The organism is Mesorhizobium sp. WSM4887 (assembly GCF_029625865.1).
Taxonomy (GTDB): domain Bacteria; phylum Pseudomonadota; class Alphaproteobacteria; order Rhizobiales; family Rhizobiaceae; genus Mesorhizobium.
On record NZ_JARTVP010000001.1, the window covers coordinates 1,374,456 to 1,430,576 of the forward strand.

The 56,121-nt window shown below is 63.7% G+C and carries 55 protein-coding genes (2 of these 55 running past the window's edge); 29 read left to right on the forward strand and 26 right to left on the reverse strand.

From position 1 onward, the window contains the following. From ychF to P9230_RS06615, 3 genes are all read left to right on the forward strand, one after another. Positions 1–991: the 3' portion of a redox-regulated ATPase YchF gene (gene ychF, locus P9230_RS06605; RefSeq protein ID WP_095777301.1), read on the forward strand. The gene continues 113 nt to the left of window position 1, outside the view; only the last 991 of its 1,104 coding nucleotides appear in the window; its start codon lies off the left edge, out of view; the stop codon is at positions 989–991. A gap of 103 nt (positions 992–1,094) precedes the next feature. Next, the gene (locus P9230_RS06610; RefSeq protein ID WP_278117996.1) at positions 1,095–1,556 is read left to right on the forward strand and encodes a MaoC family dehydratase; all 462 of its coding nucleotides are present in this window, start codon (positions 1,095–1,097) and stop codon (positions 1,554–1,556) included. Next, on the forward strand, positions 1,553–2,023 hold the full coding sequence (locus P9230_RS06615; RefSeq protein ID WP_067326553.1) for a MaoC family dehydratase: 471 nt from the start codon (positions 1,553–1,555) through the stop codon (positions 2,021–2,023). The genes P9230_RS06610 and P9230_RS06615 overlap by 4 nt, the downstream gene beginning before the upstream one ends. A gap of 74 nt (positions 2,024–2,097) precedes the next feature. Here P9230_RS06615 and P9230_RS06620 read toward each other — a convergent pair whose 3' ends face one another. The 5 genes from P9230_RS06620 to petA all read right to left on the reverse strand — a co-directional run bounded on the left by P9230_RS06620 (position 2,098) and on the right by petA (position 6,441). Further along, positions 2,098–2,643, reverse strand: coding sequence for an adenine phosphoribosyltransferase (locus P9230_RS06620; RefSeq protein ID WP_278117998.1), 546 nt, complete (start codon positions 2,641–2,643; stop codon positions 2,098–2,100). 206 nt (positions 2,644–2,849) lie between these two features. Beyond that, positions 2,850–3,545, reverse strand: coding sequence for a phosphatase PAP2 family protein (locus P9230_RS06625; protein WP_278054533.1), 696 nt, complete (start codon positions 3,543–3,545; stop codon positions 2,850–2,852). Between the two features lie 136 nt (positions 3,546–3,681). After that, entirely contained in the window at positions 3,682–4,539 is an 858-nt protein-coding gene (locus P9230_RS06630; protein WP_278118000.1) for a cytochrome c1, read from the reverse strand. A 19-nt stretch (positions 4,540–4,558) separates the two neighbouring features. Further along, entirely contained in the window at positions 4,559–5,863 is a 1,305-nt protein-coding gene (locus P9230_RS06635) for a cytochrome b N-terminal domain-containing protein (protein ID WP_066994345.1), read from the reverse strand. Positions 5,864–5,880: 17 nt separating this feature from the next. Further along, on the reverse strand, positions 5,881–6,441 hold the full coding sequence (petA, locus tag P9230_RS06640; protein ID WP_066994342.1) for a ubiquinol-cytochrome c reductase iron-sulfur subunit: 561 nt from the start codon (positions 6,439–6,441) through the stop codon (positions 5,881–5,883). Between the two features lie 313 nt (positions 6,442–6,754). Between petA and P9230_RS06645 the strand changes: the two genes are divergently transcribed. Further along, a complete protein-coding gene (locus tag P9230_RS06645) occupies positions 6,755–7,099 on the forward strand; it encodes a cupin domain-containing protein (RefSeq protein WP_066994340.1) in 345 nt (114 codons plus the stop codon). 91 nt (positions 7,100–7,190) lie between these two features. After that, positions 7,191–8,045 carry an alpha/beta hydrolase gene (locus P9230_RS06650; protein ID WP_095777297.1) on the forward strand — a complete coding sequence of 285 codons (855 nt, stop codon included), beginning with the start codon at positions 7,191–7,193 and terminating at the stop codon, positions 8,043–8,045. Here the strand turns inward: P9230_RS06650 and P9230_RS06655 are convergent. The 5 genes from P9230_RS06655 to P9230_RS06675 form a co-directional block, all read right to left on the reverse strand. Beyond that, positions 8,042–8,353 (reverse strand): DUF6665 family protein, encoded by a 312-nt coding sequence (locus P9230_RS06655; RefSeq protein WP_067326547.1) that lies wholly within the window; start codon positions 8,351–8,353, stop codon positions 8,042–8,044. The genes P9230_RS06650 and P9230_RS06655 overlap by 4 nt on opposite strands. 10 nt (positions 8,354–8,363) lie before the next feature. Then, positions 8,364–10,247 (reverse strand): ABC transporter ATP-binding protein, encoded by a 1,884-nt coding sequence (locus tag P9230_RS06660; RefSeq protein ID WP_278118003.1) that lies wholly within the window; start codon positions 10,245–10,247, stop codon positions 8,364–8,366. Then, positions 10,244–12,136, reverse strand: coding sequence for an ABC transporter ATP-binding protein (locus tag P9230_RS06665; RefSeq protein ID WP_278118005.1), 1,893 nt, complete (start codon positions 12,134–12,136; stop codon positions 10,244–10,246). The genes P9230_RS06660 and P9230_RS06665 overlap by 4 nt, the downstream gene beginning before the upstream one ends. A gap of 129 nt (positions 12,137–12,265) precedes the next feature. Next, a complete protein-coding gene (locus P9230_RS06670; protein WP_278118007.1) occupies positions 12,266–14,146 on the reverse strand; it encodes an ABC transporter ATP-binding protein in 1,881 nt (626 codons plus the stop codon). An 82-nt stretch (positions 14,147–14,228) separates the two neighbouring features. Next, positions 14,229–14,567, reverse strand: coding sequence for a hypothetical protein (locus P9230_RS06675; RefSeq protein ID WP_278118009.1), 339 nt, complete (start codon positions 14,565–14,567; stop codon positions 14,229–14,231). A gap of 482 nt (positions 14,568–15,049) precedes the next feature. Between P9230_RS06675 and P9230_RS06680 the strand changes: the two genes are divergently transcribed. Both P9230_RS06680 and soxR read left to right on the forward strand, forming a co-directional pair. Continuing rightward, positions 15,050–15,508 (forward strand): tRNA (cytidine(34)-2'-O)-methyltransferase, encoded by a 459-nt coding sequence (locus P9230_RS06680; RefSeq protein WP_127404040.1) that lies wholly within the window; start codon positions 15,050–15,052, stop codon positions 15,506–15,508. A 148-nt stretch (positions 15,509–15,656) separates the two neighbouring features. Further along, positions 15,657–16,100, forward strand: coding sequence for a redox-sensitive transcriptional activator SoxR (gene soxR, locus P9230_RS06685; RefSeq protein ID WP_278118012.1), 444 nt, complete (start codon positions 15,657–15,659; stop codon positions 16,098–16,100). A gap of 7 nt (positions 16,101–16,107) precedes the next feature. Here soxR and P9230_RS06690 read toward each other — a convergent pair whose 3' ends face one another. Further along, positions 16,108–16,365 carry a hypothetical protein gene (locus P9230_RS06690; protein WP_066994316.1) on the reverse strand — a complete coding sequence of 86 codons (258 nt, stop codon included), beginning with the start codon at positions 16,363–16,365 and terminating at the stop codon, positions 16,108–16,110. Positions 16,366–16,483: 118 nt separating this feature from the next. On the opposite strand from P9230_RS06690, the gene hemF reads away from it, so the two are divergent. The 5 genes from hemF to P9230_RS06715 all read left to right on the forward strand — a co-directional run bounded on the left by hemF (position 16,484) and on the right by P9230_RS06715 (position 20,317). Then, entirely contained in the window at positions 16,484–17,398 is a 915-nt protein-coding gene (gene hemF, locus P9230_RS06695) for an oxygen-dependent coproporphyrinogen oxidase (protein ID WP_127245979.1), read from the forward strand. A gap of 50 nt (positions 17,399–17,448) precedes the next feature. Beyond that, entirely contained in the window at positions 17,449–17,901 is a 453-nt protein-coding gene (locus P9230_RS06700) for a DUF1344 domain-containing protein (RefSeq protein WP_245433115.1), read from the forward strand. Positions 17,902–18,216: 315 nt separating this feature from the next. Next, positions 18,217–18,402 carry a DUF1059 domain-containing protein gene (locus P9230_RS06705; RefSeq protein WP_066994310.1) on the forward strand — a complete coding sequence of 62 codons (186 nt, stop codon included), beginning with the start codon at positions 18,217–18,219 and terminating at the stop codon, positions 18,400–18,402. A gap of 267 nt (positions 18,403–18,669) precedes the next feature. Further along, positions 18,670–19,248 (forward strand): hypothetical protein, encoded by a 579-nt coding sequence (locus tag P9230_RS06710; RefSeq protein WP_066994307.1) that lies wholly within the window; start codon positions 18,670–18,672, stop codon positions 19,246–19,248. A gap of 88 nt (positions 19,249–19,336) precedes the next feature. Continuing rightward, positions 19,337–20,317, forward strand: coding sequence for a S8/S53 family peptidase (locus tag P9230_RS06715; RefSeq protein WP_095801679.1), 981 nt, complete (start codon positions 19,337–19,339; stop codon positions 20,315–20,317). 24 nt (positions 20,318–20,341) lie between these two features. On the opposite strand, the gene P9230_RS06720 is transcribed toward P9230_RS06715, so the two are convergent. The 3 genes from P9230_RS06720 to P9230_RS06730 are packed head-to-tail and all read right to left on the reverse strand — an operon-like array spanning position 20,342 to position 22,868. Then, entirely contained in the window at positions 20,342–21,610 is a 1,269-nt protein-coding gene (locus P9230_RS06720; protein ID WP_095801680.1) for a CCA tRNA nucleotidyltransferase, read from the reverse strand. Beyond that, entirely contained in the window at positions 21,607–22,239 is a 633-nt protein-coding gene (locus P9230_RS06725; RefSeq protein WP_127240243.1) for a CoA pyrophosphatase, read from the reverse strand. The genes P9230_RS06720 and P9230_RS06725 overlap by 4 nt, the downstream gene beginning before the upstream one ends. Next, positions 22,239–22,868, reverse strand: a complete 630-nt coding sequence (locus tag P9230_RS06730; protein ID WP_127240235.1) for a DUF1285 domain-containing protein — start codon at positions 22,866–22,868, stop codon at positions 22,239–22,241. The genes P9230_RS06725 and P9230_RS06730 overlap by 1 nt, the downstream gene beginning before the upstream one ends. A gap of 153 nt (positions 22,869–23,021) precedes the next feature. Between P9230_RS06730 and P9230_RS06735 the strand changes: the two genes are divergently transcribed. Genes P9230_RS06735 through P9230_RS06750 form a run of 4 tightly spaced genes read left to right on the forward strand, consistent with a single transcriptional unit; the run spans position 23,022 to position 29,916 of the window. Continuing rightward, complete coding sequence (locus P9230_RS06735) at positions 23,022–24,026, forward strand: MoxR family ATPase (protein ID WP_095801682.1); 1,005 nt, start codon at positions 23,022–23,024, stop codon at positions 24,024–24,026. Beyond that, complete coding sequence (locus P9230_RS06740; RefSeq protein WP_067326514.1) at positions 24,026–25,012, forward strand: DUF58 domain-containing protein; 987 nt, start codon at positions 24,026–24,028, stop codon at positions 25,010–25,012. The genes P9230_RS06735 and P9230_RS06740 overlap by 1 nt, the downstream gene beginning before the upstream one ends. Beyond that, positions 25,009–27,825 (forward strand): DUF4159 domain-containing protein, encoded by a 2,817-nt coding sequence (locus tag P9230_RS06745; RefSeq protein ID WP_278118018.1) that lies wholly within the window; start codon positions 25,009–25,011, stop codon positions 27,823–27,825. Before P9230_RS06740 ends, P9230_RS06745 begins: the two co-directional genes overlap by 4 nt. A 3-nt stretch (positions 27,826–27,828) precedes the next feature. Beyond that, positions 27,829–29,916, forward strand: a complete 2,088-nt coding sequence (locus tag P9230_RS06750; RefSeq protein ID WP_278118020.1) for a hypothetical protein — start codon at positions 27,829–27,831, stop codon at positions 29,914–29,916. Between the two features lie 155 nt (positions 29,917–30,071). Here the strand turns inward: P9230_RS06750 and clpS are convergent, their stop codons facing one another. From clpS to P9230_RS06770, 4 genes are all read right to left on the reverse strand, one after another. Beyond that, the gene (gene clpS / locus P9230_RS06755) at positions 30,072–30,377 is read right to left on the reverse strand and encodes an ATP-dependent Clp protease adapter ClpS (RefSeq protein ID WP_040989718.1); all 306 of its coding nucleotides are present in this window, start codon (positions 30,375–30,377) and stop codon (positions 30,072–30,074) included. A gap of 105 nt (positions 30,378–30,482) precedes the next feature. Further along, positions 30,483–30,824, reverse strand: a complete 342-nt coding sequence (locus P9230_RS06760; protein ID WP_245433116.1) for a hypothetical protein — start codon at positions 30,822–30,824, stop codon at positions 30,483–30,485. Positions 30,825–30,968: 144 nt separating this feature from the next. Beyond that, positions 30,969–31,217, reverse strand: coding sequence for a hypothetical protein (locus P9230_RS06765; RefSeq protein WP_066994288.1), 249 nt, complete (start codon positions 31,215–31,217; stop codon positions 30,969–30,971). 40 nt (positions 31,218–31,257) lie between these two features. Beyond that, positions 31,258–31,560 (reverse strand): hypothetical protein, encoded by a 303-nt coding sequence (locus tag P9230_RS06770; RefSeq protein ID WP_278087218.1) that lies wholly within the window; start codon positions 31,558–31,560, stop codon positions 31,258–31,260. A 237-nt stretch (positions 31,561–31,797) separates the two neighbouring features. Here P9230_RS06770 and P9230_RS06775 point away from each other — a divergent pair, with 237 nt between their 5' ends. The 3 genes from P9230_RS06775 (at position 31,798) to P9230_RS06785 (ending at position 34,495) form a co-directional block, all read left to right on the forward strand. After that, positions 31,798–32,514, forward strand: a complete 717-nt coding sequence (locus tag P9230_RS06775) for a response regulator transcription factor (RefSeq protein WP_066994281.1) — start codon at positions 31,798–31,800, stop codon at positions 32,512–32,514. Beyond that, positions 32,511–33,920, forward strand: coding sequence for an ATP-binding protein (locus P9230_RS06780; protein ID WP_095781266.1), 1,410 nt, complete (start codon positions 32,511–32,513; stop codon positions 33,918–33,920). The genes P9230_RS06775 and P9230_RS06780 overlap by 4 nt, the downstream gene beginning before the upstream one ends. Positions 33,921–34,126: 206 nt before the next feature. Continuing rightward, complete coding sequence (locus P9230_RS06785; protein WP_278118022.1) at positions 34,127–34,495, forward strand: YciI family protein; 369 nt, start codon at positions 34,127–34,129, stop codon at positions 34,493–34,495. A gap of 21 nt (positions 34,496–34,516) precedes the next feature. Here P9230_RS06785 and P9230_RS06790 read toward each other — a convergent pair whose 3' ends face one another. After that, positions 34,517–34,753 (reverse strand): hypothetical protein, encoded by a 237-nt coding sequence (locus P9230_RS06790; RefSeq protein ID WP_040996927.1) that lies wholly within the window; start codon positions 34,751–34,753, stop codon positions 34,517–34,519. Between the two features lie 160 nt (positions 34,754–34,913). On the opposite strand from P9230_RS06790, the gene P9230_RS06795 reads away from it, so the two are divergent. Then, positions 34,914–36,926, forward strand: a complete 2,013-nt coding sequence (locus tag P9230_RS06795) for a BTAD domain-containing putative transcriptional regulator (RefSeq protein ID WP_278118024.1) — start codon at positions 34,914–34,916, stop codon at positions 36,924–36,926. Between the two features lie 20 nt (positions 36,927–36,946). Here the strand turns inward: P9230_RS06795 and P9230_RS06800 are convergent, their stop codons facing one another. After that, complete coding sequence (locus tag P9230_RS06800) at positions 36,947–38,428, reverse strand: aspartate aminotransferase family protein (RefSeq protein ID WP_278118026.1); 1,482 nt, start codon at positions 38,426–38,428, stop codon at positions 36,947–36,949. 78 nt (positions 38,429–38,506) lie between these two features. Next, positions 38,507–39,592, reverse strand: coding sequence for a pyridoxal-phosphate dependent enzyme (locus P9230_RS06805; RefSeq protein ID WP_278118028.1), 1,086 nt, complete (start codon positions 39,590–39,592; stop codon positions 38,507–38,509). 171 nt (positions 39,593–39,763) lie between these two features. Between P9230_RS06805 and P9230_RS06810 the strand changes: the two genes are divergently transcribed. Further along, positions 39,764–41,830 (forward strand): BTAD domain-containing putative transcriptional regulator, encoded by a 2,067-nt coding sequence (locus tag P9230_RS06810; protein WP_278118031.1) that lies wholly within the window; start codon positions 39,764–39,766, stop codon positions 41,828–41,830. 150 nt (positions 41,831–41,980) lie between these two features. On the opposite strand, the gene P9230_RS06815 is transcribed toward P9230_RS06810, so the two are convergent. The 5 genes from P9230_RS06815 to P9230_RS06835 all read right to left on the reverse strand — a co-directional run bounded on the left by P9230_RS06815 (position 41,981) and on the right by P9230_RS06835 (position 46,361). Further along, a complete protein-coding gene (locus P9230_RS06815) occupies positions 41,981–43,018 on the reverse strand; it encodes an MBL fold metallo-hydrolase (protein ID WP_095823288.1) in 1,038 nt (345 codons plus the stop codon). Between the two features lie 107 nt (positions 43,019–43,125). Further along, entirely contained in the window at positions 43,126–44,307 is a 1,182-nt protein-coding gene (gene choV, locus P9230_RS06820; RefSeq protein WP_278054561.1) for a choline ABC transporter ATP-binding protein, read from the reverse strand. Further along, complete coding sequence (gene choW, locus P9230_RS06825; RefSeq protein ID WP_066994259.1) at positions 44,304–45,158, reverse strand: choline ABC transporter permease subunit; 855 nt, start codon at positions 45,156–45,158, stop codon at positions 44,304–44,306. Before choW ends, choV begins: the two co-directional genes overlap by 4 nt. 121 nt (positions 45,159–45,279) lie before the next feature. Beyond that, positions 45,280–46,215 carry a choline ABC transporter substrate-binding protein gene (locus P9230_RS06830; protein ID WP_066994256.1) on the reverse strand — a complete coding sequence of 312 codons (936 nt, stop codon included), beginning with the start codon at positions 46,213–46,215 and terminating at the stop codon, positions 45,280–45,282. Between the two features lie 23 nt (positions 46,216–46,238). Continuing rightward, positions 46,239–46,361 (reverse strand): hypothetical protein, encoded by a 123-nt coding sequence (locus tag P9230_RS06835; RefSeq protein WP_259979959.1) that lies wholly within the window; start codon positions 46,359–46,361, stop codon positions 46,239–46,241. Positions 46,362–46,448: 87 nt separating this feature from the next. Here P9230_RS06835 and P9230_RS06840 point away from each other — a divergent pair, with 87 nt between their 5' ends. From P9230_RS06840 to P9230_RS06875, 8 genes are all read left to right on the forward strand, one after another. Further along, complete coding sequence (locus P9230_RS06840) at positions 46,449–47,060, forward strand: thymidine kinase (RefSeq protein WP_066994253.1); 612 nt, start codon at positions 46,449–46,451, stop codon at positions 47,058–47,060. A gap of 334 nt (positions 47,061–47,394) precedes the next feature. Further along, the gene (locus tag P9230_RS06845; RefSeq protein ID WP_095801837.1) at positions 47,395–48,483 is read left to right on the forward strand and encodes a hypothetical protein; all 1,089 of its coding nucleotides are present in this window, start codon (positions 47,395–47,397) and stop codon (positions 48,481–48,483) included. A 34-nt stretch (positions 48,484–48,517) separates the two neighbouring features. Beyond that, positions 48,518–49,663, forward strand: a complete 1,146-nt coding sequence (locus tag P9230_RS06850; protein WP_127215404.1) for a hypothetical protein — start codon at positions 48,518–48,520, stop codon at positions 49,661–49,663. Positions 49,664–49,687: 24 nt separating this feature from the next. Next, positions 49,688–51,598, forward strand: a complete 1,911-nt coding sequence (locus tag P9230_RS06855) for an ATP-binding protein (protein WP_278118033.1) — start codon at positions 49,688–49,690, stop codon at positions 51,596–51,598. A 102-nt stretch (positions 51,599–51,700) separates the two neighbouring features. Next, positions 51,701–52,117: a DUF559 domain-containing protein gene (locus tag P9230_RS06860; RefSeq protein WP_164746948.1), complete on the forward strand. Its 417-nt coding sequence runs from the start codon at positions 51,701–51,703 to the stop codon at positions 52,115–52,117. A 109-nt stretch (positions 52,118–52,226) separates the two neighbouring features. Next, entirely contained in the window at positions 52,227–53,534 is a 1,308-nt protein-coding gene (locus P9230_RS06865; RefSeq protein ID WP_095823294.1) for a DUF6638 family protein, read from the forward strand. Between the two features lie 16 nt (positions 53,535–53,550). After that, positions 53,551–54,675, forward strand: a complete 1,125-nt coding sequence (locus tag P9230_RS06870) for a DUF2333 family protein (RefSeq protein WP_067326471.1) — start codon at positions 53,551–53,553, stop codon at positions 54,673–54,675. 377 nt (positions 54,676–55,052) lie between these two features. Continuing rightward, positions 55,053–56,121, forward strand: partial view of a formate--tetrahydrofolate ligase gene (locus tag P9230_RS06875; RefSeq protein WP_067326468.1) — the 5' portion only. Its footprint extends 611 nt past the window's final position; the window shows 1,069 of its 1,680 coding nt (coding positions 1–1,069); it begins with the start codon at positions 55,053–55,055; the stop codon falls past the right edge of the window.

The following is a 56,121-nucleotide window of genomic DNA, read 5'->3' on the forward strand; positions in this document are numbered from 1 at the left end:
CGAGCCGAACACCGGCGAGGTGGCGGTTCCGGACCCGCGGCTGCAGAAGATCGCCGCGATCGGCAAGTCGAAGGAGATCATCCCAACCCGCATCTCCTTCGTCGACATTGCCGGACTGGTGCGCGGCGCCTCCAAGGGCGAAGGTCTGGGCAACCAGTTCCTCGCCAACATCCGCGAGGTCGACGCCATCGTGCATGTGCTGCGCTGCTTCGAGGATGACGACATCACCCATGTCGAGGGCCGCATCGATCCGGTCGCCGACGCCGAGACCGTCGAGACCGAGCTGATGCTCGCCGATCTCGAAAGCCTGGAGCGCCGCATCGTGCAGGTCCGCAAGCGCGCCGCCGGCAAGGACAAGGAAGCAATGACCGTTCTGCCGATGATGGAGGCGGCGCTCGAACTGCTGCAGGCAGGTCGCCCGACCCGCGTCCTGCTCAATGGCATCGCGGCGGAGGATCTGCGCATCCTGCAGGGCCTGAACCTGCTCACATCGCATCCCGTGCTCTATGTCTGCAACGTCGCTGAGGCGGACGCTGCCACGGGAAACGAGCATACAAAGGCGGTGGAGAAGATGGCCGCCGCGCAGGGCGCCGGCACGGTGGTGATCTCGGCGGCGATCGAGGCGGAAGTTGCCCAGCTTTCCGACGAGGAGGAAATGGAGTTCCTCGCCTCGATCGGCCTTGACGAGCCGGGCCTCAACAAGGTGATCCGCGCCGGCTACGAGCTCTTGCATCTGATCACCTATTTCACCGTCGGGCCGAAGGAGACGCGCGCCTGGACGATCCACAAGGGCGATAAGGCACCGCAAGCTGCCGGCGTCATTCACACCGACTTCGAACGTGGTTTCATCCGCGCCCAGACGATCTCCTACAACGACTTCGTCACGCTCGGCGGCGAAGTGGCGGCCAAGGAAGCCGGCAAGGCGCGCGACGAAGGCAAGGAGTATGTCGTCCAGGACGGCGACATCATGCTGTTCAAGTTCAACACCTGAGTGCCTGGCTGGCTCACCAGAAAGGACTTGACCAAATTGGCTCGGGCCTCCATCCGGGATGCCCGACCTTCGGGATCACGCGTTCGTCAACCGGATTGCCGACATGACCGGAAAGACCTGGGCCTATGAAGATTTCGTCGAGGGCGCCTCGCTCGACCTCGGCAGCAAGAATGTGAGCGCCGCCGAGATCATCGAGTTTGCCAGCGAATTCGATGCCCAGCCGATGCATCTCGACGAGGCGGCCGGCAAGGCCAGCATCCTGGGCGGCCTTTCGGCTTCGGGCTGGCACACTTGCGCGATGTTCATGCGCATGCTGTGCGATGCCTTCCTGCTCGATTCGACCTCGCAAGGCTCACCCGGTATCGAGCATGTCAAATGGAAGAAGCCGGTTCTGGCCGGTGACCGTCTCACCGGCAAGGTCACCGTGCTTTCCAAGCGCCAGTCCAGGTCGCGGCCGCAGATCGGCCTCGTCAGCATGCGCAGCGAGCTGTTCAACCAGCGTGGCGAATGCGTCTTCGAGCTTGAGAACACCGGCATGTTTCTGACCCGCGGGGCCGTCGCGTGACCCTGGACGAGTATTTCCTCATCGGCCAAACCGTCACCCTCGGCGCGCACAAATTCGAGGCCGACGAGATCAAGGCGTTCGCCAGGAAATACGATCCGCAAATCTTCCATGTCGACGAGGAGGCGGCGAAGGAGAGCATGCTTGGCGGTCTCTGCGCCTCCGGCTGGCACACCGCCGCCACCTGGATGAAATACAACCTCGAAAAGCGCATGGAGACCGAGGGCGTGCGTTGGACCGGTCCCGGCCCGCAGCCCGAATTCGGCCCCTCGCCCGGGTTTCGCAACCTCAAATGGCTGAAGCCGGTCTATGCCGGCGAAACCGTGACCTTCACCCGCACAGCGCTTGCCCATCGACCCCTTGCCGGCCGCCCCGGCTGGAGCCTGCTCACGCTGCGTTCCGAAGGTTTCGACTCCAGCGGCGATAAGGTTATCGAGTTCGACAGCGCGGTGCTGGTGAAGGTGGAGTAGCGAATGGTGAATAGTGAATGGTGACTAGTGAACCATTCCCTATTCACGACTCACTATTCACCATTCAACACTGATCAATGCCCCTCGAAGCCGATCAGCGTCGTTACCGGCACGCCGAGAGCTTCCAGTTTCTGGCGTCCGCCGAGATCCGGCAGGTCGATGACGAAGCAGGCGGCAACGATGTCGGCGCCGATCTGCCTGAGCAGCTTGACGGCCGCCTCCGCCGTGCCGCCGGTGGCGATCAGATCGTCGACCAGGATCACCTTCTCGCCTTGCGAGACGCCGTCCTTGTGCATCTCCATCTCGTCCAGACCGTATTCGAGGCTGTAGGCGACGCGCACGGTCTCGTAAGGCAGCTTGCCCTTCTTGCGGATCGGGACGAAACCCGCCGAAAGCTGATGCGCCACTGCGCCGCCCAGGATGAAGCCGCGCGCCTCGATGCCGGCGATCTTGTCGATCTTCAGCCCGGCGTAAGGATGCACAAGCTCGTCGATGGCGCGGCGAAAGGCGCGAGCGTCGCCGAGCAGCGTGGTGATATCGCGAAACAGGATGCCGGGTTTGGGATAATCCGGAATGGTGCGGATGGCCGCAAGCAGCGTGTCTTCGAGCGAGGGTTTCATGAGACGAGCTCCGCGTGTCCGGCTGTCGGGTATAACGGCGTCGACGCGCCCGGCGCAACGCAACCAACAACGGCTACCGCGATGGAGCCCGGGAGACAAGCGCATCCGGCAAAGGATCGGCATCGCCTGCCTTGCTCCCGTGCCGGCGCCGCAATGGAAAAAGGGCGCTTGATGGCGCCCTTGCAGAAACGTCGGTGACGGACGGCTCACATGCCGAGGTCGGACCGAAGCTCGGACCGCGCCGCCTCGAACTCGGCCTTGAAATCGGGCCGGCTGAGCAGGACCGCGGCGATCACGCTGCCGGAAATCTTGCCCATCTCGACATCCGACGGATAATGGATGCCGCCGACCACGCGGTTATGGGCATATTCGGCCGCGCGGGCCATGATCTCGGCCCGCTTCTCCGGCACCATTTCGGACAGGATGATGCCCATCATGGTGCCGACCGTCGCATGGCCCGACGGCCAGGAACCGGAATTCGACAGCTTCACCGCGGGTTTGACCAGATCACTGAGCTGATGCGGACGCGGCCGCTTCCAGACGTCCTTGGCCGGATCGACGACCGCGCCTTCGGTCGCCACCACGCGGTCGAAGAAGGCGCTGAACTTCGGCAGCGTCTCCTTGCTGAATTTCGGTCCCATGACATCGGCGAAGCGCCAGACATCCTCTTCGGCATCGGCGATAGCGCGCTTTTCCATTTCGGGCGTGCGCGTCACTTGCAGGGTCAGCACCTGGCCGAGTTCTGCCTTGGTCTCGGCCGAATCATTGGCCGGCGGCGGCGGCAGGATCATCGTCAGGTCGATGTCCTTGTTGGTGACGAAGGGCTGGGCGTCCTCGGCGCGGACTGCCGAGGAGGCGACAAGAAGCAGCACCACGGCTGCAAGCGGCGCAAATCTTTTCATGAGGATCCTTTGAGGTGAGCCAACGCAGGATCGCGATGCGCAATGACAGCCATGTGACACGGCCGGATCAAAGCGGTCCCGAAATTGAAAAGGGCGCCTTTGCGGCGCCCCTCGAAAGTGTCTGACCGATCGCGGTTCAGTGCGCTACTTCGGCCCACACCTTGCGCTTGGTCAGGTAGACCAGCGCGCCGAACAGCAGCAGGAACACCAGCACGCGGAAGCCGGTCTTCTTGCGCTCTTCGAGATGCGGCTCGGCGACCCACATCAGGAACGCCGACACGTCGCGCGAATACTGGTCGACCGTCTGCGGCGAGCCGTCGTCATAGGTCACCTGGCCGTCCGAAAGCGGTTTCGGCATCTTCAGCGACACGCCGGACAGGAAGTATGGATTGTAGTGCGTGCCTTCGGGGATCACCATGCCGGCCGGCGGCGTCTGGTCGTAGCCGGTGAGCAGCGAGTGGATGTAGTCCGGGCCGCCCTGAGCATACTGGGTGAAAATGTCGAAGATGAAACGCGGAAAGCCGCGCTCGACGCCGCGCGCCTTGGCGAGCAGCGACATGTCGGGCGGAGCGGCGCCGCCATTGGCGGACGCGGCGGCCTGTTCGTTCGGGAACGGCGACGGGAAGTGATCCGACGGCTTGCCCGGGCGGTCGAACATGTCGCCGGCATCGTTCGGGCCGTCATGGATGGTGTACTCAGCGGCAAGCGTCTTGACCTGCGCTTCCGAATAGCCGAGGCCCTCCAGCGTGCGGAACGCCACCAGGTTCATCGAGTGGCAGGCCGAGCAGACTTCCTTGTAGACCTTCAGGCCGCGCTGCAGCTGGGCCTTGTCGTAGGTGCCGAACGGCCCGGCGAAGCTCCAGCTCATTTCCTTCGGTTCGTAGATCGGGAAATGCGTCGGGGCCGCCGCGTTGTGTTCCTCTTCGGCTGCGATGGCAGCGGTGCCCGCGACCACCAGGCCAAGCAGCGCCAGCGAGGTGAGAATCTTCTTCATGCCAAATCCCCTCAGATTCTCAGCCCTTGGTTTCCGGCGCGCTGACCGCGCCTGCCGGATGCCCGCCGGCTCCCTTGTTCTTCTTTTCCAGCACCGCCTCGGTGATCGAGTTCGGCAGCCGACGCGGTGTCTCGATCAGGCCGAGCACCGGCATGACGACCAGGAAGAAGGCGAAGTAGAACAGCGTCGCCATCTGCGCCATGAATACGTAAGAGCCTTCCGCCGGCTGCGAGCCCAGCCACCCGAGCAGGATGGCGTCGGCCACGAACAGCCAGAAGAACAGTTTGTACCAGGGCCGGTAGACCGCCGAGCGGACCTTGGAGGTGTCGAGCCACGGCACCAGGAACAGCATGGCTATGGCGCCGAACATGCACAGCACGCCGCCGAGCTTGGAGTTGATCGGCCCGATGTTGAAGGTGATGGCGCGCAGGATCGCGTAGAACGGCAGGAAGTACCATTCCGGAACGATGTGGGCCGGGGTCTTCAGCGGATTGGCGACCGTGTAGTTGTCCGGATGGCCGAGGTAGTTCGGCAGGTAGAAGACGAAATAGGCGAAGAAGAACAGGAACACGATCATGCCGAACGCGTCCTTGATGGTCGCATAGGGCGTGAAGGCGACGGTGTCGGTCTTCGACTTGACCTCGATGCCGGTCGGGTTCGACTGGCCGACGACATGCAGCGCCCAGACGTGCAGCACGACGACGCCGGCGATCATGAACGGCAACAGGTAATGCAGGGCGAAGAAGCGGTTCAGCGTCGGATTGTCGACGGCGAAGCCGCCGAGCAGCAGTTCCTGGATCCAGTTGCCGACCAGCGGGATTGCGCTGAAGAAGCCGGTGATGACGGTGGCGCCCCAGAAGCTCATTTGTCCCCATGGCAGCACATAGCCCATGAAGCCGGTCGCCATCATCAGGAGGTAGATGATGCAGCCGAGGATCCAGAGCAGCTCGCGCGGCGCCTTGTAGGAGCCGTAGAACAGCCCGCGGAAGATGTGGATGTAGACGGCCACGAAGAAGAACGAGGCGCCGTTGGAATGGAGATAGCGCAACAGCCATCCCGAATTCACGTCGCGCATGATCTTCTCGACCGAATCGAAGGCGAGTGTGGTGTCGGACGTGTAGTGCATGGCCAGCACGATGCCGGTGAGGATCTGCGATACCAGCATGATCGACAGGATGCCGCCGAACGTCCACATGTAGTTGAGGTTGCGCGGCACCGGATAGGCAATGAAGCTGTCATAGACAAGCCGGGGAAGCGGCATACGGGCGTCGAACCAGCGTCCGAGACCCGTCTTCGGTGTGTAGGTGGAGTGTCCCTCGCTCATCGAAATATCCCCCTGCCTCAACCGATAAGGATCTTGGTATCGGAAATGAATTTAAACACCGGGATCGCCATGTTCTCCGGCGCCGGGCCTTTGCGGATGCGGCCGGCGGTATCGTACACCGAGCCGTGGCATGGGCAGAACCAGCCGCCGAAATCGCCTTCCTGGCCGAGCGGGATGCAGCCGAGATGGGTGCAGACCTGCACCATGACCATCCAGGCTTCCTTGCCGGGCGTGGTGCGGTTGGCGTCGGTCGCCGGCGCATCGGCCGGCAAGTTGGCATTGCGGGCGATCGGATCCTTGAGATCGTTGAGGCTAACCGCCGCGCCGTCCTTCATTTCCTTGTCGGTGCGGTTGCGCACCACGACCGGCTTGCCGCGCCACTTGACGACCAGCGAGCTGCCGGGCTGCAGCGAGGAGACATCGACCTCGACAGAAGCCAGCGCCAGCGTCGAGGCATCCGGCTGCATCTGGTCGATGAACGGCCAGGCGACGGCCCCAGCGCCGACCACGCCGGCCATGCCGGTGGCTATGTAGAGAAAATCGCGACGGTTGGGATCGTGGATGTCGGTTGCGCTCACGGGTGCCTGATCCTTTCGCCTCTTTCCGTGCCGGCGGCCGAGCCTTGTCCCCGCTCAATCGCGCCGGCCCGACAGCGCATGGCGAACAGGCTAGCGAATTCCTCCGGCATTTGGAGGTTCGGTTTATGCGTGAAGCCCGTTTTTGTCCAGACGCGTGGAGGCACAAGGGCACATTGTCGCGGGCACATGCCGCGGCCCGCGCAACGGCTTGATGATCGGGCCGCCGAACAGCGCTAAATAGCGCTAACTTCAGCGGTAAATCGGAACTCCGCTTGCCTCGACAGCGACCGCCGGCCCGGTCTATTGTCGAGCCATGGCGCATGTCATCGACCGCGACAAATGGGCGAGCACGCCCGACCGTTGGCAAGGCGAGCTGCAATGCGGCGCATTTGGCTCCAACTCCTGCCTGATCTTCAATTATCAACCCGAGATCGGCGGCGGCCCGCGTCTGCATAAGCATCCTTACGCGGAGATCTTCGTCATCCGTTCCGGCACCGGCCTGTTCACGGTCGGCGATCGGCAGATAACGGCCACCGCAGGCCAAATTCTGATCGTGCCGGCCGACACGCCGCACAAATTCACCAATCTCGGCCCCGGTCCGCTCGAGACCACCGACATCCACGAGAACGGCAGCTTCATCACCGAATGGCTGGAGTGATGGGGCTTATTCGAGAGACAGGCCCTGTCCGCGGACCGATTCCCGCCTAGTTCTGTCGGTCGGAGCGATCGGACAGGTGAAGGCCGGGCGGATGGAAACTTCCAGCATCGAGGTTGAAGGACTGACCATTGCGATCCGCGAAGCCGGACCACGGGATGCGCCCGGCCTCGTGCTGCTCCACGGCTGGCCTCAAAGTTCCCATGCCTTCGAGAACGTGATCGGTCGGCTGGCCACCGATCAGCGCGTGATCGCGCCGGACCTGCCGGGTATAGGCGGCTCGCAAGGCACGCGCAAAACCGGTGAGAAAGCCCATCTGGCCAGGGTGATAGCGGCCTTGATTGACGCCTGCGGCCTGCGACAGGTCATAGTGGCCGGCCATGACGTCGGCGGCCAGATCGTCTTCGCGCTTTTGCGCAACCATCCGGAAATCCTCTCCGCCGCCGCGATCATGGATGTTGTCGTTCCGGGCGTGGCGCCGTGGGACAAGGTCATCCGCAATCCAAACCTCTGGCATTTCGCGTTCCACGCGGTTCCTGCTCTCCCGGAACTGCTGGTTGGGGGTCACGAGCGCGCCTATTTCGACTTCTTCTTCGACACCCTTTCGAAGGAGAAATCCGCCATCCCGGCCGAAGCAAGAGACATCTACGCCAAGGCCTATTCGCGGCCGGAAAGCCTCAAGGCCGGCTTCGACTGGTACCGCGCCTTTTCCGAGGACGCCAAGGCCAATGCCGTTCCGCCGGCAAGCCCGATCGATACGCCGGTGCTCTGCCTCAGGGGCGCTGCCGAGACCGGCGAGATCAGCGATTACCTCAATGGCTTGAAGGCCGCCGGCCTCTCCAATGTCGAGGGCGACATCATCCCCGATAGCGGGCACTTCGTCGCCGATGAGAATCCCGGAGCGCTCGCCTTGCGCCTCGCGCGCTTTCGGAAGGAAGTCAGCGCTTAGCTGGCGCCGAGCCTGACCAGCACCGCCCGCGGGATGTCGTATTCGCGGATCACGGCGTCGTGCTTGCGCAGCCCGCAGAGTTCGCGCTGGATGAAATAGGCGTGGACGGCTTCTGCCGCTTCTTTCAGCAGCCGGTTGCGATCCCCGCCTTCCCCATTTTCGCGCAGCTTCGCCAAGGCCTCTTCGACGCGCTGGCCGGCGCGACCGAGGGCGGCGGCCTTCTCGGCGAGTATTTCGTGGCCGAGCAGATCGAGAGCGCTCTCCTGCGCGCCTGACCGTCCGAAATTGCTGGGCATTCTGATCGACATGGCTGCGTTTCTACTCCGCCGGGCGCGTCTCTTCCAGCGCGCTTTCCTCATTGAAGAGGAAGCCGCCGGACTGCCGTTTCCAGAGCCGCGCATAAAGACCGTCCAGCGCCACCAGCTCATCATGCGTGCCTTCTTCGACGATGCGGCCGCCGTCGAGCACGACCAGCCGGTCGAGCGCTGCGATGGTGGAAAGCCGGTGGGCGATGGCGATGACGGTCTTGTTCTCCATCAGCCTTGCCAGGTTTTGCTGGATCGCCGCCTCGATGTCGGAATCGAGTGCCGAGGTCGCCTCGTCAAGGATGAGGATCGGCGCATCCTTGAGGAAGAGGCGGGCGATCGCCACGCGCTGACGCTGGCCGCCGGAGAGCTTGACGCCGCGCTCGCCGACATAGGCTTCGTAGCCAAGGCGCTCGCGATTGTCGCGCAGCCCCATGATGAAGTCATGCGCCTCGGCTTTGCGCGCCGCGGCGATCACCTCAGCGTCGGTAGCGTCCGGCATGCCGAGCTTGATGTTGTCGCGCAGCGAGCGGTGGAACAGCGCCGTGTCCTGGCTGACCACGCCGATATTGGCGCGCAGCGAATTCTGCGTCACGCCGGCGATATCCTGGCCGTCGATCAGGATCCTGCCGCCCTCGAGGTCGTGAAGGCGCAGGATGAGATTGGCCAGCGTCGTCTTGCCGGCGCCGGACGGAACGACCAGCCCGACCTTCTCGCCTGGACGCACGACGAGGTCGATGCCTTCGAGGACCCCTGCCCCTTTCCCGTAGTGGAAGGTGACGTTCTTGAGGTCGATGCGGCCACCCGCAACCACCAGCTCCTTGGCATCCGGGGCGTCGGTCAGGCCGAGCGGCTGCGAGATCAGCGCCTTGGAATTCTCCAGCACGCCGAGATTCCTGAGGATACTGTTGAGCTGCATCATCAGCCGTCCCAGCAGCATGTTGAGCCTCAGCACAAGCGAGAGCGTGAAGGCGACGGCGCCGACGGTGATCGAGCCTTCCACCCACAGATAGACTGCAAAGGCGGCGATCGCCGTGATCATGATGCCGGAAAGCGTCGTCAGCGCCACGCGCACGCCGGTCAGCCGCCGCGTGAAGGGCCGCAGCGCATCGAGATAGATGTCGAAGCCGTTGCGGATGTAGCGGTCGTCGCCGTCGGCCGCGAACAGCTTCAGCGTCTGCACATTGGAATAGGAATCGACGAAGCGGCCGGTGATCATCGAGCCGGCCTCGGCGGTCGCCTCGGCATGCTTGCGGATTGCCGGCAAATGGAGCCTGGCCAGCCAGCCGAAGGCGACGATCCAGATCACCACCAGCGCCGCCAGCCTGAGGTCGAGGCCGGCGACCAGCGCCAGCGTCGTCACCGTGTAGACGATCATGAACCAGACGACCTCGATGAAGCTTTCCATGAGGTCGCCCGTGGCCTGCCCCGCCTGCCAGACCTTGGTGGCGATACGCCCGGCGAAGTCGTTTTGGAAGAAGGCGTAGGACTGGCGCGAGACATGCCGATGCGCCTGCCAGCGCACCAGGCTGTAGAAGCCCGGCGTGATCGTCTGCTCGTCGACCAGCGCCGAAAGGCCGACCACCAGCGTGCGGATGATCAGCACCACCGCGCCCATGAACAGCAGCTCTGGCCCAGCGGCCCCCCACAGCGCGTGCCAGCTGCGTTCGCCGGGAAGCTGGTCGAGGATATCGACCAGCCGTCCGACGAAATAGAACAGCCCGGCCTCGACCAGCGGCGCGATGCCGCCGATGATCAGCATGGCGAAGAAAGCGAGCTTCGCTTGCCCGACATAGTGCCAGAGGAAGCCGCCGACGCTGGCAGGCGGACGAAGATTCGCCGGCTCGCGGAACGGGTAGACCCAGCTTTCGAACCAGCGATAGACGGCCTTCATCATTCCGCGGCTTCACCTTTCGTCGGCAGATCGTCGGCCGCCTGCTTTTCCTCGAGCAGGAAGCCGCCCGACTGGCGCCGCCAGAGCTGGGCATAGAGCCCGCCCTTGGCGATCAACGCCTCATGCGAGCCGTCCTCGACGATGCGGCCCTTGTCCATGACGACGAGCCGATCCATTGCCGCGATGGTCGACAGACGGTGGGCGATGGCGATGACCGTCTTGCCCTGCATGAGCTTGTAGAGGTTCTCCTGGATAGCGGCCTCCACCTCGGAATCGAGCGCAGACGTAGCTTCGTCGAGAATGAGGATCGGCGCGTCCTTCAGCATAACGCGGGCAATGGCGATGCGTTGCCGCTGGCCGCCGGACAGCTTCACGCCGCGCTCGCCGACGAGCGCCTCATAGCCGCTTTGCCCATGCGGATCGGTCAGCCCCGCGATCACATCGTCGATCTGCGCGGCCTTGGCGGCGCTGAACATCGCCTCATCGCTGGCGGACTGTCGTCCATATTTGAGGTTCTCGCGAACGGATCGATGCAGGAGCGACGTATCCTGATTGACGAAGCCGATCGCCGCGCGAACGCTTTCCTGCGAGACGTTGCGGATGTCCTGTCCGTCGATCAGCACCTTGCCGTCCTGCACGTCGAACAGCCGCAGCACGAGATTGACCAGTGTCGACTTGCCGGCCCCGGAACGGCCGATCAGGCCGACCCGCTCGCCCGGCGCGATCTTCAGCGACAGATTGTCGATGACGCCGCCTTTGCCGTCCTTGCGCCAATAGTTGAAGTTCACCTGCTCGAACTCGATGCCGCCGGCTTTGACCACGAGGGCCGGCGCGTCCTGCTGGTCCTGCATGGTGATGGGGCGCGCGATCGTCGTCATCGAATTGCTGGCGACGCCGATCTGCCGGAAGACGTTGGCGCCGACATCGAGAATCCTGCCGGAAATGTTGGCGATCTGCAGCGCGAACGGTATCGCCGTCGCCACGGCCGCCGTGGTCATGGCGCCGGCGTTCCAGCCGGCCAGCGCCAGCCAGCTTATGGCGATAAGCAGCGCAGCGTTGAGGACGAACAGGGCCGACCACATCAGTGTGAAAACGCGCATCAGCTGATAAAACGTGTCGGCGTGCTCGACGACGGCTTGCGAGACATATTTGTCTTCGTGCTCGCCGGTCGAGAATGTCTTGAGCGTCAGGATGTTCGTGTAGCTGTCGACCATGCGGCCGCTCACCTGCGACCACCGCTCCGACAGTTGGGACGAGCGCTGGGTGATCCTCGGCATCGCAAACCAGAAGATCATGCAATAGAACACCAGCCAGGCCGCCACCACAGCCAGAAGAAGCGGGTCGAGCCGCGCCAGCACAACGATGGCGACCGCGACGAAGACCAGCGCGTACCAGACGGCATCGACGGTGAGATTGACGCTCATCTCCACCGAGTCGCCGCTTTGCATGACCTTCGTTCCGATGCGGCCGGCGAAGTCGTTCTGGAAGAATGACCAGTCCTGACGCACGACATGCCAATGGCTTTGCCAGCGGATGAGGTCGATGAGGTTCGGTGCGATGGCGTGGTTCCGGATGAGCGCGTCGATAACCATGGACAGCGGACGCAGCAGCACGATGATCGCCATGATGACGAGCAGCGGCCCATGCGCGACGAAGAAATCGCCCGGCCTGGTGTTGGAGAGCAGGCCCACGATCAGGCCGACGAAAATCGGCAGCATCGCGTCCACTATTGCCGCGACGGCAACGATGATCATGCGCAGCCAATAGCCGGCGCGAAACTGCCTTATGAAATACCAGTAGAACCGCCAAAGTCCCATTGGCGGCTGCCTGTCTTCGGCCAGCGCCACCGGCGAATAATGGCTTTCGAACCAGGTGAAGATGCGGTCGAACATTTTTCTCTCGTAGATGCCGGAACCCCGCCGGCACCCGATTTGGTCGCCGGCGGGCCTCTGACAGGTCGTGGTTACGCCCGGGAGCGATTCCCCGCAATTGCCGTAACCTTGATGCCAATCGCGATCGCGTTACTCCGCCGCCATCTCGGAGTGAGACCCTTTGGCATCGGACTCAGCCGGCGCATCATCGAGGAGGAACCCACCCGACTGGCGCTGCCAGAGCTGGGCATAAAGGCCGCCCTTGGTGACAAGCTCTTCGTGCGAGCCTTCCTCGATGATGCGCCCCTTGTCCATGACGACGAGCCTGTCCATCGCAGCGATGGTCGACAGCCGATGCGCGATGGCGATCACGGTCTTGCCTTGCATCAGCTTGTAGAGGTTCTCCTGGATCGCCGCCTCGGCTTCCGAATCGAGCGCCGACGTCGCCTCGTCGAGGATGAGGATCGGTGCGTCCTTCAGCATGACGCGGGCAATGGCGATGCGCTGCCGCTGACCGCCGGACAATTTGACGCCGCGGTCGCCGACATGTGCATCGAATCCCTTGCGGCCGTTATGGTCCGAAAGCGCGCCGATGAAATCGAGCGCCTCCGCCCGCCGGGCCGCCTCGATCAGCATCTCGTCGGTGGCGTCAGGGCGCCCGTAGAGGATATTCTCCCGCACCGACCGATGCAGCAGCGAGGTGTCCTGCGTCACCATGCCGATCTGCGCGCGCAACGAATCCTGCGTTACCCCGGCGATCTCCTGGCCATCGATGAGGATCCTGCCGCTTTCCAGGTCGTAAAAACGCAGCAAAAGGTTGACCAGCGTCGACTTGCCGGCGCCGGAGCGGCCGACGATGCCGACCTTCTCGCCGGGTTTCGCAGTGAGCGACAGGTTCTCGATGACGCCCTTCTGCTTGCCGTAGTGGAAGCGGATCTCCTCGAAACGGATCTCGCCCTGACTGACGGCGATGTCGCTGGCGCCCGGGCGGTCCTCGACCAGCCGCGGCAGCGAGATCGACTGGATGCCGTCTTGCACCGTGCCGATATTCTCGAACAGGCTCGACATCTCCCACATGATCCACTGCGACATGCCCCACATCCTGAGCACCAGGCCGATGACCACGGCGACCGCGCCGATCGTCACCGCCTCGCCCAGCCATAGCCACAGCGAGATCGCCGTCACGGAAAACAGAAGCAGCGAATTCAGGATGTAGAGCATCCCGTATAACTGCGTCACCAGCCGCATCGAGCGGTAGACGGTATCGAGCAAGCTCGCCATGCCCTCCCTGGCGAAAGTTGCCTCGCGGCGGGCATGCGAAAACAGCTTCACCGTCTGGATGTTGGTGTAGCTGTCGACGACGCGGCCGGTCATGGTCGAGCGCGCATTGGCCTGCTCCTCGCCGACCTTGCCGAGCTTCGGGATGAAAAAGCGCAAGAGTCCGATATAGCCGACCAGCCATACACCCAAGGGCACAGCCAGTCGCAAGTCTGCCGAGCCGACGATGAACAGCATGCTGAGGAAGTAGACGACGACATAGTTTAGGACATCGATCAGCTTGATGACGCATTCGCGCACGGCAAGAGCGGTCTGCATCAGCTTGGTGGCGATACGGCCGGCAAACTCGTCCTGGTAGAAGGCCATCGACTGCTTGAGCAGGTAGCGATGCACCTGCCAGCGGATGCGCATGGGATAATTGCCCATCAGCGTCTGCTGGTTGAGCAGCGAATGCAGCCATACCGTGCCGGGCAGCGCGAACAGCACGATGAAAGCCATGCCGGCGAGTTTCCAGCGCTCCGTCTCAAGAAAGGTTTCGCGGTTCTGCGCCGACAGCCAGTCGACGATGCGGCCCATGAAACCGAACATCCACGCTTCGGCAAGGGCTATCGCTGCCACAAGCACGGCATCGACGAGGATATAGGGCCAGGCCCCGCGCGTGTAATGCACGCAGAAGGCGACCAGCGTCTTCGGCGGCTCGACCGGCTCCGCGGCGGGAAACGGATCGAGCCTCTTCTCAAACCAGCGGAACATTCGAGGCACTCGACGATTTGTGCGCTCACGCGGCGCGGGGTTGATTGGTAAGGCCGTTCGGCCGCACGGCGCCGCGGGCCGGCTATACGTAATTGTCCGTATCGCCGGCCCTGCTTCGCGCAATATAGGGTGTCGCGGTCTTTTCGCCGACAGGTTTGCCAGAGGATCCTGACGACAAGCTGTCGCCAGCCCTGGTTTTACCCGGCCGGACCATGCGGATGATCCGGCGCACCAGCGAGGGTCGACCGGGATCGGGCACCGCGCGCGAGAAGTCGACGTCCGGCAGCATGCCGCGATGCGGACGCCGGCGCGTCTCGGCGTGCACCGCCGACGAGTAAGTCTCGCCGATCAGCAGCGCCCAGGTCGCCACCTTGCGCTCATGCAAGCTTCTTGAACCCGGTATTTTAAATGGATCGAACATCGGTCCGTCCTCCATGTGCAAATGCGTTAAAAAGGGTGATGCGAGCTCGACCTCCGGCATTCGGCCGGAGGGACGCGACGCAGTCAGGACATGACGGCAAGCGTCAGTCCCGACATGACGGCCAGCGTCGGTGTCGACACGTTCAGGCGGGGCGCGGCGCCGCTTTGGCAGTTTGAGAAACATCGCAAGATTCCTTCGAAGGCCGAAAACTGGGTTCGGCGGGAATCGGTGCGATGAGGTCTTAAAGTGTCAGAAGAATCGTCGTACCGAAACCGCCGTTGGGCATACGTGGGCCCCAAAGAGGAGCTGCCCGGAGAAGGGCTGGAAGTGCATGGTCATCATGTGGTCCCTCTCCTTCGGTTCGGGTTGACGATGATGGGCGTATACTCGACTTCGCAGAAAATGGCCACCCGCCAGTCTAGAAATCGCCAAAAGCCGGAGCCGCCTGTGGCCGTTCTGCCACTTATTAGAAGGATGCGGAAATGAACGACCGTCTCCGCATCGGGCTCTACCAACCGGATATCGCCGGCAATACCGGGACGATCCTGCGCTTCGCCGCCTGCCTTGATCTTGGCGTCGACATCATCGAGCCGGCCGGTTTCCCGCTCTCCGATCGGGCGCTGAAACGCGCCGGCATGGACTATCTCGAAATGGCGGCGCTTACCCGCCATGCCGACTGGCACGCCTTCGAGGAATGGCGCCGAACGAACGCGCGGCGCCTTGTGCTGCTCACCACCAAGGCCGAGACCGCCTACACGCAGTTTGCTTTCGCCGCCGGCGACGTGCTTCTGTTCGGCCGCGAATCCGCCGGCGTGCCGGAAGAGGTTCATCAGGCAGCGGATGCGCGACTGACCATTCCGATGCGGCCGGGCGCCCGCAGCATCAATGTCGCACTGTCCGTCGCGATGGTCGCGGGCGAAGCGGTCCGCCAGCTCGGATAGGCTGCTCAAGCCCTGCTCGTCGTCGCGAACGCCTCCCACTTGCGGCGTCAGTCTCACCCAGGCGCACATCGCCTTCTCCTCAATTTGCCTTGTCAGGCTTTCCTCGCTACAAGCTCAACCTAACTTGAGGTCAAGCGGAAAGTGCGAGATGGCTCCGGTGAAGGAATTGACGGTCGGTCAGGTGGCGATGCGCAGTGGCGTCGCGGTCTCGGCGCTCCATTTTTACGAAGCGCGCGGGCTGATCCGCAGCCATCGCACCGCGGGTAACCAACGGCGCTACGGCCGCGACGTGCTGCGACGGGTGGCGATCATCCGCGTCGCCCAGGAGGTCGGCATATCGCTCGCCGAAATCGCCGCCGCATTCCAATCTCTGCCCGAGGGCCGCACCCCGACGCGCGAGGATTGGAATCTGCTTTCAACGGCTTGGCGCGACGGCCTCGATCATCAGATCGCCCAATTGAAGAAGCTGCGCGACGGCCTGACCGACTGCATCGGCTGCGGTTGCATGTCGATCGACAAATGCCCGCTTCGGAACAAGGAGGACCGACTGGCCAGAGAGGGAACTGGAGCGAGACGGCTACTGGTGCCCTGAGGATTTTTCAATCTGCCGCCGGCAGCCGTCGCATGGTGAATTCGATGACGTCGCCCGGGCGCTCGAACCAGCTTTCGATCTCGGTCCAATAGGCCTGCTTGGGAAAGCGCTCGAACCATTCCTTGGCCTTGAGGCGCGCGGCCGGCCGCGGCAGCACGAAAGTCTCGCGCAAAAATCCGTCGCGCGGCTCTCTTTCGCGCTCGGCCCGTGAGCGCTCCAGCCTCTTCTTCAAGCCATCCAGCGGCGGTCTTGCCGGGGTGCGCACGAGCAAACTCCTTGCACCTTGGTCAGACGGGACTTGACCCTTGCCCTTAAGAGATTAGGGATCGCGCGCAGAAAAAACGAGTCATTTGTCGGGCAAGCAGCCTGGACTGGAGACGGAATTGGAACGACCCGACATTGCGGTGGGCCTGCCTGACGACATCGAGCAGAAGAAGATGAAGGCCCGCCTCTGGTTCGAAGCGCTGCGCGAGCGCATCTGCGCCGCCTTCGAGCAGATCGAGCAGGAACTCACTGGACCGCAATCGGCATGGTCGCCCGGGCATTTCGAGCAGACGCCGTGGGAGCGCGACGACGGCAAAGGTGGCGGCGGCACCATGTCGATGATGCGCGGCCGCGTCTTCGAGAAGGTCGGCGTGCATACCTCGACCGTCCACGGCGAATTCTCTCCCGAATTCCGCAAGCAGATCCCGGGCGCCGACGAGGATCCGCGCTTCTGGGCGAGCGGCGTTTCGCTGATCGCGCACCCCTGGAACCCCAACGTTCCGGCCGTGCATATGAACACACGCATGGTCGTGACCACCCGCCACTGGTTTGGCGGCGGCGCCGACCTGACGCCGGTGCTCGACCGCCGCCGTACCCAGGACGATCCCGACACGATCGCCTTCCACCGCGCCATGCAGTTCGCCTGCGAGAAGAACGCCGGGGTGGCCGACTATCCGAAATTCAAGGCGTGGTGCGACGAGTACTTCTTCCTGCCGCACCGCAACGAGGCGCGCGGAGTCGGCGGCATCTTTTTCGACTGGCTGCATTCCGATGAGGGCCAGGGCGGCTGGGACGCCGATTTCAATTTCGTCCAGGATGTCGGCCGCTCTTTCCTCGTCGTCTATTCCCATCTGGTGCGTGGCAATTTCAACCAGAACTGGACCGACGGCGACCGCGAGGAACAGCTCGTCCGGCGCGGCCGTTACGTCGAATTCAATTTGCTTCACGATCGCGGCACCATCTTCGGCCTGAAAACCGGCGGCAATGTCGCCTCGATCCTCTCCAGCCTGCCGCCCGAGGTAAAGTGGCCGTAAAAATCCGGTGAGCGGAAGGCCAGCCGCATTGCTGTCCCATTCGCCGAATTTTGACCGGCAATGTGGCAGGGGCGATTTCTTTTTCGTCTAATATCCTTTTGAAAAAATTGATCTATTTAACGTGCCGGGTCGGGAAGCGCCGGCGGCTCGTCACTGCTACGAGCCGCGACCCGACGCGTCCGGACGGCCCTGATCGAGCGGAGTGCCTTCCCAATGGTGCCCGCATCCCAGGAGAACATCCTATGCGCAAGCTTATTGTGACGGCGGCAACCGCCGCCTTTCTCGCCTCCGGTGGCGCCGCGTTCGCCGCGGTAAAGCACACCACGGGAACAGTGAAGAGCTTTGATGGAACGGCCATGAGCCTTGTTCTGGACAACGGATCGACCTTCACGCTGTCCAAGGCCTTCAAGGATCCGGGCATAAAGCCGGGCGAGAAGGTTCGCGTTTCCTGGGATATGAGCGGCAAGAACAAGATTGCCGAGGCTGTCAAAATCATGAAGTGACGGCCTGCACGGCCAGCAATTGCAGAAACGTTGAAGCGGTTTCCGCCGGAATTGCGTCAAAACAAAAAGACAGTGCGGTTCATCGTTTCACGGAAACCAGGTGGCAACGGGCGGAGCAGCAATGCTCCGCCTTTGATTTCGCGCGGAGACCGTGAAAAAACAATTCGCCACCGGCTCCAATGCAACCAAAGCCGGCGACATGTGTTATGGTTTTCCACCGGGGCAATTTCAGGAAAATGCGATGCGGCTTTCCATGCGGAATTGCATGACAACAAGGAGCGGAATCAGGGCTCCGGACCTAGGAAAGGAAAAACCATGAAGGAGTTCCAATGCGGGACACTCGTCCCGGGCTGCGATTGGCACACGCGCGCCGAGGAGGAAGCCGAGGTCATGCGCCGCGCCGTCGAGCACATGCGTGAAACCCATGGCGAAACCACCATCCGCGAGACCATGATCGAGGCGATCCGCTCGCGCATCCAAAAGGTCCGCGACGCGGCCTGAGGCATCGGGTCACCGTTTTCGGACGACCATTGGCAAAGCCGGCGAGTTGGATGCAGCATCCGGCGCATCTCGCTTTGTTTGCGTCTGATCGCTGGCAACGGCCTGGCTTCGCCGAATTCAAGCAAAAACTTATATTCGTACCGGCTTGGATAACCCCGCGGTAACGGTCTCCATGCGATCGTTGCGCATGATCCGGCGACCGCGGCTGCCCGAGGAGCCGTCCGCCACAAGGCGCGTCTGGATCCGGTGGGGCGAGGTGCTTCGCGCATGCGCGAAAGATCCAACAAACGAGATGGTTTCGGCGCAGCCGCACTGTTGCTGTGCCTAGTCGTTGGCGCCTCGCCGTCGATGGCCCAGGAAATGACCACGTCGCTCGTGAACATCCACCAGGGGTCATGGCTCAGCGACCGCGCCAGAGCTCTCGGCAATGGCGGCTATGAGCTGCAGGACGGGAGCTGGGTCTCATTCAATCGTTGGTACCACAGCGATTGGGTCGACATGCACGTCGACTTCATCACGCAACTTACCGAAGACAGCGGCTTTCTGTGGGGAGTGGGAACCGGGGAACAAGCCGAGAAGTACCGCATCGCGCCGAGCCTCAAGCTCGGTTTTCTCACCCAGACCCATCCGAGCCTCAACAGCACTCTCTCCCTTTCGGTTACCTCGACCTTCGGCGGCAACCTGAGCGAAAAGCCATGCGTGGCCGACTACGGGGATCTGGGCACCTACAGCGTCAACTGCCGGCTTGCGGCCGGGGAGACGGCGCCTGAGGACACGCTGAAATATCTGGTTAACGCTACGCCCGAAAGGCTGCGCCTGTGGCTCAACTACCGTGTTACTTTCTGATCGCCGGGATGCCGCGCATGAGAAACCTTCCTGCTCCCGAACTTCGCGATCGTCCGTCCTCGTTCCTGCTTTGACCGGGAGTAAGACCATGTCTGGTAATTTCTGGAAGCTCGGCATTGCCGCGGCACTGACCATTCTGCCGGCATGCCTGGCGTCGGCGCAGGAAGCTCTCGACGCGGACCAGTCGGCCGCGCTGTGCCACGGCGGCGGGTCCATATGCGTAAGCGCAAAGATACCGGTTGCGCGAACGACACAAGCGGTGCAGAGCTGGATGAGTCCCGATGTCGGCGCCGCGTGGGCGGCTGGCTATAAGGGCAAGGGCGTCACCATCACCATCGTCGACGACTTCAGCAGTTCATCGCGCTTCTCCGGCAATTTTGGCATCGGCACGCAATATCAGCGGCACGGAGAGTGGACGCGCGAGGAAGCAAGCATGATCGCTCCTGCGGCGACCATCCGCTCCAAGGACTTCTCGACGGGTTCGGCCGTCCCGCTGGCAAGTGGCCGCAACGTTCTCAACCTCAGCTACGGCATGTACGCGAACGCGGGTTACAGCGTGAACCAGATCCGCTGGGCCCCGGAGGAGCAATCGATCATCTCCTACGCCAGCAAGGGATCGGCCATCGTCTCGAAAGCGGCTGGCAACGATTCGGTTGCGGTCGGCGGCGTCACCAGCGGACAGCAGGATTATCTCGATCTCGCTCTGATCGGCAAACCGACGGCGATCTTTGTTGGCGCGCTGTCCACAAACGGCACGGCGTCAAACAAGGCTCAGCTTGCCTGGTATTCCAATTACGCCGGGTCCGACCCGACCGTGCAGAGCCATTTCCTGGTGGTCGGCGTCGAAGGCGACAAGACCGGCCTTTACGGCACATCGTTCGCAGCGCCTATCATCTCCGGATATGCCGCAATCATCGGCAGCAAATTCACCAAGGCGACCCCGGTTCAGATCACCAACGACCTGCTCAACACGGCTCGCACCGACACGCTGGTCAACTACAACCCCTCAGTCTACGGCAAGGGCGAGGCAAGCCTTTCGCGCGCCCTGGCCCCGGTGGCGATACGCTGAGCGGCGCCACGATGTAGGACTGATCTAAGCCTCGAGTGCCTGCGCGGCGCGTTTGAGCAGCGCGCCGCGATCCATGGCGAATGCTGAATCCACCCATTCCCTTTCGAGATTCTTCAGCGTGGCGCCAAGCTTCGGGCCGGGCGCGGCGCCGAGTTCGGTCAGGTCGGCCCCCTTGATCGGAAAGCTCGGCTTTTGCCATTTCAAGGCGAAGCCGAGCAGGCGCGAGAAACCGCCGGCTTCCATCATCGCCTGATCGTCCTCGATGGCCCGTGTCCGCGCGGCGGCGAGCGCGAGCCGCAGCCGATCGACGAAGCCTTCGCGGTCGCCGAAATAGAGCTTTTTCGACAATTCCGTCTCGGTCGTCTTGGGTTCAGTCGGAACCGTCAGTGCCCAGTGTCGCAGGCGCTCCCCCTCGTCGGTCGAAAATCTCAGCCTTTCGGCAAGCGTCTTCATGCGCGCGGCATCCGGCGGAACGACGGCCTCCAGCCTGAGCAGCGGATCGGCATCCCAGCCGAGATCCTTTTCGGTCCTGACCAGCCCGTGGATGGCGTCGATGCCCCATTTCTCGCTCTCCGGCAGCACGGCGGTGAGGACACCGGCCTGGCGCATCCACAGCAGGGCACGCGATGGGTCGGGCGCCGAAAGCAGCTTCTTCAGTTCGGACCACACGCGTTCGGCTGACAGCCTGCCGAGCCCGTCCTTCAGCCTGGCGCAGGCCTTCAAGCCCTCGGCGTCCGGCCGGCCGTCGCCATACCAGGCGAAGAAGCGGAAGAAGCGCAGGATACGCAGATAATCCTCGCGGATGCGCGCTTCCGGATCGCCGATGAAGCGCAGCCGCCGCACCTCGATATCGGCGACGCCGCCGACAAGGTCGACGATGGTGCCGTCGGCTTCGGCATAAAGCGCATTGATGGTGAAGTCGCGCCGCGCGGCGTCGGCCTTCCAGTCGCGCCCGAAGATGACTTTCGCCCGCCGACCGTCGGTCTCGATGTCGGCCCGGAGCGTCGTGACCTCATAGGCCTTGCCGCCGGCGATTGCCGTGACCGTGCCGTGCTCGATCCCTGTCGGCACGGTCTTGAAGCCGGCTGCCTGGGCGCGGCGGATCGTGTCCTCGGGCACCGTCGTGGTGGCAATGTCAATGTCGGCCACCGGCTGGCCGATCAGCGCATTACGGACCGCTCCACCGGCCACCCGCGCCTCCTCGCCGCCCTCCTTCAGCGCGGCAAGCAGCTTCTGCAGATGCTTTTCGCCCAGCCAATCGGCCCTGCCCGAGAGAGACACCTCAGCGCTCACGCATAGAGCCTTTCATAGAGTGTGCGGATGATGCCGGCGGTGACGCCCCAGATCCGCTGGCCGCCATAGGGCATCTCGTAGAAGAACCATTCGAGGTCGTTCCACATGCGGCTGTCGCGCGCGTGGTTGACAGGGTCCATCAGGAAGCGCAGCGGCACCTCGAAGGCGGCGTCGACCTCGTCGGCGTTGAGCATCAGCGAAAAGCCCGGCCGCACCACCGAAAGCACCGGCACGATGCGGTAGCCGCTGCCGGAGACATAATCGGGCATGCGGCCGACAATTTCGATGTGATCGCGGTCGAGGCCGATCTCCTCGAATGTCTCCCGCAGCGCTGTGGCCTCAGGGGTGGGATCGGTCGGATCGATGGTGCCGCCGGGAAAGGCGACCTGGCCGGAATGGCTGCGCAGCTTCTCCGCCCGCTTGGTGAGCAGCACCGTGGCGCCGTCGGCGTGATCGACGACCGGGATCAGCACCGCGGCGTCGCGCAGCGGTTTTATATGCTTCAGCCTGGGATGCCCTGGATTGAAGCGGTGGTCGCCGAACTCGTCGCCGGATTGCACCTCGGCCTGGGCCGCTGCGCGGGCGCGAAAATCCGCGATCGAGAACGGCACCGGCGCCACCTGGTCCATCACGCGCTTAGCCGCTCGAGCTTGTCGGCCGACATGATCGGATAAACTTCGCCGCCGGAGCGGACGGCGAACATTGCCCTGCCGCAGACGTCGATCACCTCTCCATGCTCGACCAATTCGTACATCACCGGCCGTGCCACCAAGGCTTCCAGCCGCCCGCGCACCAGCACATAGGGCTTGAGCCCGCCGGTGGCGTCCTCGTCGACGAAGCGCAGCGGATGGCCGGGCCCGGCGGTGACCACGTCCCCGACATTGGTGCGGAACGTGATGATCTGGCCGTTGCCGGTCCCGGACACGTTCATCTCGACGGCGATGAAGGGCGCATCGGCGACGCGGATGCGGACGCGCTCCACCGGCGTCACCAGGTAGGTCTTGCCGTCGGCGTCCTTGCGCAACACGCTGGAAAAGAGCTGCACCAGCGGCATGCGCCCGATCGGCGTGCCGAGGTAGAACCAGGTGCCGTCGGCCCTGATCTCCATATCGAGGTCGCCGCAGAAGTCCGGATTCCAGCGCTCCACCGGAGCCGGCCCCTTGCCGGCGCGCGCCGCGCGCGAGATCAGCGCCTCCAGCCCGCGCGCCTCGGTGGCGCTGGTCAGGCCCTTTTCACCGGATTCTGTGCGATGCGTCATGGTCACGAAATAGTCACTGTTGTCCGGATTGTCAGCCTTGTCAGCCCAAGCCTGTGATTTAAGTTCAATCGCAAGCGCCGGGCGAGGCCGAATCGCGGCATTCTGCGAATCGAGAATGCAAGCCGGTATTTCCAACCACAAGGATCGAACGGCATGAGCGTGATGATCAAGGAAAGCCCGTTGAGCGACAAGGCGATGATCGAGCAGGCCGAGAAGGCGCTGTCCGACATCTCCAAGGTCCGCGACGCCGTAGGCCGCGTGATCTTCGGCCAGGAAGCCGTTGTCGAGCGCACGCTGGTTGCGCTGCTTGCCGGCGGGCATGCGCTCCTCGTCGGCGTGCCAGGCCTCGCCAAGACCAAGCTGGTCGAGACACTGGGCATCGTGCTCGGCCTCGATTCCCGCCGCATCCAGTTCACGCCCGACCTGATGCCGTCCGACATCCTCGGCTCCGAAGTCATGGAGCAGGATGAGCTTGGCAAACGATCCTTCCGCTTCCTCCGCGGGCCTATCTTTTCGCAGCTTTTGATGGCCGACGAGATCAACCGTGCCTCGCCGCGCACCCAGTCGGCGCTGCTGCAGGCGATGCAGGAATATCACGTCACCATTGCCGGCGTTCGCCACGACCTGCCCTCGCCCTTCCACGTGCTGGCGACGCAGAACCCGCTGGAGCAGGAAGGCACCTATCCGCTGCCGGAAGCGCAGCTCGATCGTTTCCTGATGCAGGTCGACATCCTCTATCCGGAGATCGAGGCCGAACGCCGCATCCTGCTCGAAACCACCGGCGTCGAGGAGGCCAAGGCCGACAATGTGCTGCAGCCAGCCAGGCTGAAGGAAATTCAGACGCTGATCCGCCGCATGCCGGTGCCCGAAAGCGTCGTCGAAGCGATCCTCAAGCTGGTGCGCTCGGCTCGTCCCGGTCAGGGGATTGCCGACACCGACAAGCATGTCGCCTGGGGTCCTGGTCCGCGCGCCAGCCAGGCGCTGACCCTGTGCGCCCGAGCACGCGCTCTATATGATGGCAGGCTGGCGCCGTCGGTCGACGACATCCGTGCCCTCGCCGAGCCGGTGCTGCAGCATCGCATGGCGCTGACCTTCGCCGCCCGCGCCGAAGGCACATCCGTGCGCGACGTGGTGGCGAAACTGGCAAAAGGCATCTGATGGGTCGAATAGGCGAGGTCCAGGCACCGGTTGCGACGCGCGACGCGCTCGCCCGTGGCCGGTTGCGGGCCTCTCTGGTGCCGGATCTGCTGGTCGAGGCGCGCCGCATCGTCAACACGGTGATCGCCGGCTGGCATGGCCGCCGCAAGCGCGGCATCGGCGAGAATTTCTGGCAGTTCCGCCCCTATGTCGAAGGCGATGCCTCGCGCATCGACTGGCGCCGCTCGGCCCGCGACGACCACACCTATGTGCGCGACCGCGAGTGGGAGGCGGCCCATACCGTCTGGCTCTGGTCGGATCCCTCGCCGTCCATGCTCTACAAATCCTCCGGAGCCGGCGTTTCCAAGGAATCGCGCGCGCTGGTGCTGGCGCTTGCGTTGGCCGAGCTCCTGTCGCGCAGCGGCGAGCGCATCGCCTGGCCGGGCCTCACCGACCCGTTCACCGCCCGCAACGGCGCCGAACGCATCGCGGCCCAGCTCAGCCATGCCGGCAACCTTGCGGCGAAGCCCGATCTCTCCACCATCCGCCGCTTCTGCGACATCGTCATCGTCAGCGACTTTCTCGATCCGGTCGAGGAGACCATGGCCTGGCTCGACGTGCTCGCCCGTCATGGCGTGCGCGCGCACCTGATCGAGGTTGCCGACCCGGCCGAGGAGACCTTCCCTTATGCCGGCCGCACCGAATTCACCGATCCCGAGACCGGCGACAAGCTGACCGCCGGCCGCGCCGAAACGCTTAAAGACGAATACCGCCTGCTCTATATCGCTCGCCGCCAGGAACTGGCCGGCTGGTGCAAGCGCCTCGGCTGGAGCTTTACCGTCAATCATACCGACCGCCTCGCCTCCGAGGCGCTCGTGCGCGTCCACATGGCGATGACCGCCGACAGCAGCCGTCCGGGACTGACCTCGGGTCATGCCGGGCTGACCGCCGGTGGCGGTCATGCCGGGCTGACCGCTGGCGGTGACGCCGGAAAGGCGGTCGCATGAGTTGGCTGCCGCTTTCCTTCGGCGCGCCGATGGTGCTGTGGGGGCTGCTGGCCCTGCCGGTGATCTGGTACCTGCTGAGGCTGACGCCACCCAGGCCGCGGACCGAGGTCTTTCCGCCGCTGAGGATCCTCGCCCGCGTCCTGAGGCGCGAGGAGACGCCGCATCAAAGCCCCTGGTGGCTGACGCTGCTTCGCCTGCTGATGGCCGCCCTTGTCGTCACCGCGCTCGCCGAGCCGATCTTCAATCCGCGCGAAAAGCTGCCGGCCGAGGGCTCGGCGCTCGCGCTGGTCATCGACAATGACTGGGCAAGCGCCGCCGACTGGGGCAAGCGCGTCGCCACCGCCGAGCGGCTGATTGCCGATGCAGGCTCGAACGGCGTGCCGGTCGTCATCGCCTTTACCGCCGAGAAGCCGAATGCCGAGATCGGCCCCTTCGATGCATCGGCCGCGCTCGACCGCCTGCGCGCGGCAAAGCCGCGTCCGATCCCGACCGACCGCCCCGCCGTCTATGCCCGCGTCGCAGCCACTTTGGAGCGCCTGCCCGGCGCCAGCGTCGCCGTGCTTGCCGATGGCCTTGCCGCCACCGGCGACGAAGCGGCGTTCAAGACGCTCCTGGAAAAGAATGCCGCGAGGCTGGTCTGGGCTACCTCGGACCGGCTCTCGCTCACCGGCCTGACCGGCGCCGACAATCAGGTCGACGGCTTCACGCTGACCGCCATCCGCGCGCCGGGCGACCCGGCGCCGGCGCAGATCACTGCGGGCGCCTTCGACGACAAGGGCCGCCGCATCGCCGACGCGACTCTGACCTTCGCGCCGGGTCAGGTCACCGCCACCGGAACGATGAAGGTGCCGTTCGAATTGCGCAACGACTTCGCCTCGATAGCACTCGACGGCGAGCACCAGGCCGGTGCCGTTCGCGTGCTGGACGAGAGCTCCAAGCGCCGCCGTGTCGGTCTGCTCTCGCAGGCCGAGGCAGACCAGGCGCAGCCGCTGCTGTCGCCGCTCTATTACATTCGCCGCGCCCTGCAGCCTTTCGCCGATCTGGTGGAGCCGTCGAGCGCCGATCTGGCCGATGCCATTCCGCAGCTTCTCGACCAGAAGCCGGCGATGATCATCATGGCCGATGTCGGCACCATCCCCGCGCAGGTCCGGCAACGGCTGGTCGACTGGGTGAACAATGGCGGCACGCTGGTGCGCTTTGCCGGTTCAAGGCTGGCCGCCGCCGGCAACGACGATGATCTCTTGCCGGTCCGGCTGCGCAGCGGCGAGCGCGCGCTGGGCGGCGCGCTTTCATGGACGACGCCGCAACCGGTCACCGAATTCCCGAAGAACGGCCCGTTCGCCGATCTCGCGCCGCCGAAGGAGGTGACGGTCAGCCGGCAGGTGCTGGCCGAGCCGACGCCCGACATCGTCGAGCGCACCTGGGCGACGCTTGCCGACGGCACGCCGCTGGTCACGGGCATGAAGAAGGACAAGGGAACGCTGGTGCTCTTCCACGTGACACCGGAGGCGACCTGGTCGAACCTGCCGATCTCCGGCAGCTTCGTCGAGATGCTGAGACGCATAGTGCAATTGTCGCGCAACCAGGGCGCCGCGGTCGCCAATGCCGAGGCGGCCGCCGCTTCGCTGGCGCCCTATCGCATGATCGGCGCCGACGGCGCGCTGGTGCCGCCGACACCCGATGCGCGGCCGCTCGTGCCCGCCGCCGGCCCGCTTCCGGTGACGCTGGAAAACCCGCCCGGCCTCTACGGTTCGGAAACCGGCGTTTTCGCGCATAACCTGCTCAACGCCTCGAGCACATTCACGCCGCTTGCTCGGCCACAGGTCTCGCTGCCGGTGACGGCCATCGCTTACGCCTTCGACGAATCGGAGAACCTGAAAGGCCCGCTGGTCACATTGGCCCTCTTGCTGATGGTGCTCGACACGCTTGCCGTGTTCTGGATGGGTGGGCTGTTCTCGCGCCGGCCGCGCCGCGCCGCCGCGACCGCCGCTGCCCTGCTGATCGTGTTCGGCGGGCTCTTCGGCCACGCCGACTTTGCCCGCGCCGATGATTCGAAGCCGGGCGATTCCCAGGCCATCGAGGACATTTCGAAAACTCGGATCGCCTATGTCATCACCGGCGAGCCCGGCGTCGATTCAATCAGCCGCGCCGGCCTCGAAGGCCTCACCCGCTTCCTGATCGAGAAGACCGCGCTGGAACCCGGCCCGCCGGCGGGCGTCGACATCTCCAAGGACGAACTGACCTTCTATCCGCTGATCTACTGGCCGATCGACGCCACCGCGCCGATGCCCAGCGAAGCCGCGATCGCCCGCATCGACGCCTATATGCAGCAGGGCGGCACGGTTCTCTTCGACACGCGCGACCAGTTCTCCAACGGCATCGGCGCCGGCTCGGCAAGCCCGGCCACCGAGCGGCTGCGCGATATTCTCGGCAATCTGAACGTGCCGCCGCTGGAGCCGGTGCCCTCGGACCATGTGCTGACGAAGTCCTTCTTCATCCTTCCCGAGTTTCCCGGCCGCTTCAACGGCAGTCCGCTCTGGGTCGAAGCCTCGCTCGATGCCAGCAACACCGAGAACCGTCCCGTGCGCACCGGCGACGGCGTCTCCCCGATCATGATCACCGGTAATGATTTCGCCGGCGCCTGGGCGGTCGACGAGAACGGCGATCCGATGCTGCCGACCGTGCCGCCGGATCCGATGCAGCGCGTCTACGCGCTGCGCGCCGGCGTCAACATCATGATGTACATGCTGACCGGCAACTACAAATCCGACCAGGTGCATGTGCCCGTCCTGCTCGAACGGCTGGGACAGTAGTTCATGAACTGGTCGATCTCCTTCGAGCCGCTCGTTTCCTGGCCGCTGTTCTGGGTCGTCATCGTGCCGCTCGCGCTGCTCGCGCTGGTCGGCCTGTGGTTTCGTCAGCGCGGCTCTGTCCTGCGCTTCATCGCCCTGCTTGCGCTGGGCGCGGCACTGCTCAATCCCGTTTTCCTCGACGAGGAACGCGAGGCATTGAAGAGCGTCGTCGCGGTCATCGTCGATCGCAGCCAGAGCCAGGACATCGGCGACCGCACCAAGCAGACCGACGAAGCGCTGAGGGGCCTTCAGCAGCGCCTCGGCCGCTTCAAGCAATTCGACGTCCGCGTCGTCGAGGCCGGCAAATCCGAGGCCGCCGATGAGCGCACGGAAACCAGGCTGTTCGGCGCGCTGGAAAGCGCTTTCCGCGATGTGCCGCCCTCGCGCATCGGCGGCGCCATCATGATCACCGATGGCGAGGTGCATGACGCGCCAGCCGGCGCTCCGGAATTCAACGCGCCGCTCCATGCGCTGATCACGGGCAACGAGCACGAGAAGGACCGCCGCATCCGCTTCGAGAACGCGCCGCGCTTTGGCCTCGTCGGCAAGCCGCTCGACATGAGCTATCGGGTGCTTTCCACCGAAGGTCAGGGCGGCCCGGTCGACGTGCGGGTCTCGGTCAATGGCGAGCAGGTCTCTGTCGAGCATGCGACCATCGGTCAGCCGATGAAGCTTGAAGTCACCATTCCCAACGCGGGCCGCAACATCGTCCAGCTTTCGATCGACCACGAGCCGGGGGAGTTGACCGACACCAACAACCGCGCCATCGCGCTGGTCGACGGCATTCGCGATCATCTGCGCGTGCTTCTGGTCTCCGGCGAGCCGCATGCCGGCGAGCGCACCTGGCGCAACCTGTTGAAATCCGACGCTTCGGTCGACCTCGTCCACTTCACCATTCTGCGACCGCCGGAAAAGCAGGACGGCACGCCGATCAACGAGCTGTCGCTGATCGCCTTTCCGACGCGCGAGCTGTTCGTCGAGAAAATCAAGGACTTCGATCTGATCATCTTCGATCGCTATCAACACCGCGACGTGCTGCCGATCCTCTATTACGACTACATCTCCGAATATGTCGAAAAGGGTGGCGCGCTGCTGATTGCCGCCGGCCCCGAATATGCCGGCGAAAGCTCCATCGCCCGAACGCCACTGATGTCGGCCCTGCCCGCGATGCCGAGCGGCGAGGTCGTCGATAAGGCCTTCTATCCGCGTCTCACCGATCTCGGCCAGCGCCACCCGGTCACGCGCGGGCTCGACGGCTCCGCCGCCGATCCGCCGCGCTGGAGCCGCTGGTTCCGCACCATCGGCGTCAAGAATCCCGAGGGCGCGGTGGTGATGAAAGGGGCCGACGACCGCCCCCTGCTTGTGCTCGACCGCAAGGGCGAAGGCCGGGTCGGCATGCTGCTTTCCGATCAGGGCTGGCTGTGGGCGCGCGGATTCGAAGGCGGCGGGCCGCATGTCCAGCTCTATCGGCGCATCGCCCATTGGCTGATGAAGGAACCCGAACTTGAAGAAGAGCGGCTGACCGCCGACGGCCGCGGCATGGTGCTGGAAATCCGCCGCCAGACGATGAGCGACGATCCCGGCCCCGCCCAGGTGATCACGCCTTCCGGCAAGACGATGACGGTCAAGCTGGAAAAAGCCGAACCAGGGATTTTCACGGGCAGCCTGCAGACCAGCGAGATCGGCCTCTATCAGGTCGGCAACGGCGACCTCACCGCGCTTGCCCATGTCGGCCCGATCAATGCGCCTGAATTCGCCGATGTCGTTTCCACCGAGGACAGGCTGAAGGCACCGGCCGAGGCGACCGGCGGCAGCGTGCGCCGGCTCGCGCCATCCTCCATGCTTGGCGATCTTGCCGGCGGTGTGGCATTGCCTTCGATCGTACCTGTCCGCTCCTCGGGGGCGGCATCGGGGAACGATTGGATCGGGCTGCGCACCACCGACGACAGCACGCTGAAGGCCGTCTCGCGCGTGCCGCTGTTCGGCGGCTTCCTCGGCCTCGGCTTGCTGCTCCTGGCCATCGGCTCGATGTGGTATCGAGAAGGAAGGTAGAGCCTTTTCCTTCTCCCCCTTCCGGGGAAACGTGCCCGAAAGGGCGGATGAGGGGCGGCGCGCAACAATCAAATACGGCGCTTGCCCCCACCCTCACCCTGCTCGGCCGGCGGCCTCGCTTTCCCTCTCCAGGACACGGGCGAGGCAGAGCCGCCCTACTCTTCCGGCTCGGTCGTGAACAGCAGCGGATAGCCCTTGGCCTTACCGGCGTCGGTTGCTCGCGCGGCCTTGGTCTCGGCAACGTCGCGCGTGAAGACGGCGACCACGCAGACGCCGCGCGTATGCGCGGTGATCATCACGCGATGCGCCTGATCCTCGCTGAGCTTGAACTCGCCTTTAAGCACCGTCACCACGAACTCCCGCGGCGTGAAGTCGTCATTGACCAGGATGACCTTGTAGAGCTTCGGCCGCTCGGTCTTCGGCTGCGTCTTGGTACGCGGTTTAAGGACGGTCTCAGGCATTGGAATTCACCAGTTGGAAACTGGGTCTGGCTTGCACTTCCTCAGGCAGGGAAGCATTTGTCCATTTGTCCGCTGGAGAGCGGAGAATCGAGGGACGATGAAGGCTTATGTGGGATAGCGCTGTTTGCGCTTCAACGCCCCTGCCGACCGATCGTGCGACGCACCGTCGTCCATGTTGGAACCGCGCTCCATGAACGCGCCAATCATCCAGGCGGCGATGCCGATCAGCGTCGCGCCCGTCAGCACGATCAGGACCCAGCTCTGTGCCGGCGTGATGTAGTCGAAGCTCGATGAGATGGCCGGCGCGAAAAGTTCCGGCTCGGTCCTGCCGCTGGCGGGATCCGGCACTGGGCTGGCTGTTAAGATGATCAGCGCTCTTGCTGCCGCGGTGGCAACCAAGCCGCCGAGAGCCAGCGAGCGCATCATGGACGAAAGCCGCTTCTTCATGCGGATTGTCCTACGGCACCGGCATTGCGATCGGGTTAAGGAAGTGGCGCGGCGCAAGCTGCCGGTGTCAGGATTCGGCCGCTGGAAGCCGCCCCGGCCGGTTTCGGCCGGAGCGGTCTTGAAAGATCGGGATCGAAGCCTGGATTAGGACTTCTTCGCGTCCTTCTTCGGGGCCTTCTTGACCGGGCACTTGTGGGTCTTGGTCACCTTGCAGGCCTTCTTGGCGGCGACCTTCTTCGGAGCGGTCTTCGCCGTAGCGTCAGCGGCCGGAGCCGTGGTCGTGGTCGAGGCGGCCGGAGCGGCGGTCGTCGTGGCGGCGGCGTTGCTGACAGCCGGCATCGAGAAAGCGAGAGCAACAGCGAGGCCGAGGGCGGAGAGGAGGGACTTTGTCATGGCTTCATTTCCTTTTTCATGCGGGTCGAGGAGTTGAGCGTCACTGAACCGGGTCGATCGGTGTCACTCCAAGCAGCTTCAAAGCGTTTGCGAGCATCCGGATGCCCTGCGCCTGTTTCTTGGCAGCGCAGAACCGGTTTCCCTTTCTTTGAAGTGCCTTCGCCGCGGTGACCTGCGTTGCCGCGGCATGGGTTTCGAGGGCTTCGTCAACTTGACGGTTGAGATTGGTGCAGCGCTCGGTCCGGGTCAGCGGCGTTACCTTTGCGTTGGAGGCCCCGATTGCGGCTGTGATGAGCGACATGCTAAGCAAAGCACCCATCGCGCTGATCCAGAACCTCTGCATCGGTCTTGCCCGTTACTCCGGAAACTTGCGTCGCAGCCGATGACCTGACCGCCACGGCAGCAGTTATGCCCTTGAAATTTTTCACGAGTTTTTCCCGAGTGTAGAATTTTGTTTCTGAATTGTTTCTGGGGAAGCCATTCCGTCCCACGTCGCCGCCACTGGCCAAGATGTGGCCCGAATTCTATCGTGTGGGTGATCACAGAAGGGCAGCTTGGCTACACAAATCGCGGGGTTCTCGTGAAATCCGACTCGCACATACTGATCGTCGATGACGACAAGGGCATACGCGACCTGCTTCAGGAGTTTTTCCAGAAGCGGGGGCTGCGCACGACAGTGGCCGCCGACGGCACCGAGATGGAGTCGATCCTGCGCCGGGCGCAGGTCGACCTGATCGTGCTCGATGTGATGCTTCCCGGTAAAAGCGGGCTGGAACTGTGCCGCGAGATCCGCGCCAATCACACGACACCGATCATCATGCTGACCGCGGTGACCGAGACGACGGATCGCGTCGTCGGGCTCGAGATGGGGGCTGATGACTATGTGCCGAAACCCTTCGATCCGCGCGAATTGCTCGCCCGCATCCGAGCGGTGCTGAGGCGCAACGGCACGGCCGAGCCGCGCCGGCCCACAGCCAAGCAGATCTACCGCTTTGCCGGCTGGACCATGGATTGCTCGCGCCGCCGGCTGACGGCGCCCGACGACGTGCGGGTGGAACTGACGATGGCGGAGTTCAACCTGCTGCAGACCTTCGTCAAGAGCGCGCAACGCGTTCTCACCCGCGAGCAGCTCATCGAGTTGTCCGGCGGCGACACCGGTTACAGCTTCGATCGCAGCGTCGACATCCTGGTCAGCCGCCTGCGCCGCAAGATGGAGGACGATCCCAAGACGCCGAAACTGATCTTGACTGTTCGCAGCGGTGGCTATCAGTTTCTGCCCGAAACGACCTCCGAATGAGACGCTTGCTGCCGCAAACCCTGCCTGTCTGGGTTCTGCTCATCGTCATTGCCGGCCTGATGATCAGCCAGGTCGCGACGCTTTATATCGTGGCGCGCGACCGCGCCGCCGCCAACGATGTGGTTGATCTCTATCGGCTGAACGACCGCGCCTATTCGCTGGTGCAGCTTATGCATGACGCCACGCCTGAAGAACGCAAGACGACCGCTTCCGGTCTGTTCAATGCCACCTACGCATTGACCGTTTCGGACACCCCCGCCGTCACTTCCTCGATCGCCGGCGATGACCAGCTAGCCGAGTTGGAGGACATCCTGGTCGGCCGCCTGTCCAAGTTCGGCATCACCGACGCGCGTGTGCGGCGCGATCCGGCAACGCAGGAAGCCGATGTCCCGGACGGCCAGGTGATGAACAAGGATGTCGGCCAGGTCGAACGCGATCTGCTGGTGCTGGCCGCGGATTTCGCCCAGAGCGACAAGCTGACGGCGTCGCTGCGCTTTTCCGACGGCCAGTGGCTGAACTTCACCGAGCCGATCACGCCGGCTGGGCCGATCCTGAGTTGGGACAGCCTACCGCTCTATTCGCTGATAGCGGGACTGATCATCGTGATGTCGATCTGGTCGCTGCGCCGGCTGACCGCACCCTATCGCATGATGGAGACCGCGGTGAACCGCATCGGCAAGGACCTCAAAAGCCCGCCCATCGCCGAGACCGGCAGCCGCGAAATCCGCGCCGCGGCAAAGGCGGTCAACGCCATGCAGATGCGCCTGCGCGACTATGTCGAGGACCGCGAGCACCTGGCGGCGGCACTGGCGCATGATCTGCGGACGCCGCTGACCAGGATGCGATTGCGTCTCGAGCTGCTGCGCAAATCGCCGGCCCGTGAAGCGCTGGCGCATGACCTTGCCGACATCGAGAGCATCGCAAGCTCGGTGATCGACTTCGCCAAATTCGAGGTCACCGAGGAAAAGGCCGAGCGGATCGACTTCTGGTCGCTGGTGGAGGCGGTCGCCGACATGTTCGAGGACGCTTCGTTCGACGAGGACGCCACGCCGTCGCGCGGCCTGGTCTGCATCGCGCGGCCGGTGGCGCTGCGCCGCTGCATCACCAATCTAGTCCAGAACGCCGTCACCTATGGCAAGAAGGCGCATATCGGCGTGCAGCGCTCTGGCGATACAATCACGCTCAGCATCCGCGATGAAGGGCCGGGCATTCCGCAGGCAAAGCTGGATCAGGTGTTCGGTTCCTTCGTGCGCCTCGAACAGTCGCGCAACCGCGAGACCGGCGGGCTCGGCCTCGGCCTGACCATCGCCCGCAACATCGCCCGCGGCGCCGGCGGCGAGATCAGCCTTTCCAACCATCCCGGCGGCGGCCTGCTGACGGAGCTGCGCCTGCCGCTGGCAGCTTGAGTCAGCAAGCGCTTTCCCGGCTGCTCCAGAGGACTGGATCAGCCGCGCCATCCTTGTGATAGTGCAGCCCGCCCTAAAGCGCCGTGCGTCCTCCAGGACGCGGGATGCTGTAGCACTTCAATTTGGTGCATGACCCTTACCGAACCGAAGGTCAGCGACGCAAAAATCGATTCTGATTTTCGGATCCCCGCACGAGGAACCGAACCATGTTCTACGCAATCCTTGCCTATCACGTCGAAGAGACCGTCCAGTCCTGGACGCCCGACGAGGATGCAGCCGTCATGAAAGACCTGCTCGAGATCAACGACAGGCTGACCCGCGCCGGCAAGCTGGGCCCGGCGGCAAGGCTGGGGGAGACGGCGAAAGCCGTCACGCTGCGCGGTCGGGGCGACGGCATGGTGATCGACGGCCCCTTTGCCGAGACCAAGGAGCAGTTGCTGGGCCTCTATGTGCTGGATTGCGCCAACCAGGACGAGGCGATAGCGGTGGCGCGCGATCTCAGGCGCGTCAATCCCACCGCCGTCTACGAGATCCGGCCGATTGCGCTTTATCTGCCGGGCGCGCCGCTGGCCTGAATTCCGGGAGTAGCGACGGATTCACCGCAGCGGGCGGCGCCCGGCGGTGCGGCTGCGCGCCGCAGCATCCGCGGGGGCTTCATCGGCCGGATAGCCGAAATCCTTCAGCTCCGAAATGGACAGACCGGCCAAAGCCCTGCGCTGCATGGCGTCCTGATACCGGCGCTGGAACCCGGCGAAGATTAACGCGATCTTGGCGGCGAGCGTGCCGGCAACTCGGGTGCTCGGCTGGCAGGTTCTGATATTGATGTAGGTCATTGTCATTCTCCCTCGTTCGAACTCACGAGGGCAGTGTCTCATCGGCGCGCTTTGGCAACGTTCGTCCAGGCGTGAAACCGCAGGAAAAAGCCCGCAAAATCGTCGTTAAGTCGGCGGCGGGACATGGTATTCTGCTTAACGCTGTTTCACGGGGCCCCGGATGTACATTCGATTGCTTGGCGGCATCGAGGTTGTCTCCGCAGGCGGGCAACCTCTGCACTTCGCGACGCGCAAGACGTCGCTGCTCTTTGCCGCGCTGGTTCTGGCCGGCCCGAAAGGGCTTCGCCGCGAGAAGGTGGCGGCGATGCTGTGGACCGGCAGCGGCGAGCAGCAGGCGCGAAACAGCCTGCGCCAGGCCCTGGTCGACATCAGGCGGCTGTTTCCGTCCACCGGCAACGAGGCCATTCGCATCGAAGGCAATGCCGACACCATCTGGGTGGTGGCGAATGACAACGAGGCCGACATCTGGATTTTCGACCGGAACTGCCAGGCCGATGACGGCGCGAGCCTCGCGGCAGCTGCCGACCTGTACCGGGGTGACCTGCTCGACGGACTGCCATCCCCCGGCGAAATCGACGAATGGCTTGTGCCGCTTCGGGCGAACTACACCCGCAAGGCGTTGGACCTGGCCGAACGGCTGAGCCTCCTGCCGGAACTCGGTGAACGCGAGGAGCAGGCCTGCGAAAGACTGGCTGAGCGGCTAGTGACGTCCGACCCATGCGCCGAGCAGGCCCACCGCGCCCTGATCCGCGTCTTCCGCCGCCACGGCCGGACCAACGACGCCTTTCGTCAGTTCCTGGCCTGTAAGGAAGCGCTCAAGCGCGAGCTCGGTGTCGAGCCTGAGGAAGCGACGCGGGCGCTGATCGAACGCATCGAGGCGCCAATGGAGCTGAAGGGTTCGATAGCCGACTATGGCCAGCCCGAGGCCGAACTTTCCCGCCTGGAAGCGAAGGCGCATCGCCCTGTCGTTTCGGTGCCGGAAAAGCCGTCGATCGCGGTCCTGCCGTTCCAGAACATGAGCGGCGACGCCGAGCAGGAATATTTCACTGACGGCGTTGTCGAGGAGATCACGACGGCGCTGTCGCATGTCAGCTGGCTGTTCGTGATCGCGCGGAATTCCGCCTTCGCCTACAAGGGCCAGGCGGTTGACGTCACCCGCGTGGCACGCGAGCTCGGGGTGCGCTATGTGCTGGAGGGCAGTGTCCGCAAGGCCGGCAGCCGGCTTCGGGTGGCAGGTCAGCTTATCGAGGCGTCGGCGGGAGTAAATCTCTGGGCCGACCGCTTCGAAGGCGATGTCTCGGAAGTGTTCGAACTGCAGGACCTCGTTGCCTCCAGTGTCATCGGCGCAATTTCACCCAGACTCGAACAGGCCGAGATGGCGCGCGCCAAGCGCAAGCCCACCGAGAGCCTCGACGCTTATGACCACTATCTGCGCGGCATGGCGAGCCTTTACCGCTGGACGAGAGAAGGGCTGGAGGAGGCGTTGCCACAGTTCTACAGGGCCATCCAGCTCGACCCCGATTTTGCCGCCGCGGAAGGCGCTGCCGCCTGGTGCTATTTCTGGCGCATGGCGAATGGCTGGATGATCGACCGGCAGAAGGAAACAGCCGAGGTATCCAGGCTGGTCGGCGACGTGGCTATCGCCGGCAAGGACGATGCGGTGGCGCTGGCTTTCAGCGGCCTGGCGCTGGGTTATGTCACCGGCGATTACGAGGCCGGATCGGCACTGGCCGACCGCGCGCTCGTGCTCAACCCGAACTGCGCAGCCGCCTGGAGCGCCAGCGGCTGCCTCAAGGCCTGCCATGACGACCCGGACATCGCAATCGAGCACATGTCGCGGGCAAGGCGGCTGAGCCCGCTCGATCCGCTGACCTTCTTCATGCAGACCTTCACTGCCTTCGCTCACTTCGTGGCCGGCCGCTACGACGCCGCCTGGCCGCTCGCCGAGGCGGCGTCGCGCGCGCAGCCCTATTATCTCACCGGCCTGCGTGTGGCGGCCGCCAGCAACGCCATGGCCGGCAGGCTGGATGCCGCGAGCAGGCACATCGCGCGCTCGCTGGAGCTCGACCCGCAACTGAAGCTTTCCAACCTCAAGCATCGGGTAGGGCAGATCAGGCCAGAATATTTCGCCAAATATGTCGAGGCGCTACGGCTGGCCGGCCTCCCGGAATGACATGTCTTGGCGCTCTCTCGTCAGTCTGGTAGCGCCGCGGTCTTGATTTCCGCTCCGATGCGAAGCGTCTCACGCAGCAGGAGATCGAGGTCGTCGCGGCGGGTGCGGTGGTTGGTGATCGCGACCCGCAGGCAGTGCTGCCCGTGCACCGTGGTGTCGGACACGGCTGCAATGCCTTCTTCCTGCAGCCTGAGCATGATTTCGGTGTTGAACGACTTGAGCTGTTCCTCGGAGGCGCCGTCCAGGCGATGGCGGAAGCAGACGATGTTGATGGTGGTCGGCGCCGTCAGCTCGAGCGCCGCCTCGACCCGGATCAGCTCGGTCAGATAGCCGGCCTGGGCGATGTTCTGGTCGATCAGCCGCCCGAATTTCTCGATGCCATGCTCCTTGAGCGACATCCAGATCTTGAGCGCGCGAAAACCGCGCGATGTCTGCAGGCCATAGTCGTGCAGCCATTGCCCTGAGGCGAGGCCACGCGGCGTCGATTCCAGATATTCCGGCGTGACGGCGAAGGCGTTGCGGTGGGCGACGGCGTCGCGAACCAGCGCACAGCCCGCTTCGAAGGGCGCGTGCAGCCATTTGTGCGGGTCGAGCGCGACGGAATGGGCGCGTTCGATGCCGGCGACGAGCGATCTGTTTTCAGGCGCGATGGCGATCAGGGCGCCGATGCAGCCATCGACATGAAACCAGAGGTCTTCCTCTGCCGCCAACACGGCCAGCGCCCGCAAGTCGTCGATCGCGCCCGTGTTGACGGTTCCTGCGGTGCCGATGATGCAAGCCGGCTTGAAACCTGCCGCGCGGTCTTCCGCGATGGCGGTCTTGAGGGCATCGACATCGATGCGCAGATCGGCGTCGGTCGAGACCCGCCGCAGCGCCCGGTTGCCGAGGCCGAGCGCTTCCATGGCCTTGCGGTGGCAGGAATGGACCTGGTCCGAGGCGTAGAAGCGCAACGGTTTTGGGATCGCCCCGACACCCCTTTCGCGCACGTCGACGCCTGCTTTGGCATTGCGCGCCACGGTCAAACCGATGAGGTTGGCCATCGAGCCGCCGCTGACAAGCGTGCCGCTGGCCGAAGCCGGGAAGCCCACCATCTCCTTGCACCAGTCGACCACCTGGCTGTCCATCAGCCCGGCGGCGTGATTGCCGCCGCCGAGGTTCGAGCCCTGGATCGCCGCCAGGAAATCGCCCAGCGCGCCCGTGAAATTGCTTGACCCCATATACCAGGACCAGAAGCGCGGATGGATGTTGCCCATCGGATAGGCCATGACGTTGCGGGCGACATCGCCATAGACGTCGGCTATCGGTGCCGGCGAGCGCGGCAGCGGCGCCGAGAAGAAGGCGCGAACCTCGACCGGCATTTGGCGCCACACCGGACGGTCCCGGACATCCTTGAGATAAGCGACGGCATCCTCGACGATCCGATGCGACAGGGCCTGCATCTCGGCCCAGTCTGGCGGGTCGAGCGTCTCATCCATCACCGCTGTTTCCTGCATAGTGTCCATTCGCTGCTCCCCCGCGATCATTCCTGGATCGTCGCGCGGCGCCGCCATCCGAGTGGACAGCAGCGCCGCGATTTGTCTTCAGGCGTCGAACTGGCAGCCTGGTGTCGAGCGCGACAGTGCCGTCTCCTCGGCATCCATCTCAGCCTCGATGCCGTCGAAGAGCGGGGTCGACATGTAGCGCTCGCCGGTGTCGGGCAGCATGCACAGGATCACCGAGCCCGCCGGAGCGGTGCCCGCGATCTGGCGCGCGACGGCGAAGGTGGCGCCGCCTGAAATGCCGGTGAAGATGCCTTCCTGCTGCGCCAGGGCCTTGGCCCATTTAATGCCCTCCGGGCCGGCGATCGGCACCACATCGTCATAGTAGCGCTTGTCGATCGCCTCCTGCAGCACGTTGGGGATGAAGTCCGGCGTCCAGCCCTGGATCGGATGCGGCTCGAAGGCCGGATGGCTGGCGGACGGCGCACCGCCCTGGCCACGCTCCTGCGGCTTGCCGCTGCCGATAAGCTGCGCGTTCGCCGGTTCGGCAAGCACGATGCGGACATCCGGCCGCTCGCGGCGCAGCACCCGGCCGACGCCGGCCACGGTCCCGCCGGTGCCGTAGCCGGTGACCAGCACGTCGAGGCGCGACCCTGCGAAATCGTTGATGATCTCGCGCGCCGTGGTCGCCTCGTGGATGGCGGCATTGGCTTCCGTCTCGAACTGGCGCGCCAGGAACCAGCCGTTGGCGTTGGCGAGTTCCACCGCCTTCTTGTACATCCCGAAACCCTTCTGGGCGCGCGGCGTCAGCACCACCTTGGCGCCAAGCATGCGCATCAGCTTGCGGCGCTCGATCGAGAAGCTGTCGGCCATCGTCACCACCAGCGGGTAGCCCTTCTGCGCGCAGACCATGGCAAGGCCGATACCGGTGTTGCCGCTGGTCGCCTCGACGACGGTCTGGCCCGGCTTCAGCTTGCCGCTACGCTCGCCTTCCTCGATGATGTTGAGCGCCAGCCGATCCTTCACCGAGGCCGCCGGATTGAAGAACTCGGCCTTCACATAGATGGTCGCGTGGCCGGGGCCGAGATTGTTGATACGGATGACCGGCGTGTCGCCGACGGTGTCGAGAATGCTGTCGAACAGCCGGCCGCGACCGGCAGTGGTCCTGATTTTCAACTTCTGCAACATGGGCTTTTCTCCTCGCGATCTCACGCGCCGGTTACAGACCGGCGGCTTGGGCGGCGCGGTTTCGACACCTTGCCGCGTTAGGTTGCTTGACCTGCCGCGAATGCGGCAACGGCGGCATTCCGGCATGGAATTGGGCTGCCGGATGCTTCCTGTCGTCTTTGGTGATAGAACATGGACCAACTGGTGAGCGTTGGAGAAAGCGTGGGAACATACGTGGAATCCAGCCGATCGAGCCCGAACGACACTGCCGCCGCCCTGTCCTTGCGACTGCTTGGGCAACTGACGATCGCGCGTGGCGGCGAGCCGGTTAAATTGCCTTCTTCGCGCAAGTTGCGCGCGTTGCTGGCCTATCTGGCGCTCGCGCCACATCCCGTCAGCCGCAGCCGGCTTTGCGAGCTTCTGTGGGACGTGCCGAACGATCCTCGCGGCGAGCTTCGCTGGTGCCTGAGCAAGCTTCGCGGCGCGCTTAACCAACCGGGCCGGCAGAGGGTCGAGACCGAGGGCGACACCGTGGCGCTTCGTCTTGCCGATACGAACGTCGATGCCGTCGAAGCCGCCGCAGCGGTCGCCGAAGGGATCGAGACGCTCAGCCTCGGGCGTCTTCGGACGCTTGCGCAGCTCTTCGCCGGCGATTTCCTTGACGGGCTGGAGCTCGATCGGAGCCCGCATTTCACCAGTTGGCTGACCGCGCAACGCCGCCGTTTCAGCTCGTGCCACATCGCCGTTCTGGAGCACATCATCGGCCTGCTCCCCCAGGGAGCCGATGAAGCGGGCGCCTATCTGGACAGATGGCTGGAACTCGCGCCCTTCGATGGCCGCGCCCATGTGGCGCTGCTGGAAAACCTTGCGCGGCGGGGACAGATCGGCGCCGGTGAGGAGCATATTGCAACCGCGGCGGAACTCTTCCGCTCCGAGGAGCTGGATGTCGCTCCGTTGCGGGAAGCATGGCACGAGATCAAGGCACGCCATTCCAGCGCAACGCCATGCGCGCGATCCGGACTAGCTCTTCCGGCCCCACAAGCACCGATCGTTGCCGTCGAATCCGAACCCGCATCGGTGCGCCGGGCCTCGTTGGCGGTGATGCCGTTCGCGGAAAGCGCCGTCAATTTCCGTGGCGGGCTTGCCGATGGCTTGACCCACGACATCATAACGCGGCTCGCCAAGCTTCGCGATTTCTTCGTCATTGCCCGCGGATCGGTTTTCGCGCTGGCCGAGAAGGACATCGCGCCGGAGGACGCCGGGCGCCGGCTGAATGTCGACTATGTGGCGACAGGCTCGGTCCGCAGCCTTTCGGGCAGGGTGGTCGTCTCGGTCGAGCTCGTCGAGGTCCGCACCGCGAGGATTGTGTGGGCCGAGACCTTCGAGCACAGGCCGGACGAGATCTTCACGGTGATAGACGACATCGGCAACAGCATCGTCTCTTCGATCGCCGCCGAGATCGCGACCGTCGAGCGAAACCGGGCAATGCTTAAGGCGCCGAATTCGCTGAATGCGTGGGAAGCCTATCATCGCGGGCTCTGGCACATGTACCGCTTCACCCGCCAGGAAAACGAACTGGCGCAGCTGTTCTTCAATGACGCCCTGAAGCTCGACCCGACCTTCGCCCGAGCCTATGCAGGCCTCTCCTTCACGCATTGGCAGAATGCCTTTCAGCGTTGGGGCGATCGCGACCGTGAGGCGTCGCTGGCTTTTGCAACTGCCGGTCACAGCCTCCTGGTCGATGACCGCAATCCGGCCGCGCACTGGGCGATGGGCCGCGCCTTGTGGCTGCGCGGCGAGCAGGACGGCTCGCTGCTTGAGCTGGCGAAGGCCGTCGACCTCAGCCCGAACTTCGCGCTCGGCCACTATGCCCTGTCCTTTGTCCATTCGCAGTCGGGCGATCCGCAATCTGCGATCGGCTCCTCCGATCACTCGCGCCATCTCAGCCCCTTTGACCCATTGCTGTTCGGCATGATGGGCGCGCGGGCCATGGCCCATGCACGCTTGGGCGAATACGATGAAGCCGCCGAATGGGCGCTGAAAGCTGCGGCCAGGCCCAACGCGCATGTCATCATCCTGGCGATCGCCGCGCATTGCCTGGCGCTGGCCGGCCGCCAGGACGAGGCACGAAACTTCGCCGCCGCGATCCGCACCACGTGGCCCGACTATCGGGCGGACGATTTCATCGCCACCTTCCGCTTCGACCGGGACGGCGAAGCCCTGTTCCGCAGAGGCGCGAAGCTGATCGGATTGAATTGATTTTCTGGCACATCCAAGGGCGTGTTGCGATTGAGGTCAGGCCGAGCCGAGAATGGCGGGTTCCGAGAACCTGAGCGGAGCGTAGTTGAAGTACACGAGCACCAGGAAACGCGCGTTTGCAGGCCGGCATCACCTGAATATCGACAGGTCTCAGTGCATCAGCGGACCGCTGGCCTTCCGCCACGCATCGATGCCGCCCTGGATGTGGCGGGCGCTCGATATCCCGCGGTCCTGCGCCGCCTGCACGGCCATAGCCGAGCGCTCGCCGAAGGCGCAATAGAACAGGATCTGCTTGGCTGTCGATTTCGCCAGCTCGTGCAGCATGCCGCCGGCGGCGATATTCTCCTGCAGCCGCGCATAGGGCAGATGGATCGCGCCGGGGATGACGCCGTGGCGATCCCGTTCGGATTGCTCGCGCAGATCGATCAGCGCCACGTCGGGCCGACCGACCAGCGCCAGCGCCTGTTCGGCGGTTACTGCCCAGCCGCGGCTGGCGATGTCGTCCTGATGCAGCCCCACCCGCATGTTGGCCGGCACGGCCACATCCATCATCTTCGGATTGGACAGCTTCAGGTTGTTCATGATGTTCACGTATTCGTCCACCGACTTCACCTGCAGGCGCGGATTGAAGGCCTTTTCCTCGCCGATCGTCGACACGGTTTCGCCCTTGTAGTCGTGTGCCGGAAAGATCAGCGTCTCGTCGGGAAGCTTGAGCAGTCGGCCGAAGATCGATTCGTATTGCTGGCGCGGATCGCCGTTCTGGAAGTCGGTGCGGCCGGTGCCGCGAATGAGCAGCGTGTCGCCGGTGAAGACGCGGTCCGGCAGGACGAAGCTGTAGGAATCGTCGGTGTGGCCGGGCGTATAGACGACGTCCAGCGCCAGCCCCTCGATGGCAAGCTTGTCGCCGTCGGCAAGCCGCATCGACACAACGTCGGCCTTGGTCTGCTCACCCATCACGGTGACGCAATGCGTCCTGTCGCGCAGCGCGCCGAGCCCGGTGATGTGGTCGGCATGAAGATGTGTGTCGACCGCTTTGACCAGTCTGAGGTCGAGCTCGTTGACCAGTTGCAGGTAGCGTTCGACCTTCTCCAGCACCGGATCGATGATCAGTGCCTCGCCGCCGCGGCGGCTGGCGAGGAGATAGGAATAAGTGCCCGAAACGGAATCGAAAAGCTGACGGAAGATCATTTTATCGGCCCCATGCGCGAGCGGCCCACCCCGGCTGCCGACCAAGTCTAGATCAAGCATGAGGTGCCCGCCAGCGAACACTTCATGCTTGAGTTAAGGCCGAGCTCCTACCGCCTGAGCACCGCGCTCAGCACGTCGCGGATGCCGATCGCGCCGACGAAGCGCGAGCCTTCGTCGAACAGCGCCACCGGTGCCGTCTGCGAGCGGTGCATGGCGAGCATCACCGTCTTCAGCGACGTGCCGGGATTGGCCCAGAACACCTGCGCACCCTCCTCCGGCTGCCTCTCGACCTCGGCGCAGGATACCCACACCGCCGGCTTGCCGTCGCGTTCGGCCGCCGCCACCAGGCCATGCTCGTCGATCTTGAAGCGCGTCGTCTTGCGCCGGTCGAGCCAGACCCAGCCATTCTCGCCCTGCTCGAGATCGCGGCGGTCGCGCATCACGTTCCAGGCGGTGAGCACCGAGAGCGGATTCACATTGGCGATGAAGTCGCGGACATAGTCGTTGGCCGGCCTGAGCACGATGTCTTCCGGCGCGCCGGTCTGGACGATGCGCCCGCCTTCCATGATGGTGATGTGGCTGCCGATCTTCAGCGCCTCCTCGAGGTCGTGGCTGACGAAGATGATGGTCTTCTTCAGCGCCGCCTGGAGCTGCAGGAGCTCGTCCTGCAGCTTGGTGCGGATCAGCGGATCGAGGGCCGAGAACGGCTCGTCCATCAACAGGATCGGCGCCTCGGTGGCGAAGGCGCGGGCGAGGCCGACGCGCTGCTGCATGCCGCCCGAAAGTTCATGCGCGTATTTCTTCGACCACTGGTCGAGATGGACCAGCTGGAGCTGCTTCTGCACCCGTGCCTTGCGCTCGGCCTCCGGCACGCCGGCGAGCTCCAGACCGAAGCCGACATTCTCCTCGACCGTTCGCCACGGCAGCAGGCCGAACTGTTGGAACACCATCGCCACCTGCTTCTGCCGCAGGCGTCTCAGCGTCGGCTCATCGCAGGTGACCACGTCGACCGTGCGGTCGCCGTCATTGACCAGCACCTGGCCGCGCGACACCACGTTCAACCGGTTGACGGCTCTCAGCAGCGTCGACTTGCCGGAGCCGGAAAGCCCCATCAGCACCGAGATCTCGCCCTCATGCACGGTGAGGTTGGCGCCGGCGCAGCCCAGCACTTTGCCGGTCTTTTCGAGGATTTCGGCGCGGGTTGCGCCCTGGTCGATCAGCGCGAGGGATTGCGCCTGGTCGGCACCGAAGACGATATCGACATTCTTGAAATCGACGGCGACGGTCATTTCTTGCCTCCAACGCCGATGCGGGTCATGCGATCGAGCACGATGGCGAGCACGACGATGGCAAGGCCTGCTTCAAGCCCGAGGTCGATCTTGCGGGAGCCCAGCGCGCGGTTGATTTCGGTGCCCAGACCGCCGGCGCCGATCAGCGCCGCGAACACCACCATCGACAGCGACAGCATGATCGACTGGGTCAGCCCCGCCATGATCGTGGGCAGCGCCGAGGGCAATTCGACCTTCCACAGAAGCTGGTTCTTGGTGGCGCCGAAGGACTCGCCCGCCTCGATGATCGCCTTGGGCACCGAGACGATGCCGAGATGGGTGAGACGCACCGCCGTCGGGATGACGAAGATGATGGTGACGATGAGGCCGGGCGCGTTGCCCAGCCCGAACAGCGTCAGCACCGGGATCAGGTAGACGAAGGTCGGCAGCGTCTGCATCAGGTCAAGCACCGGCAGCATCACGCGGTAGACCTTCGGCTTGTGCGCCGCCCAGATGCCGAGCGGCACGCCGATCGCCATTGCCATGGCGGCGGCGGCCACCACCAGCACCAGTGTCTGCACCGTCTGCTTCCAAAGGTTCTGGTTGATGATGAAGATGAGGCCGATGAAGACCCCGATGGCGAGCGGCCGCGAGCGTTGCAGGAACCAGGCGATGACGGCGACGACCAGCGCCAGCAGAACCGGCGGCAGCATCAGCAGGAGGTCCACCGCCCCGTCGAGGATGAAGTTCAGGCCGTTCGAAAAGGCCCTGAAGACGGTATCGAAATTCTCGGTGAGGAAGCCGAAGAAGGCCTTGCCCCATGGACCTATGGGAATCTTGTAGGCGACCAGAAATTTCGAGATCGGATCCATCTTTCCCCTCTTTGGTCCTTGCCGCCCCTGCCGAGCGGTCACCTTCTCACAGCATATGAAAAAGGGCAGCCTTTTCCAGCGGCTGCCCCTTTCCGGAGATCATGCCGGACTCAAAGCCGGCTCAGCTCCCGAGCGCAGTCTTGATGGCCGCAGCCGCATCGCCGCCGTCGAAGGTGGTCACGCCGGCGATCCAGGGCGCGATCGCGTCCGGATGCTTCTTCAGCCAGTCGGTGGCGACCGTCTGGGCATCGCCGCCTTTCAGGATCGCGTCCATCATCTCGCCTTCCATGTCGAGATTGAATTTCAGGTTGGAGATGAACTTGCCGGCATTCGGGCACTCGGTGGTGTAGCCCTTGCGCGTGTTCGTATAGACGGTGGCGGCGCCGAAACCGCTGTCGCCCATCCCGTCGAGATAGGTGATCTTCATGGCGCCCATCACCGGATGCGGCGTCCAGCCGAGGAAGGCGATCCACTCATTGTTCTTCATCGACTGCTCGGCCTGCGTCAGCATGCCGGCTTCCGAGGACTCGACCAGCTCGAAGCCTTCGAGATTGTCCTTCGGATTCTTGATCATGTCGAGGATGATGCGGTTGCCGTCATTGCCGGCCTCGATGCCGTAGATCTTGCCGTTGAACTTGTCCTTGAACTTGCCGAGATCGGTCAGTGTCTTGACGCCCGCATCCGCGACATAGGTCGGCACGACGATGCCGTAGCCGGCGCCGGTCAGGTTGGTGCTTACCGTCTCGACCGAGCCGTCGGCGGTATAGTCCTTGATGTCATTGGTCATCGACGGCATCCAGTTGCCGAGAAAGACGTCGAGGTCCTTGTTCTTCAGCGACGCATAAGTCACCGGCACCGAAAGCTGGATCACCTGCGGCTCGTAGCCGAGCGCGGTGAGCAGCACCGAAGCCACCCCGGTGGTTGCCTGGATATCGGTCCAGCCGACATCGGACAGTCGCACGGCCTTGCAGCTCGCCGGATCGCCGGCATAGGCCGCGGTCGTGGACAGAAGCGCCGCCAGCCCGAGGCCGGCGACGAAGGATTTCATACGCGACATGAACTTTCTCCCATTGCGGTTTTTTAAAGCGGCGCGAAGTCACGGTTCTTGCGCCCGCCTTGTTTCGCCAGCCAAACACCATTTTGATGCGGTTTCAAGCGGTTCCACACCGCGATCAACGGCGCGCGCTTGCCATTCAGCGACATGCCGCGCTTTCCGGCGGGCCCGCTTTTTTGGTGGAAGGAGCCCGCGGCCCCTTCCCCGCCCCGCGGCAATTGAGCTTAAACACCCATATGGCCAAGCTCTACTTCAACTACGCAACGATGAATGCCGGCAAGACGACGATGCTCCTGCAGGCATCCTACAACTATCGCGAACGCGGCATGACGACGATGCTGTTCGTCGCCGGCCATTATCGCAACGGCGACAAGGGACTGATCTCGTCGCGCATCGGTCTCGAGACCGAGGCCGAGATGTTCCGCGACGGCGACGATCTCTACGCCCGCGTCGCCGAGCATCATGAGCACACCACCGTGCATTGCATATTCGTCGACGAGGCGCAGTTCCTCGAGGAGGAGCAGGTCTGGCAGTTGGCCCGCATCGCCGACCGGCTGAACATCCCGGTCATGTGCTACGGCCTGCGCACCGATTTCCAAGGCAAGTTGTTTTCCGGCTCGCGCGCGCTGCTCGCCATCGCCGACGATCTGCGCGAAGTGCGCACCATCTGCCGCTGCGGCCGCAAGGCGACGATGGTCGTTCGCCTCGGTCCCGACGGCAAGGTGGCAAAGCAAGGCGAGCAGGTGGCGATCGGCAAGGACGTCTATGTCTCGCTCTGCCGCCGGCACTGGGAAGAGGAAATGGGCAGGGCTGCGCCCGACGACTTCATCGGCTTTGCCCGCAACTGAGACGGGGAGCCTCGCGACTTCCGACTAAGTTGGGCAATCGCTGCCATCGGCCGGCTGATGGCCGCTTGATTGTCACGATTCGGCACAACAGATTTGCACACTTCCCAGCGCCGCAGCTTGTCCGCAAAAACAAGAGCTTAAGGCATACCAGCTAAAGCTGCCTGAAGGCGGCGCGCATTACTCCGGCATGAGCATGCTTGCCTTATCTTTCAAGGACCTGGCCAATTCTTTTGTTTTGCCACGTCTCCCTGTCTTCCTTCTTTCAATCCCTTGAGCCCCCACATATATTCGGCGACGTGCGACACGAAACCGGATTCCGAAGCGGGAGGCCCCTATGGCGACGTTGCAGAATTTCGATGCCGAAATTGCCAAGACCAAGCAGGTCGTCGAGGACATGCGCACCAAGATCGAGCAGTCCGGAACCGTGCTCGACACGCTGGCGCAGGCCGACAGGAAGATCGGCGATGCCAATTTCGACCTCGAGAACGCCCGCATCGAGGACGTGCTGAAACAGCAGAAGGTCATGGAAGGCAATATTGCCGACCTGATCATCGGGCTGGAGGACGCCACCAATGTCTTCGGCGCCGAATTCGAGAGCATGAAGAGCTACACCGGCTGGGAAAATCTCGTCGGCGTCTTCTCCGAGCAGCGCAAGCAGCGCATGCGCACCGACCGAGTGCGCAACATGTCGCTCGCCGGAAATTTGCAGGAGCTGCTGGCGAAATCGGACACCATCGTCGGCATCCTGAAAGCCCAGAAGCAGATCCTCGACCAGCGCTACAAGACCTCCGAAGCTAGCCTGTCGCAGGTGATCGAGCGCCGCAAGGCGACTATGACCAATCTCGAGGCGGTGCAGAAACGCATCGAGGAACTCAACCCGATGCTGCTCGACATCGAGAACAAGATCGCCGCCTCGACCAGCCAGAAGGAACGCACCCAGCTCGAGGGCGAGCGTTCGAAGATGGCGACCGAGTACAACGAGAAGCAGGCCAAGGAGCAGGAGCTGCTGGCCGAAAGCCAGACGCTGGAGCGCTACACCTCGATGTTTCAGACGTTTGTCGATTCCCTCAACAACCAGATCGCCGCGCAGTCGACGCTGATCAACAAGCTGACAATCGACACCGAGCAGCGCATCGTGCTCTACAAAGCTCTGGAAGACTCGCTGAAGACGGCCGCCCAGCAGGACGTTGCCCACAAGATCAACACGCTGGGCAGCCAGGTCGACAACACGGCCGAGGAGACGATGGCCGGCATCGGCGCCGCTTCGCAGAAGCACATCGGCGATCTCTTGGAGATGCACGAGAAGAATATGGTGGCCACCGCCGACATCCAGCGCCGCAAGAAACTCGCCGACGACGCCTTCGCCCGCCGCTTCGACGAGGTGATGAAGAAGCACAATTCGGCGAACTACGTGCAGCAGTAGGCGGTGTGACGGCATTCTTCGACACGGCGGTGCCATGACCCCCGAAAATGAAGCGGCGGCGCGCTACTTCTTCGCCATCACCGCGGCGCTGAGCGGGCTCGAACTGTTCATGCGCGACGATCGCTCGCCGCTCTACCGGCACGGCATCGTCGCCAAGATCGTCGCCGAATACATCGCCCGGCTGGAAAACTCATTCGACTGCTGGCGCAACCGGCTGGGCTTCATGGATACGTTCCGCATTTCGCGCGCCGACAGCGGCTATCCGGTGTTCCAGAATCTGCTCGAATTGGAGAACGACCGCCGACAGGCAGATAGCCGGTTGGCCAACATTCCGCAGGCCGGCGAGTTGCGCGAGGAGATGGCCGACTTCATCCTGCGCCACAAGGAATTGCCTGTGGCGCTGCAAAGGTCGATGGCCGAGCGGCTCTATCTGGAGGGTGTCAAGAGCGAGACCACGTTCGGTCCGTTCACCCTGGCGCAGACGGCCAAAGTCTCGGTCAATCCGAAGACCATGCGGCCTTACTACCTCGTCCACTGGGCCTCGTTCGACGGCAGCGCCAACCTGCCGCTGATCTATATGGTGACGGTCGAGGACTCCTCCGAGAGCATGGTGCGACAGCTCGTCGACGCGAACGGCAAGCTGAACGAGAAGATCGACATTCCGCTTCCTGTCGATGGCCTGCTCAACCCCGAGCTTGCCCACCGCTTCGACGATTTCACCGAGAAGAATTCCGCCTACACGCTGTCGCCGGCGACCATCGCGGTCAATCTCGACAAGGATTTCGAGCCGCTGCACCCGAAGCAGTTGCGGCGCGTCGTGCTCGGCCCGTTCTATTCGGCCGGGATCACCGAGAACAATTCGACCGTTACCGAGGTTCTGGCCAAGGTGCGCAAGCCGGAGAACGCCTGGCTGCTGACCTGGACCATCCAGGAAGTCTTTTCCAAGTCCGAGAAGCCCGGCCGCAAGGGGCTGTTCTCCAGCGAAAAGTCGACGCAGGAATTCTTCATCAACACCGACGACCTCGAAGCGGCGCGCCAAGGCGTCTCCAGCTACGAGAACCACGCGCTGATCCCGCACGAGGCCTATCAGGCGCTCTATGCCGCGGGCGAAGCGCAGAAGATCTTTTCCGGCTACAAGGTCCACATCCTGTCCAAAGGGCAGGTCATCAGCGATGTGTGACCGTCGAATCGCGGAGTATCCGTAATGGACACCGGGCTGACCACGATCTCGGAATCGACAATCGAAAAGCATCGCGCCACCGCGCAGAGCTTCATCACCCGCATCGTCGTGCTGGAGGATCCATCGCGCGAGTCCGGCACCGCGCTTGCCGGCACCAACCGGCGCTTCGTCTCGACCGTCTCGGCCGGTTCGGTGCGCCGCACGCGCGAGGTCGAACTGTCGAAAACGGTCGCCGCGATCCATCCCGACGACCAGCTGATGAGCATCCCGCAGCACATGCTTCTCTACCGCGCCCGCCGCGGCCTGGCGATCGCGCTGGCCATATCGGATGTCTTTGCCGAGGGATCCGATCTCGAAAGCCTGCAGGCCAAGAACGCGCGTGCCCCGCTCGAAGGCGACGAGGCGGCGACATTCAAGAAGCTGCTGTCGGCCTCCGCCTATGTTTCGGCTTTCAGCTTCGCCTCCTACCTGTTCCAGCTGATCGACAGCGACGGCGAGGCGCCGAACGACAGTCCCGAACCCGACTTCCTGTTCGACACGCCGCAGGACGCGGTGAAGTCGATCGTGGCAGGCCTCGACAAGGCGATTGCCGGCTCCAAGGACGATGCCGATCTGATGACCAGGGCGCGCGCATTCGCCCGCGTCGCCATCGACGGGCTGCTCGCGCGCAAGGGGCGCTTCGACGGCATCGGTCCGTTCGAGAACGCGCATATCCGCATTGATGCCGACGACTTCACCCTCGACGGTTTCGACGTCGCGCCCGGCAAGCGCTTGAAGCCGCTGGTGATGACCTTCAAGAAGCCGGAAGAGGTCGTCGGCAATCACATTGCCAAATACCAGTCGGTAAAGCTTGCCAAGATGCTGATGGCCTATGATTTCGAACGCGAGCTGAACCCCTTCGTCGAGCTCGGCGGCTTTCTGTTCACCTTCATCGGCGACGGCGCGCCAGGCACCGGCAAGACGACGCTGATCCAGATGATCGCCGGCCTCGTAAACAACTACTGTCAGGTCGCCGGCTATCCCTTCGTCTACGAGAATTTCGGGGTCGACCAGATTTCTTCCTACCAGGGCAAATCCGGCCAGAACTGCCGCCAGTTCATCAACAATGTGCTCAATCCGCGGGCCATCGGTTTCGGCACCATCGACGACATCGACCAGGTGGCGGCGCGCCGCTCCGACGACCGCGCATCCGCCGGCCAGCAGGAGATCACGGGCGTCCTGATGGACGCCTTTGCCGGCGCTTCCACCGTGGTGCGCGGCAACTGCTCCTTCGGCATGTTTTCCAACTACCCCGAAAATGTCGACGATGCGCTGCGCCAGCGCGCCGGCGCCCGCTGGCTGGTCGACGGCCCGCAGAGCCGCAACGACTACATCGACATCTTCGTGCTGCTCGCCGGCAAGAACCACAAGATCCCGCTGGGCGAGCACAAGCTCTATGCCGCGCAGGAAATCCAGCGTGCGGTGACTGCCGCTTATGAGGAGCACGAGAAGCCGCAGGAAGATGGGCTGATGAAGGTCTATGAGCGCTATATGAAGGAGAACGGCGCGCCGAAGACGATGGCCGATATCGGCACCTACCTGCACATGATCAAGAATGCCGAGCCGCGCTTCACCGGCCGCGCCATCAAGAATGTGACCGACGCCATCAAGATGCGCGCCATGGATATCGAGCTGCCGGACGACTGGTTCGAGAAGCCGGAAGCCTTCATGCACAAGAGCTACGACGACAAGAAGGCGATGATCGAGGAGTTGCGCGGGCCGTTCTCGATGGACATGGTCATGCAGGAGATCAACCGCTACGCCGATTCCGAATTCCGCTACTCCGACAAGTCCGACGACGCGGCGGTCGAGAAGCTTTTGCGCGACGCGCGGCTCCGCGAACGCGCCGCGCGCGAGATGGAGGAGCTGAAGAACAAGGGGCTTTGGAATGCGTAGGCTTCCTTCGCTGCCCGCAAGTGCGGAAGGATGTGGTGCCAACGTCGGCGCCTCCCTCTCCCCGTCCTTCACGGGGAGAGGGTAAGGGTGAGGGGCAGCGCCGTGTGTGGACCAGAAGTCGCTACAACGAAACGGGCAAGACGCCTCCGGCAGTCGGATAACGACGCGGAAACAGCTCTTTGGATGGAACTGCGCGACAGACGATTGAATGGCCATAAGTTTGTGCGGCAGTTTCCGATAGGCAATTATTTCGCTGATTTTGCCTGCAGGGAGTGCCAGCTCGTTGTCGAGGTCGATGGCAGCCAGCATGCAGGCAACAGCTACGACCAGATCAGGGATCGCTTCCTGGTCTCAAACAATTGGTCCGTTCTCCGCTTCTGGAATGTCGATGTCTTGAAGAAGCGGGATGAGGTGCTCGAAACCATACTTGCTGCGATCGAATGCCGTCTCGATCGTCTGATCGAGACGCACGAGCTTCGATTCATTGCTGCCAGCGGCTACGGGGAGACAAATCTTTGATCGTTGGCGCCGCCCCTCACCCTTACCCTCTCCCCGTCAAGAACGGGGAGAGGGGGGCGTCGGCGTTGCCGCTTCGCCTTTCGAGGCTACATCCGTCGGACCTTTGCCAATGACCCGTCCCGCCAAAAAGCCCGACCTTCTGCGCGACAACGAGCTGATCTATGGCAGGCTGCTCGTCGTCGATGAACCGCATCTCATCCAGCGCTACAACAAGGCTCTCGTCGCCTTCGGCCTCGAGCCGACCAAGCTGACGAGCTTCCAGATCGACCGCACTGGTTTTTCGCCCGAGGTGGCCGAGGAATGCGGCGACTACGGCTATCTCGATCCCAACGAGGTCAACCGGCGCTTCATCATCCTGACGCCGTCGCAGATCGATCTGCCGGTCGTGCACACCGCCTTCTCCAACACCTCGCAGCTGATGTTCGAGTTCATGTCCAAGAACCAGCGCGCCATCGACGCGCTGACCATCAAGGACGTCATCTACGGCGAGATCGAGGACTCCGTCCCCAAGGTCGACGACATCGAGGACCTGCTGTCGATCAATCAGGTCGAGTTCAAGGTATTGTCGGCCGAGGACGTGCTCGGCAAGGCGGCCGAACTCGGCAAGCTGGTCGACCGGCTGAAGCAGGAACCCGACGCCTGGCGCGACAACGCCATGCTCGAGCGAATGGTCGGCCTCGCCAAGGTCTGCGGCGACATCCGCGAGAACGCGCTGGTGCCCGATCAGGTGATCTTCCGCCACAACGCCTACTGGACCAGCCATTTCGGCGGGCTCTACGTCTTCGTCGACCCCGACATGACGACGGTGATCAGCGATCCGGCTGCGCCCGGCTTCCGCCGCTCGCGGCCCTGGCAGGTGAGCTATCTGTCGATCAACGACGCCGACAAGGTATTCCGCTTCCTCGCCGCCACGGGCCGTCTTGACCTGCCGCGCGCTTCCTGGATCGAGACCTCGGGCTATCTGGAGCACCGCGCCGAGATGGTGGTGAGGGCGCTGATCCGCGATGCCGAGCCCAACCGCAACTTGACGGACGTCGACAAGGTCTGGCTGCAGACCTGGATCCACAGCCATGCCGACCTGATTGCCAGCGACGGCAATTTCCCTTTCCTCAACGCCGCCAAGCGCGAGATCGCCCAGTTCGGCCACCTGAAGCTTGAAGATGTGCCGCCGCGCCAGCGCTTCCTGGTTGTGCGCGCCAAGCCCGATCATCCCGATGCCTGGCTCACCAATCAGTTGATCTCGGATTTCGTGCCGCAGGACTTCGTCTCGCGCTACGTCTTCAATAAACCGGGGTTCTACAAGGACTTCGACGGCTTCAGCGATGCATGGCGATCGCATGTTGTGGACGTTCTGAAAACCACATATTTGAAGGACAAGGCCGCGTTCCGCGCGCGCCTTTACGGCTTGACGGACTGAGGGGGTGACGAGAGCCATGCTTGATCCGATCGTGAATTTCTTCACCCGGATTTTCCAGTGGATCGGCCGCGGCATAGGCTTCGTCGTCGGCATTATTCTCTGGCCGTTCATATGGGCCGGCCGCTGGTATGGCCAGCGCGGCTGGATCCTGAAGGCGGTGGTCGGCCTCGCCTTGCTGGTTTTGATCGGCCTTTACGCCAACTTCTTCTACGCCACCCAGTGGTGGAACAATTTCGACCCGAACTATCCCGACAAATACACCTTCGAGAAGCGCAGCGTCTCGGCCGGCGAGCAGGTCTCCGCCGGCGCTGGCACCGACACCGCCAAGACCTGCGGCAACTCAGGGATAGCCCAAGTGGCTGCCGATCTGACGGACTTTAACGTCAACCAGAATGCCTGGGTCTCCTCGATGATCCTTTACAAGCTCGGCTTGTTCGGCATCGACTGGGACCATACGCCGTGGATGGACAACAAGGCCTCTTTCCAGCGCGGCATCAACCAGGCGGTCCGGCGCACCGCCACCGAGCTAGCCGACAATCTCGGCCGCGTGCGCACCACCTCACAGATCGACGCCGACCTGCAGGATGCACGCGGCAATCTGCAATTCGACGAAGAGACCTGGTATTTCGGCCTCAACCCGTTCGGCCCCAAGACGCCGACGCCGAGCTACTACCGCGACGCGGTGCGCAAGCTGCGCTCCTTCAACGCTCGCCTTGCCAGCTGTCAGGCGACGTTCGATGCCCGCGCCGACAATCTGAAGCAATATATCGACCGCATCGCCAGCGACATCGGCTCGACCTCCGCGATCTTGAAGGAGCGCGCCGAGAACCATAATGACGGCTGGTTCGACTTCCGCGCCGACGACCGCTTCTGGTTCGCCTATGGCCAGCTCTACGCCTATTACGGCCTGATGAAAGCGGCGCAGGCCGACTTCGAGGACGTGATCAAGGAAAAGCACCTGCAGAATTTGTGGGACACCATGGACGCGCAATTCGTCTCGGCACTGCGCATCCAGCCCTTCATCATCGCCAACGGCCGCGAGGACGGCTGGCTGCTGCCAACGCATCTGACGACCATGGGCTTCTATATCCTGCGCGTGCGCTCCAACATGGTCGAGATCAGCAACGTGCTCAGCCAATAGCGCTGCTGCCACCGCAGGACGGTGGCGGATTTGCGTCGTCGCGTCTGTCGCATTCCGTGCATTGCGCGGCTGTTTTGAGACGGCGGAACGATCCCTGCTCTGGCTTCTATACGCTCGCAACGACCGGGCGCCAAAGACCCTTGGGAAGGTCGGCCGGGAACGCAATAATTTCTTTACAGGAAACATAGTTGCATGAAAGTTGACGCCGTGACAGCGACAGGGTTAGAACATGCCCTCGCGTCCGGGCGGAAACGCAGAACCGCCCTGTTTCCTCGTTTTAACGCAATTCCGGACGGCAGACCGTCTCACACTTTTCCTGGAATTGCTGTAGTGATCGAACCCCTCCCCTCCACCGCCCAATCCAGAGGAAAGCCGTCATGGCCGAAGTGAAGTCCGACATCGAGATCGCGCGCGCCGCCAGGAAGAAACCGATCCAGGAGATCGGCGCCAAGATCGGCATCCCTTACGAGCACCTGCTGCCCTATGGCCACGACAAGGCGAAGGTCTCGGCCGAATTCATCAAATCGGTGCGGGGCAACAAGGACGGCAAGCTGATCCTCGTCACCGCCATCAACCCGACGCCTGCCGGCGAAGGCAAGACGACCACTACGGTCGGCCTCGGCGACGGCCTGAACCGCATCGGCAAGAAGGCGATCGTGTGCATCCGCGAAGCCTCGCTCGGCCCGAACTTCGGCATGAAGGGTGGCGCCGCCGGCGGCGGCCTGGCCCAGGTGGTGCCGATGGACGATATGAACCTCCACTTCACCGGTGACTTCCACGCCATCACCACGGCCCACAACCTGCTTTCGGCGCTGATCGACAACCACATCTACTGGGGCAACGAGCTCGGCATCGATACCCGTCGCGTCGCCTGGCGCCGCGTCATGGACATGAACGACCGGGCGCTGCGCGAGATCATCTGCTCGCTGGGCGGCGTCGCCAACGGCTTCCCCCGTGAGGCAGGCTTCGACATCACCGTCGCTTCGGAAGTCATGGCGATCCTGTGCCTTGCCACCGACCTCAAGGATCTTGAGAAGCGCCTCGGCGACATCATCGTTGCCTACCGCCGCGACAAGTCGCCGGTCTATGCCCGCGATCTCAAGGCCGACGGCGCCATGGCCGTGCTTTTGAAGGACGCCATCCAGCCCAACCTGGTGCAGACGCTGGAGAACAACCCGGCCTTCGTGCATGGCGGCCCGTTCGCCAACATCGCGCATGGCTGCAACTCGGTCGTCGCCACCACGACGGCGCTGAAGCTTGCCGACTACGTTGTGACCGAAGCCGGCTTCGGCGCCGACCTGGGAGCCGAAAAATTCTTCGACATCAAGTGCCGCAAGGCCGGGCTCCAGCCGGCGGCCGCCGTGATCGTCGCCACCGTGCGCGCCATGAAGATGAATGGCGGCGTCAAGAAGGAAGATCTCGGCAAGGAAAACATCGAAGCAGTCA

Coding starts and splice junctions, on each gene's coding strand:
- P9230_RS06610 (WP_278117996.1), top strand. CDS start 1,095: ATGACCGGAAAGACCTGGGCCTATGAAGATTTCGTCGAGGGCGCCTCG.
- P9230_RS06620 (WP_278117998.1), bottom strand. CDS start 2,643: ATGAAACCCTCGCTCGAAGACACGCTGCTTGCGGCCATCCGCACCATT.
- P9230_RS06625 (WP_278054533.1), bottom strand. CDS start 3,545: ATGAAAAGATTTGCGCCGCTTGCAGCCGTGGTGCTGCTTCTTGTCGCC.
- P9230_RS06630 (WP_278118000.1), bottom strand. CDS start 4,539: ATGAAGAAGATTCTCACCTCGCTGGCGCTGCTTGGCCTGGTGGTCGCG.
- P9230_RS06635 (WP_066994345.1), bottom strand. CDS start 5,863: ATGAGCGAGGGACACTCCACCTACACACCGAAGACGGGTCTCGGACGC.
- P9230_RS06645 (WP_066994340.1), top strand. CDS start 6,755: ATGGCGCATGTCATCGACCGCGACAAATGGGCGAGCACGCCCGACCGT.
- P9230_RS06650 (WP_095777297.1), top strand. CDS start 7,191: ATGGAAACTTCCAGCATCGAGGTTGAAGGACTGACCATTGCGATCCGC.
- P9230_RS06655 (WP_067326547.1), bottom strand. CDS start 8,353: ATGTCGATCAGAATGCCCAGCAATTTCGGACGGTCAGGCGCGCAGGAG.
- P9230_RS06660 (WP_278118003.1), bottom strand. CDS start 10,247: ATGATGAAGGCCGTCTATCGCTGGTTCGAAAGCTGGGTCTACCCGTTC.
- P9230_RS06665 (WP_278118005.1), bottom strand. CDS start 12,136: ATGTTCGACCGCATCTTCACCTGGTTCGAAAGCCATTATTCGCCGGTG.
- P9230_RS06670 (WP_278118007.1), bottom strand. CDS start 14,146: ATGTTCCGCTGGTTTGAGAAGAGGCTCGATCCGTTTCCCGCCGCGGAG.
- P9230_RS06675 (WP_278118009.1), bottom strand. CDS start 14,567: ATGTTCGATCCATTTAAAATACCGGGTTCAAGAAGCTTGCATGAGCGC.
- P9230_RS06680 (WP_127404040.1), top strand. CDS start 15,050: ATGAACGACCGTCTCCGCATCGGGCTCTACCAACCGGATATCGCCGGC.
- soxR (WP_278118012.1), top strand. CDS start 15,657: ATGGCTCCGGTGAAGGAATTGACGGTCGGTCAGGTGGCGATGCGCAGT.
- P9230_RS06705 (WP_066994310.1), top strand. CDS start 18,217: ATGAAGGAGTTCCAATGCGGGACACTCGTCCCGGGCTGCGATTGGCAC.
- P9230_RS06710 (WP_066994307.1), top strand. CDS start 18,670: ATGCGCGAAAGATCCAACAAACGAGATGGTTTCGGCGCAGCCGCACTG.
- P9230_RS06715 (WP_095801679.1), top strand. CDS start 19,337: ATGTCTGGTAATTTCTGGAAGCTCGGCATTGCCGCGGCACTGACCATT.
- P9230_RS06725 (WP_127240243.1), bottom strand. CDS start 22,239: ATGGACCAGGTGGCGCCGGTGCCGTTCTCGATCGCGGATTTTCGCGCC.
- P9230_RS06730 (WP_127240235.1), bottom strand. CDS start 22,868: ATGACGCATCGCACAGAATCCGGTGAAAAGGGCCTGACCAGCGCCACC.
- P9230_RS06735 (WP_095801682.1), top strand. CDS start 23,022: ATGAGCGTGATGATCAAGGAAAGCCCGTTGAGCGACAAGGCGATGATC.
- P9230_RS06740 (WP_067326514.1), top strand. CDS start 24,026: ATGGGTCGAATAGGCGAGGTCCAGGCACCGGTTGCGACGCGCGACGCG.
- P9230_RS06745 (WP_278118018.1), top strand. CDS start 25,009: ATGAGTTGGCTGCCGCTTTCCTTCGGCGCGCCGATGGTGCTGTGGGGG.
- P9230_RS06750 (WP_278118020.1), top strand. CDS start 27,829: ATGAACTGGTCGATCTCCTTCGAGCCGCTCGTTTCCTGGCCGCTGTTC.
- clpS (WP_040989718.1), bottom strand. CDS start 30,377: ATGCCTGAGACCGTCCTTAAACCGCGTACCAAGACGCAGCCGAAGACC.
- P9230_RS06760 (WP_245433116.1), bottom strand. CDS start 30,824: ATGAAGAAGCGGCTTTCGTCCATGATGCGCTCGCTGGCTCTCGGCGGC.
- P9230_RS06765 (WP_066994288.1), bottom strand. CDS start 31,217: ATGACAAAGTCCCTCCTCTCCGCCCTCGGCCTCGCTGTTGCTCTCGCT.
- P9230_RS06770 (WP_278087218.1), bottom strand. CDS start 31,560: ATGCAGAGGTTCTGGATCAGCGCGATGGGTGCTTTGCTTAGCATGTCG.
- P9230_RS06780 (WP_095781266.1), top strand. CDS start 32,511: ATGAGACGCTTGCTGCCGCAAACCCTGCCTGTCTGGGTTCTGCTCATC.
- P9230_RS06785 (WP_278118022.1), top strand. CDS start 34,127: ATGTTCTACGCAATCCTTGCCTATCACGTCGAAGAGACCGTCCAGTCC.
- P9230_RS06790 (WP_040996927.1), bottom strand. CDS start 34,753: ATGACCTACATCAATATCAGAACCTGCCAGCCGAGCACCCGAGTTGCC.
- P9230_RS06795 (WP_278118024.1), top strand. CDS start 34,914: ATGTACATTCGATTGCTTGGCGGCATCGAGGTTGTCTCCGCAGGCGGG.
- P9230_RS06800 (WP_278118026.1), bottom strand. CDS start 38,428: ATGGACACTATGCAGGAAACAGCGGTGATGGATGAGACGCTCGACCCG.
- P9230_RS06805 (WP_278118028.1), bottom strand. CDS start 39,592: ATGTTGCAGAAGTTGAAAATCAGGACCACTGCCGGTCGCGGCCGGCTG.
- P9230_RS06810 (WP_278118031.1), top strand. CDS start 39,764: ATGGACCAACTGGTGAGCGTTGGAGAAAGCGTGGGAACATACGTGGAA.
- P9230_RS06815 (WP_095823288.1), bottom strand. CDS start 43,018: ATGATCTTCCGTCAGCTTTTCGATTCCGTTTCGGGCACTTATTCCTAT.
- choV (WP_278054561.1), bottom strand. CDS start 44,307: ATGACCGTCGCCGTCGATTTCAAGAATGTCGATATCGTCTTCGGTGCC.
- choW (WP_066994259.1), bottom strand. CDS start 45,158: ATGGATCCGATCTCGAAATTTCTGGTCGCCTACAAGATTCCCATAGGT.
- P9230_RS06830 (WP_066994256.1), bottom strand. CDS start 46,215: ATGTCGCGTATGAAATCCTTCGTCGCCGGCCTCGGGCTGGCGGCGCTT.
- P9230_RS06835 (WP_259979959.1), bottom strand. CDS start 46,361: ATGTCGCTGAATGGCAAGCGCGCGCCGTTGATCGCGGTGTGGAACCGC.
- P9230_RS06840 (WP_066994253.1), top strand. CDS start 46,449: ATGGCCAAGCTCTACTTCAACTACGCAACGATGAATGCCGGCAAGACG.
- P9230_RS06845 (WP_095801837.1), top strand. CDS start 47,395: ATGGCGACGTTGCAGAATTTCGATGCCGAAATTGCCAAGACCAAGCAG.
- P9230_RS06850 (WP_127215404.1), top strand. CDS start 48,518: ATGACCCCCGAAAATGAAGCGGCGGCGCGCTACTTCTTCGCCATCACC.
- P9230_RS06855 (WP_278118033.1), top strand. CDS start 49,688: ATGGACACCGGGCTGACCACGATCTCGGAATCGACAATCGAAAAGCAT.
- P9230_RS06865 (WP_095823294.1), top strand. CDS start 52,227: ATGACCCGTCCCGCCAAAAAGCCCGACCTTCTGCGCGACAACGAGCTG.
- P9230_RS06870 (WP_067326471.1), top strand. CDS start 53,551: ATGCTTGATCCGATCGTGAATTTCTTCACCCGGATTTTCCAGTGGATC.